The sequence below is a fragment of the Bacillus cereus genome, assembly GCF_002561295.1.
Classification (GTDB): domain Bacteria; phylum Bacillota; class Bacilli; order Bacillales; family Bacillaceae_G; genus Bacillus_A; species Bacillus_A cereus_S.
Map to the genome: position 1 here is coordinate 1 of NZ_NTUG01000033.1, position 57671 is coordinate 57671.

The following is a 57671-nucleotide window of genomic DNA, read 5'->3' on the forward strand; positions in this document are numbered from 1 at the left end:
GAGCCGCTTCCGCTTTTCTAAAGAAGTTAGGTGGGAGATAAACTGTCCGTAAAAGCCCGATTGGTGAGGGCTTATAATCAGTGGGGGATGAAGAAAACCCCCACTGATTAAAGTTTCACTTTATAAAACACTACTACAAAGACAACGAGAACTTGCATTTCCCTCTATTTTAACTTGAAAGTAACAGGAAGAGATTCTCATTGCTTCTATTCATGCTCATGCTGAAAAAGAGTATCCCGCATGAATAGTGAGAGATGTAGAACACCCCTACTGATTAAAATTTCATTTTATGTTGTTTTTTATTTCGTTTTATATAGGAATCGTGTACTCTCGTATACACGATTCCTCTTTTTGTCCAGTTTATGAACAAAATGTAGCGGATTTTTTACAGTTAACACTATTATGGAATAATTATACTTTTTCAAGTTGACAATAGTGTTGAACAGGAATATACTTAGCAATGTAAGTTGATTGTGAATTATTTCACAAATAATGTGAATGGTTTCACATATTATAGATAGGAGTTGTCATTATTATGAATACTTGGACACAAATTTATGACCCGTTAAACAACATTTGGTTATCAGCACTTGTCGCTGCTCTTCCAATCTTATTCTTCGTTCTTTGTTTAACAGTATTTAAGATCAAAGGATATTTATCAGGACTTTATAGCGTAATTTTAGCAATCATTATTTCCATATTTGTTTACAAAATGCCTGCAACAATGGCAGTATCATCAGCTGCATTTGGTGTAGCAGCTGGATTTTATCCAATTTGTACAATTGTTATTGCAGCAATCTTTCTTTACAAATTAACAGTAAAAACTGGGCAATTTAATGTTATTCGTGACAGCATTTCTAGTATTACAAGCGACCGTCGTCTTCAAGTCTTATTAATTGCTTATTCATTCGGTGCTTTCTTAGAAGGTGCAGCTGGATTTGGTGTACCAGTTGCAATTACAGCGGCATTACTTGTAGGTATGGGATTTGACCCATTAAAAGCAGCAGGTATTTGTTTAGTTGCAAATATTGCTGGTGGTGCAATGGGCGCAATGGGTATTCCTGTTACAGTACCTGCTCAATTAACACAAATCGATGCATTAACTGTTGGTCGTCAGGCTGTAACATTATTACCTTTCATTAGTTTTGTATTACCCTTCTTACTTGTTGCAATGGTAGATGGTCTTAAAGGTATTAAAGAAACTTGGCAAGGTATCCTTGTAAGTGGTGGTTCTTTTGCTCTTACACAATTTGTTGTAACATATTTCCTTGGTGCTGAACTAACTGATATTTTCGCAGCTGTTGTCAGCATGGTTGCATTAGCTTTATTCTTACGTGTATGGCAACCAAAATCTTCAGAGCAATCTAGCAATGAAAAAGCTGAAAAACACAATTACACAATGAAACAAATTTTATACGCTTGGTCACCATTTGCTTTCTTAACTGCATTCGTAACAATTTTCAATTTAAAAGCAATTAAAGGTTTATTCGCTCCAGATGGTGCGTTAGGAAGCTTAGTATGGAATCTTCAAGTTCCTGGTTTACACAATCATGTTATTAAAACAACACCAATTGTAAATGCAGATACACCATTTGCAGCAATCTTCAAACTAGATGTATTTTCATCTACAACTACTGCAATTGTATTAGCAATTATCGTATCTTTACTTGTATATCGTGTAAAAGGTCAATTGGTTAAAGAATTAACTATTGAAACATTAAAAGAACTAAAAGTTCCAATTTACACAATTTGTAGCGTAATCGCATTAGCATATGTAACAAACTATTCTGGTATGTCTTCTACTCTTGGACTAGCTTTATCATCTACAGGAGATGCATTCCCAGTCTTATCTCCAATCTTAGGTTGGATTGGCGTATTCTTAACTGGTTCAGTAGTATCAAGTGGTTCTTTATTCGCACCACTTCAAGCAGTAACTGCAGCACAGCTAGATATTGTACCATCTACACTCGTCGCACTTAACGTAGTTGGCGGTACAATGGCAAAAATGGTTTCACCACAATCAGTAGCAGTTGCTTGTGCAGCAGTTGGACTAGTTGGTAAAGAATCTGCTTTATTTAAAACAGCGATGAAATATAGCTTAATTTTCTTAGCTGCAATTAGCTTACTTCAACTTGGTTCTGTATTTAACCTCTTTTAATAGATGAAAACGATCCCTTATGCAGGGATCGTTTTTTCATCCATTATATAAAAAATAAAAAATCCTAANNTTAGGATTTTTTATTTTTTAACAGCGAAGCTCCTGCAATCTCAGGATGCGTCATTTCATATGGATCCAAAATAATATCAAGTTCTTCTTCTGTTAACACTCCATGCTCTAAGCAAAGTTCACGGACTGATTTGCCTGTTTTAATTGCTTCACGTGCAATACTAGAAGCTGCTTCATATCCAATATGAGGGTTTACCGCTGTAATAATACCAACACTTTTCTCAACATATTGTTTTAACAACTCTTCATTTGCAGTAATACCTTGAATACAGTATTCACGGAATACACGGAATGCGTTATTCATAATACTAATAGATTGAATTAAATTAAAGACTAACACTGGTTCCATTACATTCAGTTCTAATTGCCCTGCTTCTGATGCTAAACATATTGTATGATCATTTCCGATAACTTGGAAAGCAACTTGGTTAATCACTTCCGCCATAACCGGATTTACTTTCCCTGGCATAATAGATGATCCTGGTTGACGTGCTGGCAATTGAATTTCAGCTAACCCCACACGTGGACCAGATGCCATAATACGCAAGTCATTTGCAATTTTAGACATATTCATCATACATACTTTTAACGCTGCAGATACTTCTGTATAAGCATCTGTATTTTGCGTTGCATCTACTAAATGCTCAGCACCAACAAGTGGGAACCCGCTAATACTACGTAAATGTTTTACAACTTGCTCAATATACGTAGGATTTGCATTTAATCCAGTTCCGACAGCTGTTGCTCCCATATTTACTTCATACAAATGTTGACGAGACTGCTTAATACGTTTTATATCACGTCCAAGCACACGACTGTAAGCTGCAAATTCTTGTCCAAGACGGATCGGAACAGCATCTTGTAAATGCGTACGCCCCATTTTAATTACATGATCAAATTCTTTCGCTTTATCAGTAAATGCTTTGTGAAGCGCATCCATTGTAATAAGAAGTTCTTCTAGCATCATAAGCGTTGCAATATGAATTCCTGTTGGAAACGCATCGTTTGTTGACTGTGCCATATTTACATGTGTATTAGGACTGATTATTGTATAGCTTCCCTTTTCATATCCCATTCTTTCTAATGCACGGTTAGCAATTACTTCATTTGTGTTCATATTAATGGAAGTCCCTGCCCCGCCTTGAATTGGATCTACAATAAATTGCTCATAAAATTTTCCATCAATAATTTCCTGAGCTGCTTCTGCAATTTCTTTCCCAATATTCTCTTGCAAATAACCTGTCTCCATATTAGCAAGTGCCGCAGCTTTTTTAACCATTGCCATCGCATTAATTAATGAGGCATGAATGCGATATCCTGTAATCGGAAAATTCTCTACAGCACGTAATGTTTGAACACCATAGTAAGCTGCACGTGGTACTTCCTTTTCTCCTAAAAAATCTTTTTCAATACGTATATCTTTCGTTGCTATCATTTCTCATCACCTGTACTTTTTATTCTAATCGATCACCTAAAAAACTTTTCTATGAAAATATAATTGTAAAAGTTTAATTTCCATAGCCCCTTTCACTATATAGTACCACTTTTGAAAGCGCAAACATTATTGCTTTTTTTATGAAGACAACCTACGTCCATAATCGTAAATTGAAAATGTAATCTGTGATACTCCTTTTTTCGCACTCATTATCCCCACCTCTCTTCCTCGTTTTCCTCTGAATCTTGAGGTGGGGCTTATTGCTTTTGAATAGCGGAATACAGGTTAGGTAATCGCTATGTCTTTTGCTTCTATTTTTTTTATTTCTACTCGTTTAATTTGATGCATATCCTTTTCAACTACTTTGAAAACCCAACCGTCTTTCTCAATAACATCCCCTTCCATAATTGTCTGTGTTTGCATCATGATCCAACCACCAATCGTATCTACGTCATCCGCAACTAAATGTAATCCAAACAAATCATTTACTTCACTAATGAGTACTTTTCCATCTAGAATTTTATATGTTTCACTTATATGTTCAACAGGAGGATATTCATCTTCATCATACTCATCGCGGATTTCACCAACAATTTCCTCCAAGATATCTTCAAGTGTTACCATCCCCGCTGTTCCTCCATACTCATCATATAACACAGCCAATGGGATTCTTCTTTTCTGCATTTGTAATAATAAGTCATGAATCGGGATATTTTCTAAAACTTCAATAACGGGTCTCATATATGGACTAATCGAGCATTCTTCATTTATCTCATCATCCATATAGCGAATAAATAAGTCTTTTACATTCACCATCCCAATAATCTCATCTTTATCCTCCCCGAATACAGGATACCTTGTATACTTTTCGCGCCCAATTATTTTAATATGTGTCTCAAATGGCTCATCTTCATATAAACCGACTATTTCAGTACGTGGAACCATAATTTCTTTTGCTAATCGATTATCAAATTCAAAAATATTATTTACATATTTAAATTCAGCTTGATTAATCTCTCCACTTTTGTAACTCTCCGATAAAATGAGGCGTAATTCTTCCTCTGAGTGTGCGACTTCATGCTCAGAAGCAGGGGATAATCCAAATATACCTGTCACCAAGCGAGCCGAACCATTTAGAGCCCAAATAAACGGATACATAATTCGATAAAAATAAATGAGTGGCCTAGATAGTAGTAAGCTTACTTGCTCTGCTTTTTGAATAGCAAATGTTTTTGGCGCTAACTCTCCAATCACAACATGCAAAAATGTAATAACAGCAAATGCAATAATAAAGGAAACTGTACTCGCGATTGTAGGTGAAAGTTTAATCTTTAAAAATAACGGTTCCAATAAATGCTTTATCGTTGGCTCACCTAACCACCCTAGTCCTAAAGCTGTAATTGTAATTCCAAGCTGACATGCTGATAAATATTCGTCTAAATTTGAAATCACTTTCTTAGCTGCTAGTGCCCCTTTTTTTTGTTCTCCTACTAGTTGATCAATTCGGCTACTGCGTACTTTTATAATCGCAAATTCAACTGCCACAAAAAAACCAGTTAATGCAATAAGAATAACAACCATAATTAATTTAGTAATTTCCAAAGAACACCTTTAGCTTCTTATTAGCTAAAGTTACACCTCCTTTTTAAAAGAAGTTTTCTCTCCATCAAAGAAGCTGATTGAATGGAAAACGAATGGAAGCTTTACTTTGTTTTTAGTCTCTTCATTTGTCAAAAAGCAAACCTATATAAAATTCCCCAATTTTCAATCCTCATATAATTCTAACGGTAAACAATCCGGGTCTTGGAAGAATACAAATCGTCTTCCTGTTATTTCATCAACACGTATTGGCTCCGTATCTACCCCGTATTGATGTAAATGCCGAACTGCCTCTTCTATATCCGTAACTGCAAATGCTAAATGTCTAAGACCGGTCGCTTCTGGAAAACTTGGGCGCTTTGGTGGATTTGGAAATGAAAATAACTCAATTTGATATTGACCTCCTACACATAAATCTAATTTATACGAATCCCTTTCTTCTCTGTAAACTTCATTTATTACTTTAAATCCTAAAATCCCTGTATAAAAATTTTTAGATGTTTTATAGTCAGAACAAATAATTGCAATATGATGTACTTTAGTTATAATCACTTTCTACTTCATTCCTCTCTTTACCGAGCATGCATATTCTCCCTCGAAATGAAAAACCTATGTAACAGAATATCTCTTTTAGGAGGCTAATTATGCGATTTGTTACTTTTTTTCTCGGTCTTGTTGTTGTTTTCTTTCTTGCCTACATCGCAAGTAATAATAAAAAGCATATTAAATTCAAACCGATTTTCATTATGCTTATTATACAGTTAATTTTAACATTTTTACTATTAAACACAGAAATTGGTCTCGTGCTCGTAACTCTAGTTTCTAATTTATTCACAAAATTATTGGACTACGCTGCATCTGGGATAAACTTTGTATTTGGTGGTATTACAAACAAGGGAGAAATGCCATTTTTCATCAATGTACTTTTACCAATTGTCTTCATTTCCGTCTTAATTGGTATCTTACAGCACTTCAAAATACTCCCTTTTTGTATTCGCTGGATTGGTTTTTTTCTCAGCAAAATCAATGGACTTGGCAAATTAGAATCTTATAACGCTGTTGCTTCTGCCATTGTAGGTCAATCAGAAGTATTCATTACTGTAAAGAAACAACTTGCTCAAATTCCAAAACATCGCTTGTATACACTTTGTGCTTCCGCTATGTCAACTGTATCCATGTCAATTGTCGGTGCTTATATGACAATGATTGAGCCAAAATATGTAGTAACTGCTCTCGTCTTAAATTTATTTAGTGGTTTTATTATCGTACTTATTATTAATCCATATGAAGTGAAAGAAGAAGACGATATTTTAGAAATTAAAGGCGAAAAACAAACCTTTTTTGAAATGCTTGGAGAATACATTCTAGATGGATTTCGCGTCGCTATTGTGGTCGGTGCGATGTTAATTGGTTTTGTTGCCTTAATTAGCTGTATTAATGATTTATTTCACCTTATTTTTGGAATTACCTTTCAACAATTACTTGGTTATGCTTTCTCCCCTATCGCTTTTCTTATCGGTGTGCCGAGTAAAGAGATTGTCACCGCAGGAAGTATTATGGCTACAAAGCTTGTAACGAATGAATTTGTAGCCATGATGGATCTCAGCAAACTTGCAAATAGCCTCTCCCCTCGTACAGTAGGTATTATTTCTGTTTTTCTTGTATCCTTTGCTAATTTCTCTTCCATCGGAATTATTTCCGGTGCCGTTAAGGGATTAAATGAGGAACAAGGAAACGTTGTTGCTCGCTTCGGTTTAAAACTTTTATACGGCGCGACACTCGTCAGCATTTTATCCTCAATTATCGTAAGCATTATGCTATAAGAAGGTAAAATTTAATCCTTTTCTTATTCACCCTTTTTGTATACAATACGAATAGATGTCTCATAAATAATTGAGACATCTATTTTTTATACATGTACAACAATGTATATGTAGCGTACAATATCTCTTATGTGTCTCATTTACACATTATAGAGCGATATGCAAATTGAATGATTTAAAGGAGAACTAAATAATGAACTCAGATGTAGAAAACAATAATAGAACCTCAAAGAGGCGATTTAAGAAAAAACGTCTACTATGGTTTATCCTCATTCCACTGCTCATTGTAACAATTGGAGGTGGAGGCTACTCTTTCCACATATATAATAAAGCAAAATCAATTTTAAATAATGCCTATGCTAAACTAGATAGAGGCGATAAATCCGATAAACGAGAAAAAGCCGTTAAACCGATGACCGATAATGTGTCTGTCCTTATTATGGGTGTGGATGAAAGTGATCTTCGCGAAAAATCTTACGGTAAAGCAACACGTACAGATGCATTATTACTTGCCACAATCAATAAAAATGATAAATCAGTAAAACTTGTTAGCATCCCACGTGACTCTCGTGTTTATATTAAATCACGCGATAAATACGATAAAATTACACACGCTCATGTATTTGGAGGCGTGGATAGTACAATTGATACAGTTGAGAACTTTTTAGATGTCCCTGTTGACTACTATGTGAAATTTAACTTTAAATCCTTTATAAAAATTGTCGATTCTCTTGGTGGCATTGATGTAGATGTCCCTGTTGAATTTACAGAGCAAAATAGTAAAGATGAAGCAGGCGCAATTCACTTGGAAAAAGGACGCCAGCATTTAAATGGTGAAGAAGCACTTGCTTTAGCTAGAACTCGTCATATTGATAGCGATTATATGCGCGGTCAGCGTCAACAGCTTGTTTTAGAAGCAATTGCTCAAAAAGCGTTATCCCTAAATTCCATTAATAAAATTGGTGGATTATTAGATGCTGTTGAGAATGATTTAAAAACAAATTTAACATTTGATGACATGATGACAATTACGAAGAACACAATGGGATCTGACTTAAAGATGGATAAACTTCAAGTAAAAGGTGCCGATAAATATATCGGTGGGATCTACTACTACATTCCTGATGAAAAGAGTGTACAAGAGATATCTCAAACATTACAAGAACATCTCGGTGTTACGAATAAAACTGAGCATAAAAAATTATAATAAAAAGGCTNNAGCCTTTTTATTATAATTTTCAACAAAATTCTTTCGTTTTTTACACAAATAATGACAAAAAGAGACAATTATTACAGAAATGTAACTTTTTTTATAGAAATATTACAACAGCGAGCGAAATAATAGTATACTAGTACATAACATATTCCTATTGCTATCATGCATACATAAAAAAATAAATACATATGGCCTTATATATTAATTTTTTGGGGGGAAGTAAATGAAGCTACGTAACTTACTTATCGGTTCTGCTGTCACTGGAGGAATATTACTATGTGCAGGTGGGATTAGTGGTTATCAATACATTTCTAAATTGAATACACAGCTCGATACAAATGTATTACCACACACTACATTTGAAGGTACTTCTCTTGATGGTAAAAGTAAAACGGATGTTCAAACAATTATCCAACAAAAAATTGATGAATCGAATAAAAAATCCCTTAATTATGTATTCGAGGGTAATACACAAACTTATACGTGGAAAGATCTTGGCATTGAATATAAAGAAAACGATATTGTAGAAAAAATCTTTAAAGAGCAAAAAGGAAACATTATTGAACGTTATAAAATACGGAAACAAGCTGAAAACGGCGAATTAAAACGTGAATATAAATTAACACCCCACTTGAATACAACAACTTATGAAGCTTTTATGAAAGAAAAATACAACGACACTTTAAAAAATCCTGTAAATGCAGAATTAAACATTTCAGGAAATACAGTAAGTATTAGTGAAAGTCAAAATGGAGAGCAAGTTGATAAAGAAAAATTAAAAGATTTAACGACGAAAGCCATTACTACCGGTACACAGAACATACAACTTCCAATTTCACCCATAAAACCAGAGCGCTCTACAAAAGATATTCAAGACCTGGGAATTACAGAGGTCATTGCCGAATATTCTACTCCTATGGCTGGCCGAAATGGCAATCAATCCTTTAATGTAAATAAGTCGGCTAATACTTTAAGTGGTGCAATCGTAGCACCTGATGAAACCTTTAGTTTCAATGGACGTGTTGGCATTACTGATGCGGCACATGGTTATAAATCTGCAGCTGTATTCTCAGAAGGTAAAGTGATCCAGAGTGCTGGGGGCGGCGTTTGCCAAGTTAGTAGTACTCTATATGGAGCTGCATTACGTGCTGATTTAGGAGTTGTTGCTCGTAGTAACCATTCTATGCCTGTTAACTACTTACCACTTGGTCAAGATGCGGCTGTAGCCGATTACGGTCCAGATTTAAAATTCAAAAATAATACTGGAAAACATATTTATATTCAAGCATTTTCTAATGGTAGTAGCATAACTACACGTATTTTCGGCACACCTACTGGAAAAGATGTAGAAGTTTCATCGAAAGTAATTAGTAATACTGAAAATAAAATTACTGCTGTCACTTATAAAAAAGTAACACAAAACGGTCAAGTTATATCAAATGGCCAAATTTCAAAAAGTGTATACAAAAAGGACAAAAAGGCGTGATCTTTCACGCCTTTTTGTTTTGCAATACATGTAAAAATGTCTCTATATGCTCTCGTGTCTCTTCTAATGACCATATACGATTTCCTTGTTTGGCTGCTAATAAACAACTGTCCTCCCAAGAATTTTCTTTTTGCATATGTAATAGTTCATGTTGTAAGTTTGCAATTGTTTCTTGATTCTCTTGCTCTGCAAACTCCGTCATTACATCCGTAATCTCTTCTTCCTGTACGCTTAACGTACAATATGCTTTTAGGAAATATTGAAATGTCGGATACATGCTCCTCTCCCCCTTTCTTATTTATCAGATGGATAGGAAGTAATAATTTTAAATCCTAATGATCCTGACTTATCCCGTGCTAAAACAGTTACTGTTTTCATCAGATTATCTTTCACACTCATATCTTTCTTTAATACTGTTTTTCCAACAGGAAATGAATGCTTCGTATTTAATACGAGACGATTCTCTTTAGAATTCTTTAACCAATTTTCAATTTCCTTCTCATGTTGCTTTAAGCTATCTTTAACAGCTTTCGTTGCTACTTCTTTATCATAGTATGTACTTGCTGCTGATACTTTATCTGTCTGTAATCGCTTCTTCAAATCCTCTTCTGTTTTCCCAACATGACGTTCTATCGTATGACCGTTTTTCGGCGGCCCTTCCATTTCGTCTAAAATATTGTCGCTAATCTTTTCTATTGATGTTGAATTGCTTTCTTTCAGACTTTCCTTTTTCTGTTCTTGTCCTGTACAACCACTTAACACAAGGATCATCGCAAGTAAGCTGCTCAAGAAAATACTCCATAATCGTTTCATCATATCACCTCTTTCATGATTATTATCGGAACTTCATCAAAAGTCAATTTTAGATAAGAAAAAGCATGTAGCACTCTAAATTCCTACATGCTTTTTCTTATTTTTTCGTATTGTTTCCCGATAACACTTTTCTCCCCCCATCCAAATAACCATTTTCTCGAAATGAGAGCCACAATCTATACAATACCCTTCAATTCATGGGGGTATATTTGATTTCGTCATAAAAAACACTTATTTAACAGTGTTATTCTAACAAAAACATACCCCCATTTTTATATACCATATACCTATAACGGGTATATAGGTGCATTTCGTCTACATTATGTAAATTAATTCCATATTATCCCTCAATTCTCAAAGGATCTCGCTTTTACAGACTTTCATTTTCACTACACTTTAAAGCGAGCATGTTACTGTTCTGCAATAGCGAGGGAAAAGCATTCGTTTTAAAGGGATATCTACGCTTGCCTATATTAATGAAATATGGTGTAATGCTAAAAAAGACAAAGGACTATAACGACATGCAAGAACTGATTCATGATGTACTGACAGAACATTACACGCTAGCAATTCCACTTAGTATTCTATTTAATATCATCATTAGCTTTGCCGGTTTCATTCCAAGTATTTTTCTAACCGCAATCAACATACAACTCTTCGGTTTAACAGATGGAACACTCATTTCGATCGCAGGCGAAGCATTAGGGGCCATTATTTCTTTTTATTTCTATCGATTAGGTCTTCAGAAATTCGCTCAAAACAAGATAAACCATTATCCAAAAGTGGAGCGGCTCCTTTACGTTCAAGGAAAAGAAGCTTTTTTACTCGTTTTATCATTCCGCTTCATTCCCTTTATTCCATCGAGTATTGTTACTTTATTCGCAGCTTTAGGGAAAATGTCCCTACTTTCTTTCAGTATTGCCAGTACACTAGGAAAAATCCCTGCGTTACTCATTGAAGTGTATTCGGCATATCATGTTATGAATGGAACAAATGAAGCAAAGTGGATTATAACAATTGCAGGTTGTATCGGGTTATTGTACCTATGGAGAAAGTGGAAGAAAAAATAAAAAAGGGAGCATTCGCTCCCTTTTTTATTTTTTATATAATGAAGAAACCTTATTTTACACCAACCGCATCATACGATTGTTTCACCGCTGTAACCTCAGCAGAACTTGCGCCATATAAATCCGCTGCAGCTTGTACTAACCCAGCACGCGCTTGACTAAACGTAGTAGATTCAGTGAAATATAGCGTATTTGCACGATAATAGATTGCTCCTACTTTATCTTTACCAATACCGTTCACTGTTACACCATAATGTGTACCACCATTTGCTAGTAAGTAGGCCGCTTTATTGATAATACCGCTGTTCGTATGAACACCACCATTATCACTTGTACCTGTATAACGCTTAGAATAATGATCTGGATCACCATATTTAGTTGGATCACTCATAGAGCGTAATGCATCCCCTGATTTACCAGGCGTATAAACATCCTCTCCAACTTCCCAGTCTGGATTACGATTATCATAGTACTCTACTAACGTACCAAAAACATCGGAGAACGCTTCATTTAATGCACCTGATTCATTTTGATAAATCAGATTCGAGCTATACTCTGTAACAGCGTGTGTTAATTCATGCCCAATTACATCCAATGCACCTGATAACGGCGCAAATGTTGCTCCATCACCATCTCCATATACCATTTGTGAGCCATTCCAGAAAGCATTGTTATAGCTTCTACCATAGTGAACTGTTGACTTTAGTGGCGCTCCTGCATCATTAATAGAGTTTCGATTAAACGTATTTTTATAGTAATCATATGTGACACCCGCATAATAATGAGCATCTACCGCTGCCGCATCATAAGATGCATTGAACACATTATCCGTATCTGCCCATAACGTTCCTGGTAACGTAGTACGATTTTTCGCATCGTATGTGAAAATCTGTGCTCCACGTGTATTATCTTGCAAATAATAAGTAGATCCAGATAATGTTGTATTAAGTGATTTCGTATCTCCTAATACTCCTTTTCCTGTCCCAACTTTATTTGTTCCTGTTACAGGCTTTCCAGCCGTTTTCGCCTCTTGTTTTACAACTTCTTTATTAAGAGGTGCTTTATCCTCATCTGTTACATGGTCAATTGTGTTGTATTTATTTAACACTTTACCACTATCTGCTTCAATGAAATAATAATAGTTTCCTGGTTGTGGCTCTAAAAAGTTTAATTTCACAACATATGCATATGTTACGTCCTCACCATTTTGATATACGTATAAATCTGCTGATGGATCTACCTCATATTTCGGAGTGAATCCTAGATCTTGCTGTGCAATTCCAATCGCTTTTTTGCCTTCAATCTTATTTTTATTCTTTAATTTTTCCTTTTTGTCTAAATCAGGTACAACTGTTCCAGATAACACTTTCAGTGAGCCATCTTTACTCACATGAGCTAGTTGAGTAGATCCCCATACAGGTGTGCCTTCATACATTTGTTGCATACGCACCACTGTTGAATCCGTTACAGTATCTTTCTTTACTTGTTTCACTTTAAACGAATCCTCTGCACTCTTTTTCCCTAGCTTATAATCTGCTTTTGCTGCATTTAAATAATCAAACACAACAGATTCTGCTTTTTTCCCAGTTGCCCCAGTCAAATCTCCAGAGATAAACTCAGGTGATTGTACTACTTCATTGTACTTTTTCGCAGAGAGTACATTCTTAGAATCTGCAAAAGCAGAACCTGTCCCTCCAAACGTTGTAACTGCCATTCCTGCCGCTAACACTAATGCTAAACTCTTCTTTTTCATACGATCTTCCCCCTAATAAAAAATTTTTTTTGAAAAAGAGTAATTTTATATTAGCATTAGGTTTCCACTATTAATATACTAAAAATTCAAATAATTATTTTCTCAAGTTTTGTAGAATTTTGGAGAACAAATATTGAGAAAGGCCCTTTCCGTTTCGGAAAGGGCCTTTCTTAATATTTTTATAGGTTTACTGATTGAGATGAATTAACTTCTTGACCATAATTATCAGGCTTCCAAGCATACTGCACATCAAATACCACCGCTAGAATCGTCACCATTGCAAATGTTCCTAAAATTACTTTTTTCATCCTATAACTCCTCCTTCTTCTTCTAACAACATAATCGCTAATTTATAATATCGATTACTTTCTTTAAATTCTAATGATTCTTCGAAATATTCCGCTAGCTCTAAATATACTTTTTTTAAATCTTTAACATTCTTTTCGTTTTTAAAGAAAGGTACTGCTTCCATTTCCAAAAATCGCTTATATACTTCTTTTTTCTCAAAATATTTATATTGTTGCATTAGTAACAAGTACAATATACTTTTATATCTATCTTCTTTTCTTGCAGCAGAAATACCTTTTTCAATCCAGACTCTCGCCTCTTCAAACTCCTTTAACTGAACACACTGCAGAGAAATTTCATACATGGCATCAATATAATTTAAATCTTCTTCTTTTTTATACTGTAGGCTCTTCAAATAATATTCTTTTGCTTTTGCATAATTATTTTGGCGATAATATAAATAACCAATATTATTTAAAGCAATCGACATAATATTATCTTTGTCCGCAAAAGAATCTGCCTCTCTCAAAATATGATTAAAAATCTTCATAGCCTCACTGTACTGGGTTTTCCGTATATAACTAAAAGCAATTAAAAGCTGACAATTAATTACATGTCGAAACTTATATTCATTTCGAAATCCTTCTAACGCAACATTAGCAAAATATAATGTCATATGATCAATTTCGATCTGGCTGTACGTGAGTGCTAAATTATAATATATTCCCGTTTCATAATAACCTTGTTCTTTTGCCATAGACTCTGTTTTTAGTAAGCACTCCAGCGCTTGTTTATATTTATATTGCAAAGAATATAGCAAACCTTTACTATACGTATACAACAACTTCTGAAACGGAGAATACTTCTTATACATTTTCTTTAATTTCTCTAGTTCCTCTTCAAGTGCAGGAAGATCTCTTTTCATAATCAAATAGCGTGTATACAACAGATTATAATAATTTATAATTTCAAAATCTAAAACATGCTGCATCTCAGCCTGTAATTCGCTATATATGCGTTCTACCTGCCCTTTGTCCAAATGAACCAACGCATTTAACCACTCATCTAGTTTTTCTTTCACTTCTTCTTCTACATCTCTCAAATCCGTCACAGCAATCTCTAACCTCGCACAGAGCAACTGTAAGATTTCCTCCGATGCTTCTATCTTTCCATTTTCAATCTTACTTAAATATGAGACGGAACAAATGCCCTGACATAATTCTTCTTGTGTCATTTTTTGCTGTAGTCGCTTATAAAAAACTTGTTTGCCAATTTTCTCTAGTGTTTGTTGCATTGCCCTCCTCCATTCTCATTTACCCCTCACTACTTTAATAATACATAAAAATCAAAAAAATATAAATTAATAAATAGGAATTTTCTAAAGAATTTTACAAAAAAATCATTTTATTCCTCTCTCAACGATTACATTACCGATACGTCTATGTTGCGAAGACAGAAGGAAGCGTCACTTGTTTTCTCTCTCCATTCTTCACTTCACACGGGATTAGAAAAAGGTTTAGCCACTTTTATGTATGACCAGATGCTTTCATTTCATCTTGTTGATAATGCTTTTATATCAAAAATCTCTTTTCAATAAAATGCTTCCATTTGGCATAAACTAGTAAAAATTGTTATACTATAACAAAATTACGGAGGTGTTTTCGCAATGAATCATTATAAAGACGATAGTTACGCCTTACATACAGATTTATATCAAATCAACATGGCTTATACATATTGGAAAGATGAGATTCATAATCGTCGCTCTATTTTTGATTTATATTTCCGAAAGCTTCCATTTAAAAATGGTTACGCTATTTTTGCTGGTCTTGAAAAAATTATAGACTACATAGAGAACTTTCGTTTCACTGAAAGTGACATCGCCTATTTAAAAGAACTACAATTTGAAGAAGAATTTCTACATTATCTACAAAGCATGAAGTTTACTGGGAAAATTCGAAGTATGCAAGAAGGTGAAGTTGTTTTTAATAATGAACCATTATTGCGTGTGGACGCACCGCTTGGTGAAGCTCAAATTATTGAAACAGCCTTATTAAATATTGTAAATTACCAAACATTAATCGCTACAAAAGCCGCTCGCATGAAGCATGCAGCGGATAATGATCAGCTCTTAGAATTCGGCACACGCCGCGCTCATGAATTCGACGCCGCTCTATGGGGCACGCGTGCAGCTTTTATCGGTGGATTTTCTTCTACAAGCAACGTCCGTGCTGGCAAACGCTTCGGCATTCCAGTTGCGGGTACGCATGCTCATTCCTTTGTTCAAGCGTACCGCGATGAATATGTTGCATTTAAAAAGTATGCTGAAACACATAAAAAATGCGTTTTTCTTGTAGATACATACGACACATTAAAATCTGGTGTACCAAATGCAATTCGCGTTGCTAAAGAATTTGGTGACCACATTGACTTTTATGGTATTCGTCTTGATAGTGGCGATATGGCTTATTTGTCAAAAGAAGCAAGGAAACAACTTGATGCAGCTGGATTTACAAATACAAAAATTATCGCTTCTAGTGATTTAGATGAATATACAATTATGCACTTAAAATCCCAAGGAGCAAAGATCGATGTATGGGGCGTTGGCACAAAGCTTATTACTTCATTTGAGCAGCCTGCATTAGGGGCTGTTTATAAATTAGTTGCCATTGAAGATGTGAACGGCGTATTAAACGACACAATTAAAATCTCTTCTAACCCTGAAAAAATTACAACACCAGGATTAAAACGAATTTATCGAATTATTAATCGTGTGAACAATCATGCAGAGGGGGATTATATCGCTTTAGAGTCTGAAGAGCCTCAGCAGGAAGAGCGCTTAAAAATGTTTCATCCTGTTCATACGTATATTAGTAAATTCGTGACGAATTTTGAAGCACGCGAGCTTCATCTTGATATTTTTACAAACGGTAAAAGAACATATGAATTACCTAGCATATTGGAAATTCAAAAATATACCGAAAGTAACTTAGCTCTATTTTGGGAAGAATATAAACGGACTCTTAATCCTGAAGAATATCCAGTTGATTTAAGCCAAGAATGCTGGGATCATAAAATGAATTACATTCAAAAGGTACGTGAGCAAGTTGCAAATAATATCCAAAAATAAAACGAGAAGCTTTCGCTTCTCGTTTTATTTTATAAATCTTTTACTCTAAGCACACGCATCGCATTCAATACCGCGATTAATGTAACACCTACATCTGAGAATACCGCTTCCCACATTGTTGCGATCCCAAATGCACCGAGTAATAGGACAACCCCTTTTACACCAAGTGCAAAGATAATATTTTGCCATACGATACTACGTGTACGTTTCGCAATTTTAACGGCTGTAGCAATTTTTGAAGGTTCATCTGTCATAATTACGATATCCGCTGCTTCAATCGCTGCGTCAGACCCTAAGCCACCCATCGCAATTCCGACGTCCGCTCGTGCTAATACCGGTGTATCATTAATACCATCACCAACGAATGCAACTTTTTCTTTCGCTTGCTTTGCTGCATCAATTTTTTCAATTTCTTCTACTTTTTGTTGTGGTAATAATTCAGCATGCACTTCATCTAAGCCAAGCTCTTTACCAACAGCTTCCCCAACTAATTTTGCATCACCTGTTAACATGACAGTTTTCTTAATACCAAGTTCTTTTAACTTTTGAATCGCCTGTTTTGAATCTTCTTTTACTTCATCTGAGATAACAATATAACCAGCGTATACACCATCTACAGCAACGTGAACGAGTGTCCCTACTGTTTGCGGCTGCTCGAATGTGATATTTTCTTTTTTCATTAATTTTGCATTACCTGCAAAAATTTCTTTCCCTTGTACTTTTACAACTGTACCATGACCAGAAATTTCACTATAATCTTCAATCATATTTTCATCAATTGCTTTTCCGTAGCTACTCCGAATAGATTGCGCAATTGGATGATTTGAGTACACTTCTGCAAATGCTGCATATTCAAGAAGTTCTTCTTTTGTCGTTGCCCCATTTGGCTCCATCTTTGTTACTTTGAAAACACCTTTTGTTAACGTTCCTGTTTTATCAAAGACAATATGTTTTACATCATTTAATGCTTCTAAATAGTTACTTCCCTTAATTAAAATACCACTTTTAGATGCTCCACCAATGCCACCAAAGAACCCAAGTGGAATAGATACCACTAATGCACAAGGACAAGAAATAACTAGGAATACTAATGCACGATAAATCCACTCTGAGAATGTAGCACCTTCTAAAATAAGGGGTGGAACAAAAGCTAATGCTGCCGCTGTAATAACAACAACTGGAGTGTAGTAACGAGCAAACTTCGTAATAAAGTTTTCTGTTGGTGCTTTTCGGCTACTTGCATTTTGGACTAAATCCAAAATTTTCGATACAGTTGATTCACCAAATTCTTTCGTTACCTCAATTGTTAATACACCGTTTTGATTCACGAAACCACTTAATACATCATTACCAACTTCTACTTCACGCGGTACAGATTCGCCTGTTAACGCTGAAGTATCTACCATTGATGTTCCCTCAATCACTTTCCCATCTAACGGTACTTTCTCACCCGGTTTCACAATAATATAGTCACCGATTTTAACATCTTCTGGTGAAACTTGTTTTGTTTCGTTTCCGACTTTCACGTTTGCATAATCAGGACGAATATCCATTAATGAAGTAATTGATTTTCGTGAGCGGTTTACAGCGATACTTTGGAATAGCTCACCTACTTGATAAAAGAGCATAACAGCAACTGCTTCTGAATATTGTCCGATTGCAAATGCTCCGAGCGTCGCAATTGCCATTAAAAAGTTCTCATCAAATACTTGGCCACGTGTTATATTTCTTACGGCTCTCCAAACAATTTCCCCACCAATTAACAAATATGCAATGACAAAGAGCGGAATTGTTACCATTTGTGGTAATTCTGCTAGTGCAGCTATTCCTGTTAAAACGCCACCAATTGCTAAGCGCCAAATCAGCTTCTTCACATTTCCTTCACCGTGATCGTGGCTATGTCCATGGCTTCCGTTCTCTTGGCGAACAACTTTCACATCTGGCTCTAACTTATGAACAATATCTTTGATATTTTGTACTGTCGTTTCAAGTTCTTTTTTATTCGCCACTTCTATTCTTAATTTCTTCGATACAAAATCAACTGTCGCATTTGAAACGGAAGGCATTTCCTTTACCTTTGTTTCAATTTTCATTGCACAATTCGCGCAATCTAATCCTTCTAATACAAACTCTTCTTTTTGAACTTTTGTTTTTTGTTCTTCCTGTACTTGAATATGTGGCTCTAATTTTGTAACAAGCTGCTTCGCCTCAGTAATCACATGCTCTTTATTTTGTTCTGTTTCTAACACCATTGTCTTTGTTGCAAAGTTCACGGTACAAGAAGATACTCCTTCAAGATTTCCCACACCTTTTTCAATTTTCATTGCACAATTTGCACAATCTAATCCTTCTAACACAAGTTTTCGTTTCACTAATGCTTCTGCCATCTTTCTCCCTCCTTGTGTTTTTATTCTTCTTCGTTTACATGCTCAAATGCTTGCTCAAAAATACCGATTACATGATGGTCTGCTAATGAATAATAAACCACTTTTCCCTCTTTACGGTTTTTCACAAGCTTTGCTTGTTTTAATACACGAAGCTGATGTGAAATAGACGACTGCGTCATTCCAAGCAAATAGGCTAAATCACATACACACATTTCAGCTTCAAATAATGCGTGTAAAATTCTCGTACGTGTACGATCGCCTAACACTTTAAATAACTCTGCTACTTTACTTAAGCTTTCATCATTTGGAATTGTTTGTTTTACTTGATCCACAACTTCTTCATGGATAATCGTTTGGGAACACGCCTCCTGACATGCTTCCACTTTATTTTCAGCCATTATAGCTCACCTCTTTATTTGAACATATGAACAATCATTCATATATCTTATACCTTTATTATATGAGCACCTATTCATATGTGTCAATAAAATCCACAATTATTTTTTGAACATTTTGTTCACATTTAAACGCGAGCATATATAGCATATTCTCCTCATACTTTATATTCTTCATGCAAAAAGAGGATGTTGCTAAAACTGTATATCTTTAGCACACCCCCTTTATTCTTATCTATTTCTTCCCTACATCCAAAATGAAAGAAACAAACTCTACCTTTCCATCCTGATGTTTAAGGTCAAAGCGCTTAGAACGATAAATCATCCCTGCCTTCAACAAAAAGAAAAAAGCCTTGCGCGCTCCCTAGACGCACAAGGCTTACCATTTATTATATCCCTTAATTAGCTTCTTCTAAGCTATCTTGCGAACTTCCATCTTCTTTTAGATGACTATGCTTTTTCGAATAAACAAAGTATACAACTACTCCAATTGCTAACCAAACACCGAAGTATATCCATGTCGTTAATGGTAAGTTTACCATTAAGAATAGACAGCATACAACTGAAATAATCGGTAAAGTTGGTACAAGTGGTACCATAAATCCACGCTGTAACTTCGGATGTGTTTTACGAAGAATGATAACAGTTACACCAACCATCGCAAACGTTAATAACGCTCCAATATTCGCTAAATTCGACAATTCTTTTAAATCGATAAATCCAGCAATTAAAGCACTACCAATCCCTGTTAACCAAGTTGAAAATGTTGGTGCTTCTGTCTTTTGGTTAATTTTCGCAAAAGATTTTGGCAATAAACCGTCACGGCTCATTGCAAAGAATACACGCGTTGTTGCATAGATATAAGCGAAAATTACAGCCATAATACCAATTACAGCTCCAATAGAAATGACACCAGCTACTTTATCTTGTCCGACAACTTCTAGTACATAAGACATCGCTTCTGGTACATCTAATTCTTTATAAGAAACCATACCAGTCATTACAAGACAAACTGCAACGTAAATGATCGTACAAATAACTAACGAAGCAATGATACCAATCGGAAGATCACGCTGTGGATTTTTCACTTCTTCTGCTGAAGTTGCTAATGCATCAAAACCTAAGAAAGCAAAGAATACTGCTGCTCCTCCGGCAAAGACTCCACTTAAACCGTACGGTGCAAACGGCACCCAATTTTCTGGTTTTACGTAAAATACACCAACTGCGATAAATAAGACAACAATACCAATTTTAATTAATACCATTGCGTTATTGACACGCTTACTCTCTTTTGTACCACGTGATAACAACCATGTTAATACGAGCGTGATAATTACTGCTGGTAAATTCACAATACCACCTTGAGATGGAATCATTAACAGCTCTTTTGGAATTTCTAATCCAAATCCACTCACCAAGTTATTGAAATAACCTGTCCATCCACCAGCTACTGCTGCTGTTGTTACGACGTAAACTGAGAGCAACGTCCATCCCATTAAATGGGCTACAAACTCACCAATTGTTGCATAAGAATATGTGTATACACTACCTGAAACCGGAAGTGTCGAAGCAACTTCTGCATAACATAATGCTGCAAATCCACAAACAATTGCTGCAATCATAAATGAAAAAATAACTGCTGGACCAGCATCTCTCGCTGCTACTATTCCAGTTAATACAAGAACTCCTGTACCGATTATCGCACCAATCCCTAGCATTGTTAGGTCGAATGCCCCTAAAGTTTTAGACAAAGTCTTACTTTTACTTTCCCCTAACAGTTGCGTAACGGATTTCTTTTTAAATAGGTTGGCCACGATGTATGCCCCCTTTTACTAAGAAGAGCTAAGAGGTCTTCACTCTTAGCTCTTATCATGTTGTATTAAATATTGTTCGATTTTTATTTTGTATTATGCTTCAATTAGCAAGATACAGCTTCTGCTTCTAATAATTCTTTTGCACCTTTGTATTCTACACCGTGAGCTTCTGCAACTGCTTCGAATGTTACAAAGCCATCTAATGTATTAAGACCTTTTAATAATGCAGAGTTGCCTAGGCAAGCTTCTTTGTAGCCTTTGTTAGCAATTTGTACTGCATATGGTACTGTTACGTTTGTTAATGCAAGAGTTGATGTACGTGGAACCGCACCTGGCATGTTTGCAACTGCATAATGAACAACACCGTGTTTTTCATAAGTTGGGTTATCATGAGTTGTAATACGATCAGTTGTTTCGAAAATACCACCTTGGTCAATTGCGATATCTACTACAACAGAACCTGGTTCCATTGATTTAATCATTTCTTCTGTTACAAGTTTTGGCGCTTTTGCACCTGGAATTAATACTGCACCGATTACAAGATCAGATTCTTTTACAGCTTCTGCGATGTTGTAAGGGTTAGACATTAACGTTTTTACTTGGTTACCGAAAATGTCATCTAATTGACGAAGACGTTCTGCACTTAAGTCGATGATTGTTACATCCGCACCTAATCCAACTGCAATTTTAGCAGCATTTGTACCAGCTTGTCCACCACCGATGATTGTTACTTTACCGCGTTTTACCCCTGGAACACCTGCAAGTAAGATACCTTTACCGCCTTTGTTTTTCTCAAGGAATTGTGCACCAATTTGTGATGCCATACGACCAGCTACTTCACTCATAGGTGCAAGTAATGGTAAAGAACGATTTTCTAATTGTACTGTTTCGTAAGCGATAGCTACAACTTTCTTTTCAACTAAAGCTTTTGTTAATTCTGGTTCTGGAGCTAAGTGTAAGTATGTGAATAAGATCAAACCTTCGCTGAAGTGTTTGTATTCGCTTTCAATTGGTTCCTTAACTTTCATTACCATATCCATGTTCCAAGCTTCTTCAGCTGTGTCAACGATTTTTGCACCTGCTTCAATATATTCAGCATCTGTAAAACCAGATCCTAAACCTGCACCCTTTTGAATAAATACTTCGTGATTGTTACGAATTAAATGTACAACACCAGCTGGTGTCATTGCCACACGGTTTTCGTTGTTTTTAATTTCTGCTGGTACCCCAATACGCATAATGAAATGCCCCCTTATAGTTAACAGAAAAAAGAGATTCTTTTTTCTTTTTTTAATAATTAATAACTTATGTCCTTATTCTAGCATAACTTCAAAGTTATGAAAACGCTAACATATCATTTTTTTAAAGTTTATATATTTAGAATAGTGTAAATATAGAGAACTTTATTTCACAAGGTTGTTTTATATATTTTACTATCTATTATTCTATTATTATTATAACCACGGAAACTACACATGTATCATTTATTATTTGACAATAATATAACAATGCGAGAAATTAACAAAAATCGTATACATATACACCTTTTATCCCCTGCAATATTTTAGAAATATATTCTTTTTTAGATACATCCCCTTTGTTTTCCAAATATATAAGACACTACCACAACGAAGAGAATGTGACCTGCACTCGTTTTTCCTCTCTGCTTTAACATGACATGATGCAGGAACATGCTCTGTCCGTTTCTAAGCATGTTAGGTGCTCTCATTCACCTAACAGAAATGGATTTCATGTTACGTTTTCAACTTGTCTTTATATAAAGTGAAACTTTAATCAGTGGGGGTTTTCTTCATCCCCCACCTACTCGCTCCTTGAGGAAGGAGACTTCTTTCCAGAAAACATATTAAAAATTTCCAACAACAAAGGCCTATCCCTGTTTTGGATAAGCCCATTGAAATTCATTCCATCAAAGCGTTGCTGACTCAATAATCGAATAGTCTATAGAACAATTCGTTTTTCAGTTTCAAAATCAAAATAATGAACTTTGTCCATATTTAAAGCTAGATCCATCTCAGGTTGACTATGCACATCAACTGAGGTGTTAACACGCGCAACAAAGGATTGACCATTGATATTAGAATAAAGATAGGTTTCCGATCCCATTAATTCTGCTACATCAATCGTTACCTTTACTTTTGCATCATAAGGTAAGGATGAAATTGCTTGTCCATAATAAAAATCTTCTGGACGTATCCCTATAATGATCTCTTTATTAGCATACCCTTTATTTTGCAAACTTTTCATCTTCTCTTCTGAAACTTCAATTTTCCATTTATCAATCATAATGGCATTTTCTGTTACTATTCCTTTGAAGAAGTTCATTCCAGGGGAGCCAATAAATCCTCCGACAAATACATTCTCCGGCTTTTCATATACTTCTTTAGGTGTACCGACTTGTTGGATGATACCATCCTTTAGCACCACTAGGCGTGTCGCCATCGTCATCGCTTCTATTTGATCATGCGTGACATATACAGTTGTTGTTTGCAACTGCTGATGTAATTTCGTAATCTCAGCACGCATTTGAACGCGTAGTTTTGCATCTAAGTTTGACAACGGCTCGTCCATTAAGAACACTTTTGCATTTCGAACAATCGCTCGTCCTAAAGCAACACGCTGACGCTGTCCACCTGAAAGTGCTTTTGGCTTTCGGTCTAAATATTTCTCAAGACCAAGTATTTGCGCTGCATGTTTCACACGTTGATCAATTTCCGCTTTACTATATTTTCGCAACTTTAAACCGAACGCCATATTATCATAAACACTCATATGTGGATACAGAGCGTAGTTTTGAAAGACCATTGCTATATCTCGATCTTTCGGTGTAACATCATTCACACGCTTTCCATCAATATAAAAGTCCCCCTCTGAAATCTCCTCAAGTCCTGCAATCATACGTAATGTCGTCGACTTTCCACATCCTGAAGGTCCAACCAAAACGATAAATTCTCCATCATTCACTTCTAGATTAAAATTTTTTACGATTGTCATATCACGATCATATTTCTTATAAATATTTTTGAATGATAGCTGAGCCATAATTGCCTCCCATAATTTTAGCTATTTTTAAAGATACTGTTATCGACAATTTGAATCACACAATTGTTTTATAAGACCTCAGAAATATCCTTCATACTGTCTAAAATATAATCTGCTTCTCCTTCTAAATCTTCCTTCTTACTCGCACCTGATAGAACGCCCACTACTTTAATGTTGCTATTTCTTGCGAATTTAACGTCTGTTAATGTATCACCTACCATGAACACATCTTCTTCAGCAAGCGAAAATTTTTCTTTGAATATATGATAAAAATCACTTTCAGGTTTTGTTTTATGAACGCCATCATCTGCTCCTAAAAAATCCACATAATCATATAATCCTGTCATTTTAAGTGAATGAATAGCTGCATCAATGTCATCCGCTGTAACAACTCCAATTACATATTTATGGTCTTTTAAATATTTTAATGTTTCCTTTGCACCTTCCACTTCTGTAAATACGAGATCATCTGCTGTAGAGTGTTTTTTGAATAATGCACATACATCATGAATAAAATTCTCTTTATTCACATTGTGATTTTCTAATAATGAAAACCATGCAGCTGCGATAAAGTAATTTGTTTGACAAGCTAGTAAACTGGTACTCTCAAAATCGTTATCACCCATACCAATAACCTTTAGGTAGTCATTTCGTTTACTTGTTTCATCTGGATACATTTGAAATATATCATCTAGCACACAATGAACAATTTTGTACCAAACAGAGTCTAGCTGTATTAGTGTTCCATCTTTATCAAAAATAATTCCTTTATTCATCTTCTGCTCCCCCTAAAACTTCATACCATGTTTTAATATTCTTATGCGTAACGTTATTATGAATCGGATTTATAAACGCTACTAATTCATCATCTTCCCAACCCTCAACTCTTGCATATGCTCCTTCATGTAAATAAAAGTCAAAGGTTACGTGGATGCCAAATTCTTTTTCAACAATTTCCCCATCCACAATCAATCTCCACTCACAAGATTTATCTGTATGAATGTTGTAATGAATATTTCCGTTAGCCCCATCCCCAACATAAATGGTTTTACCTTCGTTTTGAATATCAATCTCTAGTTTTCTAAAGCGTGAGAAATAAATACGCCCTCTTTCGATAGCAATCTTTAAATTTTGAATAGATAACCCATTACATAATACATATGTGCCAGGGTCACCATAAATCGACGGGTCTTTAGATCCTGGGAACGTTTTAGATGGATGTAAGTGCGAATCACTTCCTCCTATCCCCCATACTTTCAAACCATTTAGCCACATTTGATCGAAGAACTGTAAAGCTTCTAAAGTAGAAGGTTTGCTTTTTTTATAAGTCGGATCACACATAATTTCCATTGTATGAACATTTTCTAAGTCAATATCAATTTGGTTCGCCCAAGGCTTCATGAACGGATGATTCACGCTAATTAAGTAGCCTTTTTCATTCATAAGAGCAAATAGCTCATTCATGCTTTTAGCGTTAAATGATTCATCGAGGTACTCTGTAAAATCAATATATTCCTTCATACCGAACATATTGTAATGACCGTAAGGAGTTGTAAGTTCCATAGATGGTATAATTAATGTGTTTCCTTTTTGATAAGATGGCATGACAATGTTGTGTTCCGTCGCATATAAAAAATCCAACTCTTGTTTTTCACATACGCTCATTGCCAGTTCGTCATCGATCTCGCCATCCGTTAAATCTGTATGAACATGAAAATCTCCTTTATACCAACGATGCTCTTCATTCACTACTTTTTCAAAATCATTTTCATGAATAAAGGCATTTTCTTTACAAAAATGCTCTCGGTTATACTCCCGGTTTACCTCGTCATTCACTACTATATTTACTGTATAGTCAACATTTCTTCCGGCAAACTTTACTGCTTTATTTGCACAATGAGGGATATATACAACTTCTAGTTCCCACTCACCAGGCGTTATTTCACCTCCAACGCAACCTGCTGAACAAAACTTTTGGTCTTTGGCAACAACTAGTTTTTCGTCAACAATTGGTGTTTGATATTGTATACGCACATACCCATTAGGGTCTCTCAAAATTAATAAGAGCGGGATTTTCCGACTAACTCCCTGATTTATAGTTAATGTAAAGTTAGCAATATCATTTGAATTCATTAAGAAACAATGTTTATTTTTCACAAATGGAGAAAGAGTCAATGTACCTTCCATTTCAATCATAATTCTCACACCTTTTTTATATTTTAATGATAGAATCTTAGAGGTACTTCTTTCGTTCAAAAGCACCTCTCGTTTCTCTTCAAAATAATACATGAACAGGTTTATTTCTTCTTTTTCAACACTTTATCTAATTCTTCTTGTGCAATTTTAGCTGCTTCATCTAACGCTTTTTTAGCAGGTACGCCTTCAATTTCTACTTTATCCTTCGCTACATTTAACGCGTCATTGATTTTACCGCCTGTTGGATCTGTAAATGGTGCAACTCCATATTTATTCGCCTGCTCTAATGGAACTAATGCTTGTGGTTGTTTTTTCACAAATTCAGCATAAGGGCCATACTCTGTTACATTGTTACGAACAGGGATATATCCTGTTCCCATTGACCATTCAGCCGTTTTCTCAGTGCTCGTAGCAAATTTCATAAAGTCATATGCGCCTTTTGCTACTTCTGGATCAACATTTCTCGTTAATGTAAATAAATAACTTTCTAATTTTGGTGCTGGTTTATTATTACCCCAAGCTGGTTGTGGTGCCGCTCCAAATGTGTCAAGGCGTTCTTGCTCAGTCATCCCTTTCCCTAACGATTTAAAAACAAATCCTTGGTCACCGGATGAGCCTGTATATCCTAACGTTCTACCTTCAACTAAATCGATGATTGTTTTATCCCAATATTCCCATCCAGTTCCACCTGAATGAATCTTCATAATTTTATCTTCATTAGGCCATGTACGGAATTTTTCCCATACTGTAACCCAAGTGTCATCGTTGATTAATACTTTTGTTCCATCTTCACTTAAAACATTTCCACCAGCACTGCGAACTGCGTCAATTAAGTTTGACGTACCCCACATTGGCATCCAACCTGCATATGTGACATCTCCATTTGCATCACGTTTTGCTACTGTTTTCGCTACTTTTTCTACACCTTCCCACGTCTTTAAATCGTCAGGTGTAAAGCCATTTTCCGCTAACACTTTTTTATTGTAATAAAAGACTTGAGTGGTACCGTAAAAAGGAATTCCATATAATTTCCCATCAATAGTTGCTTGATCCATAAAGCCTTTTCCATACTCTTCTTTTTTAAAATTATTATCGTTTTTAACATATTCATCCATAGGTACAATTAATTTTTTCTTCGCATATTCTTGGATAACGTCTGAACCTAATAGCGCAATTGCTTCTTGGTTATTCGCAGCAAATCCACTTTGAAGTTTTTGATAAGACTCATCGTAGTTACCTGCTTTTGTTGTTTTCACTACATACTTGTCTTGACTTTTATTGTATTCCTCTACAATCTTATCTACTTGGTCTGCAAGTGAACCACCTACGCCATTAATAAACGGAACCACAATCTTATCCCCTTCTTTACTTACTTTGACAGTATTTCCTTTTCCACCTGAACAGCCTGCAAGCGCACCAACAAATAATGACAAAATCGTTAAAAGCATTACTAATTTTCTCATCCCGAATTTCTCCTTTATATTTAGTTAGCCCTTTATTCCTGAATCAGTAACACCTGAGAGGAACCATTTTTGTAAAACTAAAAATACGATTAAGAGCGGCACTGTAGCGATTGTACTTGCAACCATAATGTGCGACCAATCTCGGCCTAAGGAACTATTAATGAAATAATCAGCAATTCCGTTCGTAATTAATTTTTGACTACCATCATTCAATATAAGAGCTGGCCAAATATAATTATTGTAATTCCCTATAAATGTAACTAAACCTAATGTTACAAATGATGATTTCGTCATTGGAAAAATAATCTTCCAAAGAATACGCCAATCACTTGCTCCGTCAATTTTGGCTGCTTCTACTGTTTCATAACCAACCTTGTGGAATGACTGTTTTAAATAGAAAATACCGAATACACTAACAGCCATAGTAATCATGTATCCAAAATGCGAATTAAGTAAGCCCATTTTCCCTAGCATCACATATACCGGAACATACGATACAGCTCCAGGAATCATGTATGTTCCCATGACAATACTAAATGTGAAGTTCTTCCCTTTGAACTTATAAAATGCCAACATATAAGCAAAGAGTGCAGATGAAACAAGTACATATATCGTGATAAGGAAAGAGGTATAAAAACTATTAAATATATACGTGCCAAACGGAAGAGTGTCTAATACTTGACGGTAATTCTCCCAGTGAAATTGTGTAGGCCAAAAACCTCCTTGTAATACTTCACTGGATGTTTTAAACGAACCAAGTACCATCCATATGAATGGAAAGACAAACAAGATACTTGATAAAGCCAAAAAGATATGTTTTAGAATTAATGGTGTCTTTTTCTTATCATTCATCTTAATAGTTCACCCACTTGTCACCTATTATCTTGTTTATAACGGATAGTAGGATTGTAATGATTAATATAATAAATGCGATTGCCGTTGCAGATCCCATATCAAACTGTTCAAACGCTTGTTGGAAGAATAAATAAAGTAGCGTTCGTGTCGAACCACTCGGTCCACCTTGTGTTAAAATTTTAATTTGATCATAAGCCTGCACCGAAGTAATTATATTGACAACAACTAAGAAGAAAGTTGTTGGTGAAACCATTGGTAGTGTTACATTTCGAAATTTCTGCCATGAATTTGCCCCATCAATACTAGCCGCTTCATACAAGCTATCTGGTACTTTCTCTAGTGCACCGATATAGAAAAGCATCGTCCATCCAACTAATTTCCATACCGTTACAATAATGACCGCCAGCATCGCTGTCTCACTACTCTTCAGCCAGTCCAAACCCGGAATCCCGAAAAATTCTAGCACCTTATTGATCGCTCCATATTGAGGTTCATATAGAAGTGACCATACAATCGATACAGCTACCGTTGGCGTTACCCAAGGTGAAAAAATCAATAATTGATAAATTGCAGAGCCTCTGAATTTTTTTCGGAAGAACAACGCAAAACCTAAACCTAATGCAATCGTTGGAACGACTGTCCCAATTCCGAAATAAAGAGTATTTAACAATGCTTGTATAAAAGAATCCTGTGTAAACAAATTAAAATAATTATCTAAACCAACAAAGTTAAAATCATTTGTCATGAAATCCCAGTCTGTAAAACTAATACCTAAACTAAATAAATTCGGAATGATCCAAAATAATAGTAAAGGTATTCCAACCGGTAATAAAAAGAACACAGCTTTTGATAATTTTATTTGCATTCTTGTCACCTCCTAATTCATATTGTACGAGCACATTATTAACACAATGTTGTTATTATGTTAATGAATTGTAAATTCAACATATTAACAACATAAAACAACATATAAGCAAAAAACAATAAAAAAAGACCATTTCTCATCTCACTAAGAAATAGTCTACTTTAATATTTTCTTTCTATACTATTACCACTTCAATCCCTTTACTTATTAAGACGTTTTGCCATACTTCATCGAGTTTAGCATTTGTATATAGTGCATCTATATCATCAAAATTTCCACTTTTATAAAACTTTGTTAAATTAAATTTTGACTCATCTACCATCATCACAACTTGTTTTGCATTTTTCTTTAACTGCTGAAAAACTTGTGCATCTTCAATATATGAACATGTCAGTTCTTTTTCTAAAGAAATTCCATCACACGAAGCAAATAATTTATTAACAGTAAAGTGGTCAAGATAGTTTAGCATCATGTCTCCAGACAATGCTAATGAATTAGAATTTAGCATTCCACCAAAGACTATTAATTTACAATCAAATGAATCATACTGTTCTTTAAGCTCAATAATTTGATTAACAGCTGGTATCGAATTCGTTAGAATCGTCAAATTCTTTTTATCATGTATAAAATCCAAAACTTGCATCGTAGTCGTTCCAATTTCAATTGCGATAATATCATTATCTTCTACCAATTTACTTGCTTCCATAGCAATTTTTCGTTTTTCTTCAATATTCTCAGATCGACGTTTGTCAAAATAAAATTCAATAGTATGATCTTTTTTCTTAATCGCACCACCGTGTATTTTCGTAAGCTTACCTTCCTTGTGCATCATATCTAAATCTCTTCGAATTGTTTCTGTCGTAACATTTAACACCTTAGCTAAATCATTTACCATCACTCGATTGTATTTCTCTAGCTCAGCCAATATGTATTTTCTTCGTTCAAATTGTGTATAGGATTTCATCTCATTAACACCTCTTCGTATTACACAAAATATACAACTCTTAAAAATCCTTATAAAGACTAGAAAGAAACCATTTTTTTCTAGTCTGCTTCTCTTAAAGTATAGTGTAACTAATCAATAATTTCATCTAAAAGGAAAATTATATAGAAAAAAACAGCTACCGATATTTAACCGGCAGCTGGATAACTTATAAATAACTTTGAAAACAAATCTTCTGTTGTTTCTGCAATCTTATCAAACACATCTGCTTCACTTTCTTCTTGCTCTTTCATCATCTTGATCGTTTCTTTTGCATCCACAGGATAGTCTGTAATAATCCCATCTACATTGAGTTTATAATACTTCCTTAAACTCTCCATATCATTTACAGTCCATACATAGATTGGTTTATTTAATTTTCTTGCTGATTTTACTAAAGCTTTATTTAACATATATTCTTCTGCAACATAGAAATCGGCCTGCACATATTTTAAATTGGCCCTGCTGGCATATAATATATATCCTACCTTTATATCCGGATTTGCACGCTTAAACTCTTTGATGAGCGGATAATGCAACGTTTGAATCACACATTGTTTTTCAAAATCATTATCCTTTATTGTTTTTAATACTTTCTTTACAAAATCCTTTTCATTTCCGTGTAATTTCACTTCGATATTGAGCTTAATCTTATTTTTGGCAAGCTTGATCATCTCATCCAATGTACTAATTTGTCCGGTATGTCCATCTTGTTGTAGAGTAAGCTTTCTCAATTCTTCCATTGTTAAATCTGACACTTGTACATTCGCATTTGCAAGACGCTTCAGCTTTAAATCGTGTATCACTGCCAATTCACCATCTTTTGTTTGTAATACATCAATTTCAGCATAATCCGCTTTTGCATCAATCGCACCTTGCAAGGCCTCTTTCGTATTCTCTACTCCTTTAGAAACATATCCACGATGCGCCATAATAACGGGATCTTTATATGAATTCGTAATAAACGTTACAATAAATGCAACTACCATACCTACTGTTATGACACCGACAACATATACACCTATAAATTTCAAGCGATGCTTTTTAAAGAAGCATTTATCTGCTTTTGTTTTTGAATAATCTAAGCCCTCTTCTAATAAAACATCTTCAACCGAAACCTTTTGTAAGTAAAGTCTTGTTAATGCCATAATATAAAATGGAGTCATAATAAAGCTAAATAAATACAATGTACTCGTCAAAAATACTGATAGAGTAGATTCTGCTAATAGCGCGAATGTCCCTTCTGGATTCGTAAATTCATATACACCCCATAGAACCAATAAGTATATTCCCATTAATAAAACAAAGACAATCCCGATTGAGATAAAAAATCCAATTAAAAAGAACAAAACTTTAAAAAAGCTTTCTTTTACTAAATTTGCACTTTTACGTGCAGCTATGCGGAATGGTTTTTCTTCTAAAACAATGATAGGTAAAACGAAGATCCATCGAAGATTCAAGTATGTAACTATAGCAAAGAAAGTGTAGTAACCTACTTGTCCCATTGTCGTTTTAAACAATTCACCTGTAATAAAATTTGGAATTTGAATTTCTGGGATTAGTGCAGATTTATATCCCAAATTTAACAGAGGTAACAATACAACGGCATACAAGATAAACCCTGGCAAACAATATGTGAAAAGAGAAGGTAAATACGTTACCGTCTTATACAAAATTGGGCGTAACCTTACTTTTTGCCTTTTATGTGCAAAGTACGAAATAATAATAAGCACCGCGAATTCTGTAAAAATGAGAAAAAGTGCCAATAGCGATAAAATTAATATAGCTGCGATGCCATATGGAGTTTTCAAAAAAGCAAGCAATTCATCATTTGTCGCATTTGCATAGCCGCCCCAATACAACAACTTATTAAAAATCATACCGAATAACGGGATAAAGACAATGGCCGCTACTAATTTATATGCGAGTTGAAATGATAATACATTCCAAAAAGCGAATTGTACCGTTTGAAAGGAATGTTTCATGACTCCTGGTATAGATAGTCTTTTACGATGTAGCATAAATTCCTCCGTATTCTAAAACTATATTTGAGATGGATTCCATATTCCCTTTCATATCCATCTTTTCTATAATAGTATATTTCACTTTACATGAACACTCTTATACAAAAAGAGTGATGGGTACTTCCCCATCACTCTTTCGTTCTTTATTTTTTCTCTAATCCTTGTCCAAATGCTTTTAAAAAGCTAAAGCCAAAAGTAATAGCTCTATTAATATCCGGGTCTTTCAACACTTTAAAAAAGTCCATTACTTTTGTTTTCTTTCCTTTATTCAATTCATCTGTTGCAAATTGTAGTCCTGTAACTAAACTCGATGTGATCTGTTTTGTTACTTCTGGATCGACAGAAGATAAAGCTTCTCCTGCCCCCATCATATTATTTAATGCATTTTTTACTGGCTCACGATTTAATTGCTCAACAGCAATTTTAGAAACATCTTCTTTTGCAGCAAGTAGACTGATTGCTGCATCTAAAATACCAGCTTGCTGCAATCCTGCTAATAACTGCATCGTCTCCTCTACCGCCTCACGATTCTCTGCTAATTGTGTTAACAGTTCATCTGATAACTGTTGTTTCTTTTCTTCTTCTGTAACTACCTTTTTCTGAATCAAAGTAATCTCTTTTGCCACTTTCTTCGCCCCCTAGTTTTGATCCACAAGTGATACATATTGTTTTCGCTGCCATTTCTGCTGAATTTCAACACCATTTTGCGGATGACGGTTTTTATCTCTCGGGTTTGAAGCAGGAAGTGGACGATTACCTTTTTCACGTAATACACGCATTTTCACCATCGTTTGTTTATAGGCAGGTGTACACGTATAAACGTCTGTCGCTGTTCCTGTTAAAATATTAACCGCTTCTTCATTGACTGTCGCGTGCATCGGTAAATATAGCTCGTTTCCAGTCACACGATCTGTAATAAGTGCCTGCACCTTAATTTTACCAAACGGTGATGCTAGCTCTACAAGTCCGCCATCTTTCACATTTCGTTCAATGGCAAGCTCAGGTGAAATCTCAACAAACACTTCAGAAATTTTGGATAAAATCCCAACTGATTTATTTGTCATATTTCCTTCATGGAAATGTTCTAGCATACGCCCATTGTTTAACAGTAAATCATATTCTTCTGGTGCTACAACTGGCGGAATCCATTCATCTAGTGATAGACGAGCTTTTTTGTCAGGGAAATTAAAGCCATCCACATATAATAGTGGTGTATCACTACCATCATGGCTACCCCAACATAAACTATTCCATCCTTCTAAACGATCATATGTCGCTTGTGAATAATACGGCGTAAGTGATGCGATTTCATCCATAATTTCACTCGGGCTTTCATAATTCCAATCCCCACCGAGGGCACGAGCTACTTTTTGTATGATCCACCAATCTGGTTTCGAATCACCGAGCGGCTTCATAACTTCATATAAACGCTGAATACGACGCTCTGTATTCGTAAATGTCCCTTCTTTTTCTAGACTTGGTGCCGCTGGTAAAATAACATCTGCAAAACGAGCTGTTTTTGATAAGAATATATCTTGAACTACAAGGAAGTCGAGATTACTTAAAATGTGTTGCACATGATTCGCATTGGAATCGACTAACGCCATTTCTTCTCCCATTACATACATACCACGTAGTTTTCCTGCATCTGCAGCCGCAAGCATCGCAATGTTATTCAGCCCTGGCTCTTTTGGAATTGTCGTACCGTATGCTTTTTCAAATTTCGCACGAAGTGTATCATCTGACACAGCTTGGTAACCTGGAAGCCAGTTCGGTAATGTTGCCATATCACAAGCACCTTGTACGTTATTATGGCCACGGAGTGGATATGCACCTGCACCAGGGCGACGATAGTTACCAGTTACAAGAAGTAAGTTTGAAATTGCCGCAGACGTTGTACTTCCACCTGTATTTTGTGTAACGCCCATACCCCAAAGTACACAAGTGCCATCTGCTTCGTATACCATGCGAGCCATTTCTTTTAATGTATCTTTTGAAATACCTGTAATATTCTCTGTATAATCAAGTGTATACTTCTCTAACATTTTGCTATATTCATCAAAGTTCTTCACATTTTCGTCTAAGAACTCTTTATCATGCCAACCTTGATCAATAATATATTTTGTTATTCCAGCAAGCCATACGTAATCTGTTCCTTGACGAGGATGAACAAATAGGTCCGCACGCTCTGCCATTTCATGTTTACGAAGGTCTGATACAATCAGTTTTTGCTCATGTAATTTATGGGCACGTTTCACGCGAGTAGCAAGTACAGGATGCCCTTCCGTTGGATTCGCTCCCACAATAATAACAAGGCCAGCTTCCGCAATATCCTTCACTGTCCCTGCGTCTCCACCTATACCAACAGTTTTTGTTAAACCATCACTTGCTGGAGATTGACAGTAACGGGAACAGTTATCTACATTATTCGTTCCATATATTTGACGAGCTAACTTTTGCAGCAAATAGTTTTCTTCATTTGTTACTTTTGAAGAAGAGATAAAGCCAAATGCATCACTACCATGTTCCGATTTAATATGTTGCATATTGGACGCAACAACTTCTAATGCTTCTTCCCACGATGCTTCGACGAACATATCCCCTTGACGAATCAAAGGCTTCGTAATACGGTCTTCACTGTTTACAAAGTCCCATCCGAACTTTCCTTTTACACATGTAGAAATTCCATTTACTGGTGCATCTGATACAGGCTGTACTTTTAAAATTTGACGGTCTTTCGTCCAAACTTCGAACGAACAACCGACACCACAAAATGTACAAACTGTTTTCGTCTTATTAATCTTCGTTTTTCGCATCGCAGATTCCACTTCTGAAACTGCTAAAATACTACTATATCCAGGCTCTACATCTTTTACAAAATCAATCATTGGGTCTAAAACAGCTGGCTTCAATCCAGTCATGAATCCAGCTTCCCCAAGCATAGATTTTTCCATTAACGCGTTACAAGGACAAACTGTTACACATTGTCCGCAACTAACGCAAGAGGAATCATTGATACTTACGCCGGTATCCCAAATAACACGCGGACGATCTAAACTCCAATCAATTGATAATGTTTCGTTTACTTGTAAGTTCTGACATACTTCTACACATTGTCCACAAGCAATACATTGATTGGGGTCGTAACGGTAAAATGGATGAGTCATATCCACTTCTTTTGCACTAACTTTCGGTTCATATGGGTATTTCTGCTCTTCAATCCCCATCATATGTACCGTATTATGAACTTTACAGTTCCCGTTATTATTATCACATACTGTACAATACAATAAATGATTTTCTAATATTCGATCCATTGCTTCCGTTTGTGCTTCTTTTGCACGCATTGATTGTCTTTCAATATGCATACCGTCTTCTAATTTCGTTGAACAAGCACGCATTAATTTTCCATCTACCTCCACAATACATGTATCACAAGTTTGAATTGGATCTACTTCTGGTACATGACAAATTTGTGGGTGTTCTACATTACTTTCGTTAAATAATTGTAATATCGTCTTTTCACCAGATGAAAGAAATTCTTTTCCATCTACGGTTACACGAACCGTTTGTTCTGCCATAGTTTCCCCTCTCCTTACAACTAACTGTACAATATAGTTGTGAATCCGTTTTCAAAACTATATTGCTGTACATTTTTTGAAACGCTCTGTTGAAACCCTATCTTAGAAGTCGATTCTTGATGCTATAAGGTATAAAAAATGACACTATTCTACTACTCTATTATATCTCACATATACAATAATAACCAAATAATATATAGAAACTGAAAGACAAGTATAAAACCCTTCCTTTTAGGTGGGAGAGAGCATCCGGCCATGCATAAAAGCGGTCAGTTCCTTTTCCTGCCCCATGCCAAGTAAAACAAAGAGAGAAAACGAGTGCAGGTCCTCTTTTATCTTCGTAGCAGTGACTTATATGTTGAACAGTCGAAATCGATTTATCCCGTAAAAGTCCGAGTGGTGATGGAGATTTCAGTTTATATAAGCTGAAAAAACGATATAAACCCCTTGTTTTTAAGAGAGAGAGTATCCAGCCATGCATAGAGGCGGTCTCCCTATGCCGAAGAAAACAAGTCGGTTCCATCTTTATTCCTCATGATAACAACTTATACGTTGAACAACCAAAATGGATTTACGTAGATAACAGATGCTTTTCTTTTTTTTATGTTTTATGATAAATAGTAAGAAAAATACATATGAAGGGGAAAATATGATGCGACCTGTCCAAGAAACATGTAAAATGGTACGTTATCAAGCTGGAGCATTTCTTGAACAAGAAGATGAAATTGTCACAGAATATCCTGTAACAATTAAATTAAATGGAGAGGAATATGTAACAGTTGTATGTACTCCAAATTATATTGAAGATATGGTAATAGGTTTTTTAATTTCTGAAGGAATTATCGATTCTTACAAAGGCATTGATGAATTATGGATACAGCAAGACAAAGGGGTTGTCCATGTAAAAACATCACAGATTAATCCGCTCTATCAAACACTATATAACAAGCGATACGTTACTTCTTGTTGTGGCAAAAGTAGACAAGGTTTTGTCTTTGTAAATGATGCCGCAAAAGCAAAAGCTTTACATGATGTACATGTAACAGTTACTCCAGAAGAGTGCTTTCATTTAATGAATACTTTACAACGCTCTTCCACTACATTTCGTCAAACGGGAGGAGTTCATAATACTGCTCTTTGCGATCGAAATAACATTCTCCTATCAAGAATGGATATCGGTCGACATAATGCATTAGATAAAATATATGGTCATTGTTTACGTAACAATATCTCCATCGAAGGAAAAATTATTGCATTTAGTGGCCGAATCTCATCTGAAATTTTACTTAAAGTTTCTAAAATTGGTTGCGAAATCGTTCTTTCTAAATCAGCTCCAACAAAATTAGCTTTGCAACTTGCTCATGATTTAGGTATTACAGTAGTCGGATTTATTCGTAATGATTCTTGTAATATTTATACTCACCCAGAACGAATTGAAGGATATATAGCAGAAAAAAATGATTCCTAGTAAAGGGATCATTTTTTAGTTATAAAAATGTAATATATTTATTTGTTGAATAGTTAATAAAGTTAATATATAATTTCATTACATAAAGCGAGTTAAAAAACAAAAGAAGTCCCTTGTTTTTCTCGCATATATCTACTTATTCTTTTACAAATTAAGAACGAGTACGTAAAAAATATGTTTATAGGTTCTATTCATATAATCATCATACTCTTACGGATTCTGCCTGCTTTACATGCTAAAGCCGCGTACCCATTTTCCTATAGAGTGAGATAAACCAAGGAGGTTACCGATATGGAAATTCGTTTATTAACAAAAGAAGATGCAAAAATTTATTTAAAAGTTTGTATGGAAGGATTAACACAAAATCCAGAAGCCTTTAGCTCTTCATATGAAGATGTAATAAAACATGAGGATCCTGTTGCTGCAATGGCAAAACGGCTATCTAACCCTGATAAATATACCCTTGGTGTCTTTAAAGATAACGATTTGATCGGACTTGCTACTTTAGAAACAAAACCTTTTATTAAACAAGAACATAAAGCAAAAATTGGCTCTGTTTATGTCTCTCCGAAAGCTCGTGGTCTTGGAGCTGGACGTGCGTTAATAAAAGCCATTATTGAAAATGCTCATAAATTACATGTAGAACAACTCATGCTTGATGTTGTTGTCGGGAATGTAGCTGCAAAAAAACTGTATGATTCACTCGGCTTTCAGACATATGGTGTACAAGAGCGCGCCTTAAAGCATAATGGACAATATTGGGATGAGGAACATATGGTTTTATTTTTAAATAATTAATTATAGATTTTCACAAAAGTACCTTTTGATATAAAGGTACTTTTTTCTTACAACAATGTAATATTCATGTCATCTAATTGAATAGCTCTCTTCTCTACTCTTCACTATACTAAAAGTACAAAATCACAATAAAATAAGCGATTCGAAATAATAGAATAAAACCAATAATTGGAGGAATAACAAATATGAAACAACACAAACATCTTATTTTTTTACTTTGCGGCACAATACTTGTCACTTCAGGACTCGCAATTCTTCCTTGGTTTATTGTCTAAAACTTCTATAATCTCTCAATTCCTTCCTATACAAATAAAAAAAGCTCGTTGTTTCTTAAAATGAAACAACGAGCTTTTACATCTATTATAGAATTCCGAGAAATTTATTCGTACATGTCACAATAATTAGCATAGATACTGCAATGCACATTACAACCGCGTTGCGCTCTTGCTTTTCATTTTTTAAACTTTCTTCTTTTTTATTCACGTGTATAGTCTCCTTTTTAAAAAAAGTGTGAGATAGGAAATTTTCCTTATCCGATGCGAGGTGAATACGAAATTTCTCACTATCTCACATACACAATAGAATGGAATTGTCATTTTATAAATAAAATGACATGACGTTATGTCGCAACATAGGGTATTTTGTGTCGCTACGCCTTTTATTATAAAAAAGAGTTGTGCAAAAGTAGTGCATTTTTTATGTCAATTGCTATAGTAACAAAAATGCACTACAATTCAATCACATAAACAGTGTTTTTTATCATTTTCATGTAAACTATACAAAGTAGAATTAATGTTTGAGGTGCACAAGACGATGATTAAAATCTTATTAGTTGACGATGAAGAACGTATGTTACGATTGTTAGATCTATTTTTAAGCCCTCGTGGCTATTTTTGTATGAAAGCGACTTCTGGCATTGAAGCGCTTGAACTCATTCAGCAAAAAAACTTTGATATTATTTTGTTAGATGTCATGATGCCGAATATGGATGGATGGGATACATGTTATCAAATCCGCCAACTCTGTAATGTTCCCATTATAATGTTAACAGCTCGTAATCAAAACTACGATATGGTAAAGGGATTGACAATGGGAGCCGATGACTATATTACAAAACCTTTTGACGAACAAGTACTCATTGCGCGAATTGAAGCTGTATTACGCAGAACAAAAAAGGATGGTTTTATCACCTTTAATGGCATTGAGTGGGATAAAACAAAACATACTGTTACTGTTTATAATGAAAAAATTCCACTTACCCCTATCGAATTTTCATTACTTGGACTGTTTTTACAAAATACGAACCGAGCATATAGCCGGGATGATTTAATTGAAAAAATATGGGGGTATCAAACAGATATTGAATACCGCACTGTCGACTCACATATTCGCAATATCCGCGATAAATTACGTAAAAAAGACTTTCCTGTTGAAAAATACTTAGAGACTATTTATAAAGTGGGATATAAGTGGAAAAGTGAATAAGGAAAAATCTGCTAAGTAAAGTTCCCTTTCCTCTTACTTAGCAGATTTAACCAAATTCTATTTGGTCAGTCATACGATTTCTTCCGCTGACCGTTAATGTAAAATAAAGGTGTGGTAAAAAATGAATAAACTTTCTTTCAAAATCGGTACATACTTTTTAATACTTGCTCTATGTATTGAAGCAATTGCCTTTTTATCTTTTCATGCAAGCCTCTCAAACATGCGTATCGAGGAAGAAAAAACAGCCCTTTTAGAAAAAGGCAAGCGCTATAGTAATTTTATTGCTAGACGCTATAACTCCCGAGCTCTTGAACATGCTGCAGCAATGGAATCACACTCTGATTCAGATACACAATTAGTTATAACAGATACGAACGGACAAATTCTTTCTGCCTCCGATCCCGTAACAAAAGAAATGAAAAAGCAGCTTGACTGCAAAATACAATCTATTGCAACAGGTGGAACGATAGTTGAGAAAAACTGGAAAACATCGAAGTTTATTTCAACAGCAACTCCAATTATCGTTCACAAGCAAGTTATTGGATATGTACATATGTTTTTAGATACAGCCTTCTTAGAGAAAATGATCCTTCGTTTAACACACCAATTTATTATTATCGGTATATTAACCATCCTTTTAACAACCATTTCTGTATTTATCTTTTCTCGTGTCATTACTGATCCACTTATTAAAATGAAGCGAGCAACAGAAAAAATGTTAAAGTTAAATAAACCAATTAAATTAGGGATTACACGAAATGATGAACTAGGTAGCTTAGCAAAAACTATCGAAGAATTATCAAGCGAATTAACCTATATGAAAAAGGAACGAAATGAATTTCTTGCAAGTGTTGCTCATGAGCTCCTCACGCCACTCACCTATATGAAAGGCTATGCGAAAGTTGCGAAACGAGATTCTTTATCTAACGAGGAGCGCGAAGAATACTTACAAATTATTGAAGATGAAACCGATAGTGTAACAGAACTCGTACAAGATTTATTTGATCTTGTACAGTTAGAACAACATCAATTTATTATAAAAAAACAAAAAGTGGCACTCTTGCCGTTTCTAGAACGAATGATTGAAAAAACAAAAACTACATTTGCTAAAAAACAAATAAAAATTAAATTCAGCTGTGAATATAATCCAGATGTTTGTATGGATGAACGCCGGATGGAACAAGTAATGTTAAACTTATTACACAACGCCTATCAGCATTCGTATGAACAATCAGTTATTACTGTACAAGCATCGCAAAATGGGGATACTTTTTCTATAAGTGTGCAAGATGAAGGAGAAGGGATTCCGCAAGAAGATATCCCCCATATTTTTGATCGTTTTTATCGAGTTGATAAATCAAGAACACGAGCTACGGGTGGTAAAGGAATCGGTTTAGCCGTTGTAAAAGAAATTGTTGAGTTACATAGCGGCTCTATTCAATTAAAAAGCGAACTTGGAATTGGAACTACCTTTATAATGACAATGCCAATCGAATAGTAAGTATGTTATATCACCAGTAGTGGCTCCACTTCAAACTGCTGGTGATATTATGTTAATAGCTACTATTTATCCATAATTTTTTAAGAATCGCACTAAAATACTCATAATACGAGCTGACCTTTTGAAATTATTCTTATTTCAATATAAAATGTAAATACAACTGTGAAAGATTCGGAGGGTGATACGATTGGAAATCCATGTATTAACAAAACAAGAGGCAGAAATTTACTTAGAACTTCGTGTAGAAGGTTTAAAACAAAATCCTGAAGCTTTTAGTTCTTCTTATGAAGATATTATTAATAAAGAATGTCCGATTGAATATAAAGCACAAAAGTTAGCACAAGATGAAAATTATACACTCGGTGCATTTAAAGATGGTACATTAATCGGTGTTGCAACATTGGAAACGAAACCATACGTAAAACAAGAACATAAGGCAAAGATTGGTTCGGTATATGTATCGCCAAAAGCACGTGGACTTGGAGCAGGAAAATCTCTTATTAAAGAATGTATTGAACTTGCAAAAACATTAGAAGTCGAACAAGTTATGCTTGATGTTGTAGTCGGAAATGATGGTGCAAAAAAACTGTACGAATCATTAGGATTTAAAACATTCGGTGTACAAGAGCGTTCTTTAAAATATAACGGTCAGTACTGGGATGAAGAGCATATGGTTTTATTCTTAGATGAAGAAAAATAAGAAAAACATCCTCACATGCATGAGGATGTTTTTCTTTTTGTATAAAAAGAATAATGATAAGAACATTATACGGAGCATCGATAAGTACAGCTTTATCGGCGATTCTGCTAATATATCAACCGTTCGACAAATTACATGTTAAAAATCTGCTCGTTACGCAACATACTACTTCTAAAACCATGCATGATGCAACAATTGAACCGCTTCTTCAATCTCTTCCTCAGATAAAATGGCAAACCCAAGTAAAACTGTATTTTTTGAAATAGTCCCTTCTTTATAATACGTAGAAACCGGATATACTTTTATACCGTTTTCAGCTGCCCTCTTTATTAATGCTTCTTCTAACATTCCATTGTGAACTTTTAGTAAAATATGTAAGCCAGAATCTTCTCCAATTACCTCCGCCTTATTAGAAAAGTACCTTTCTATCGCTGAGACAAGAGCATCTCTCTTTTTCCGATATACAACTCGCATCTTATAAATATGCTTTTCCCAATGTCCCTCGTTTAAAAACCTTCTAATAATTTCTTGATCAATTCTCGAAACACTTTGTGCATAAAATAAATATTGCGTTTGATACAACTCAATTAGCTGTTTTGGCAAGACCATATAGCTCATACGTAATGATGGAAGCAATGCTTTTGAAAGTGTCCCCATGTAAATTACATTTCCTTCTGTATCAAGTCCCTGCAATGCAGGAATCGGCTTTCCAGAGTAACGGAACTCACTATCATAATCATCTTCAATAATATAACGTCCATTCTCCCCTTGTGCCCATTGCAGGAGTTGCATCCTTCTTTTAATGGGCATAATCATTCCACAAGGAAATTGATGAGATGGGGTAACGAACACAACATTTGCATGACTATCTTCTAGCTCTGTAATACAAATCCCGTCCTTATCAAGCGAGAGCATCTGAACATTTTCTTCCCCTTTCTCAAAGACAACCAATTTCCGGTGATATCCTGGATTTTCAACTGCAAAATGACTTCCTTTTAGCAACTGAAACAACATTCTTATTAAAAACTGTGTCCCAGCTCCGATTACAATTTGGCTCGCTGAACATCTCACACCTCTTGATTCATATAAATATTTCGCAATTTCCTCGCGTAAACTCAATTCACCTTGAGGATGACCAAGAAATAATAAATCCTTATTTTCTAGTTGCCATACCTCGTTTGAAATCTTGCGATATATAGAGAATGGAAATGCATTTGCATCTACACCTGTTTGAGTGAAATCATATTTATATTTCTGTTCCTTATACAATACTTCTTTCACGACTTCTCTTTCCTTCACTGTATGTATCATTTGTTCGATTTCACATACAAAATAACCTGTGCGCGACACTGATTCAATATATCCCTCTGCGAGAAGCTGTTCATATGCCGATTCCACTGTGTTTTTACTCACTTCTAAATATGTCGCTAACTTTCTTTTTGCTGGGAGCTTCGTCAAAGGAGGGATTTTCCCACTTCTTATTTCTGCTTTTATATACTCGTATAACTGTACATACAGTGGGATTTTTTCCTCCATATTCAAATTTGGTGTTAATTCTAACATGAAATCTGACCCCTTTATAAGTTTCGTTATTGATACTTTTTAAAGTACCAGTAGTTATATATAATTCCTTTTATCATGTAATTTTAAAAAAATCAATCTTAGAAAGGAGCATCATGATGATGAATAATAACAGACGACTTGGCCTCATTATGATTATTACAGGAGCTACTTTATGGGGATTATCAGGGCCGATGATTCAGTGGCTTTTTCAACATACAAAAGTATCATCTATCGACTTTTTAGTCATTCGTCTATTGCTTGCCGGGGTCTTCATTTTATGTTTCCTACTTGTGAAAAAACAAAATATATTTCGTATTTGGCAACAACCACGCCACCTTTTACAACTGATTATTTTCTCTATCCTTGGAATGCTTGGCGCACAGTATGCTTTTATCGAAACAGTGCATATTAGTAACGCTGTTACCGCTACCCTATTTCAATTTTTAGGACCAGTTCTCATTACTGTTTATGTTGCAATACAATATAAAAAACTTCCTTCCACTATGCAAGTATTAGCAATTGTCGCTGCCCTGACAGGTACCTACTTTATCATTACAAATGGATCTGTCCAAAATATTGTTTTATCGAAGGAAGCTATTTTATTCGGTCTCTTAACAGCAATTGGGTTTGCCTTTTACACACTTCATCCAGCTTCCCTTATTAAACAATGGGGGACGACTCTTATTATTGGCTGGGGTATGTTAATTGGAGGTATTGCACTATTTATCTACAACCGCTCTTTTGAATGGAAACATCTTTCACAAACATTTACAATTCCAACATTCTCTATGCTGATTTTAATTATTATAAGTGGGACACTTTCTTTTCTTCTTTACATCGGTAGTCTAAAATATTTATCAGCAACCGAGACAAGTATTTTATCTAGTATTGAACCGCTTGTAGCTGCTGTTGTTTCTATCGCTTGGCTAAAAGAATCTTTTGGGGCATACCAATTACTAGGCGGTGTATGTATCGTCATCGCCGTTATTTTCTTAACAATGCCAGAAAAAGAAGCAGAGCCTTCATTCACAACTGAACAAATATAATGCAACATATCAAAAGAGGTCATACTACACTTATGACCTCTTTTTATGAATGAAAAGGAATTGTCTCGTCTTCTAGCAAATACAATTACACTAACAATGAAAAATAGGAGTGTGGCAAGATGAAAAAAATTGGAACTGCGCTACTTTTCTCCTGTATCATCACTGGCTGTACTGCACTAGATCAAGAACCAAAGGCACCGATAAAAGAAACAACCGAAGCTTTTATCCCCAAAAATAATGCTCCCCCCTTTTTTCACCTTAGCGTCTTAAAAGATGTGTACTGGCAAGAAAGTCCTTCCTTTGTAGAAGGGAAGATACCGTTAAAAGGCATTGAAGGAAAAGTTGCAATCGCAGATAGCACTTTCATTGCTGGTGAGAAAAATAAACAAATGTGGTTCTTCCTCGATCCACAAATGCCCTCTGGAAAATTATCTATTATTGCTTTAAAACAAGGCTCTACAACACCTACTCCCGTACTCTTTCAAGATGAAACTTCTGAACAAACTTGGACCGTTTCTACTCCCATCCATTCAAATATAAAAGAACTCCCTTTCCTTATGTCACTACCTTCTCCTGGATTATGGGTCTTAAATATCTATATTGATGAGAAATATTATGAACAAATTGTTATTCATGTAGAGGAAAGTGACAAAGCTTAACTTCTTTCTTACAACAATGTAATTCTCATGTCATCTACTTCGATAGTTGCAACTCCCTCTCTCCCTTATACTAAAAGTAAGAAATGAAACAACAAACGAGGAGAGATGAGAGATGAAAAAAGTGATAGAAGTAGTTGTAGCAGTGGCAGAGGTTTTTGTAAATGGAAAGCAAGTTGCAATGGAGTTGAATCAATAATGCAAAGCGAAATATTTGTTACTAATTATATAAAACCATAAGCAGAGGTACGATTTCTTTATTGTTTTGATCTCTTATCTCACTAAAAAAGTAGTGCCCTTTTTCTTAAAAGGGCACTACTTTTTATTATTTATAACTTGGCATTTTTGTAATCTGTGCGACTCCTGACTCGATTGCCGCTTTTGCTACTGCAGCAGCAACACTTGGAACAACTCTTTTATCTAGCGGATTGGGAATGACATAGTTCTCATTCCGTTCCTCATCCGTAATGATGTTAGCGATCCCATATGCTGCCGCTAACTTCATTTCTTCTGTAACATCCGTTGCACGTACATCTAGTGCACCACGGAATATACCTGGAAATGCTAATACATTGTTCACTTGATTTTGAAAATCAGAACGTCCTGTTCCAACAACAGCTGCTCCAGCCTCTAGTGCATCTTCTGGGAATATTTCTGGAATTGGATTCGCCATTGCAAACACAATTGGTTTTTCATTCATAGTCTGCACAAGTTCTTTTGTTAATACGTTAGGAGCAGATACACCGATAAAAATGTCTGCACTGTCAATCGCTTCTTTTAATGTTCCACGTACAAATTCACGATTTGTTTCTTTCGCAATCTCAATTTGTGCAGGGTTCATCCATGATTCTCCCTCACAAACAATACCTTCTAAACTTACTAACGTCATATGCTGTGCACCTGCATTTAATAACAATTTGCCAATCGCAATCCCAGCTGAACCAGCACCATTAATGACAATCTTCACTTCATCCATCTGCTTGTTTACAACTTTTAAAGCATTAATAACTGCAGCTAAAACAACAATTGCTGTTCCGTGCTGATCATCATGGAACACTGGAATATTTGTTTCTTCTTTTAAGCGCTTTTCGATTTCAAAACAGCGCGGCGCAGCAATATCTTCTAAATTAATACCTGCAAATGTAGGTTCTAAATTTTTAACAATGGTTACGATTTCATCTACATCAGTCGTTCCAAGACAAAGCGGAAATGCATCTACATTCGCAAACTTTTTAAATAAAATACTTTTCCCTTCCATAACAGGCATAGCTGCTTTTGGTCCAATATCACCTAATCCAAGTACTGCTGTTCCATCCGAAACAACTGCAACCATATTACCACGTGCTGTATAGTCATAAGCTGTTTCTTCATCTGCTGCAATCGCTTTACAAGACTCAGCTACTCCCGGTGTATATGTCAAACTTAAATCATCTGCTGAATTAACTTCTACCTTACTTGTAATTTCAATTTTCCCTACCAATTCTTTATGAAGTAATAATGAACGCTCATTAATTTGACTTTCTAACATAGTTACAATCTCCCTTTAATTTAACAAGCTAGCTACATCTTTATATAGCTAGCTTGTTTGATAGTAAGTAATTTAAGAAACCATTTTCAATAAAATTGTTGCTATTACGACCATTGCGGCACCGCCCAAACGCGTGGAAATTTGTGCGAATGGCATTAATTCCATTCGGTTTGAAGCTGATAAAATCGCAACGTCTCCAGTTCCACCTAATCCGCTATGGCATCCTGTTACAATCGCAGATTCAACTGGGTACATTTTCATGACTTTTCCAACAAGAAAACCAGTCGCTATCATTGTAAGTACCACTGACGCGCATACAACAACATATCCAACTGAAAGAACAGCTGCTACATCTTTTAATGGAATATATAGCAATCCTAAACCAACCATTAATGGCCATGTTAAGTTTGTCGAAATAAATTTATATAAGTGATATGCACCTTGCTCCATTTTTGCCGGCATTAGTTTAAAGTACTTCACGATTGCCGCTGAGAAGATCATAATAATTGCTCCTGGAATACCAATAAATTTAGAAGCAAATCCGCCAAAGATAAAGAATGTACATGCAATTAATAAACCTGCTCCCATTAATGAGAAATCAATTGGTTTTTCTGTATTTTGTTCTTTTAATAACTCTGCTTGATTATCTGTTTTTACTAATACGCCATTACCACTAAGCTCTGGTCTTTTTTCACCTAGACGTTTCATATATCCTGCGCTTACAATCGCAAACATATTCCCAATAATAGCTGCTGGAATGAGCTGTGATACAAATGTCGCAGAAGATTCATTTAGAATGTCACTGTAGGCTAAAGAGAGTGGTAAAATCCCTTCTCCGATACCACCGCTCACAATTGGTACAATGATAAAGAAGAATGTTTGCTTCATTTCAAATCCAAATAATGAACCAACTAACAAGCCGACTACTACTGATGCTAATGTCCCTACAACTAACGGGATAAACATGCGAACAAACCCTTGTACTAACACTTTACGGTTCATTCCTAAAACACTTCCGACTACTAAACAAGAAATATATAGATATAAAAAGTTCGATTTTTTCATTAATGCAGTAGCAGCTTCCATTGAAGCCGGATTCATCCAATTAAAAAATACTAATAATGATGGAATAAATAATGAGAGAATTGCTGGTCCACCAATATTTTTTAAAATTGGGATCCGCATCCCAATATCACCTAAGAAAATCCCCATAATCATAATGACCGCAAATCCGCCAATCATATCAGCTGGTAATTTGTTATATACAGATGCTCCATAAATAATAGCTGCTAATACAATATATAACGGTAAAGGTATAACACCAATTTTAATATTCATGATTTTTGAAACAAAAGATTTTTGTTCCAACTCTGCTGTTTCCGCAATTGATACCGCTTCCACATTATTTCGAATCCCCATATAGGCACCCCCTTATATTCTTGTTTACAATATTAAAACGTTTTCAATAGTAAAAATAGTTTTTGTAAGTTTTGTAACTGATTTTGTAATTAAAAAAAGTATAAGCGGCTTACATAAGCCGCTTATACATAAAAACGTATTTTATTTTGATCGATACATCGTAATTTACTTACCGGTCTCCCCACATGTTGATAAACCATTTCATTTTCTAAAACTCCAATTTCAGTTAAAAACATGACATACTTTCGAATAGAAACTCTTGAAATTCCAACTAATTGGGCCATTTCATCTGTTGTAAATACTTGTCCATGAAGTGATTCTATTTGCTTCCAAATCAACTGTAATGTTTGCTTTGTAAGCCCTTTTGGCAGTTCTTTATTTATATGAGTTTCTACTTTTTCTTTTTGTAAAATCAACGTATCTAATTCAGATTGGCTAATATTTTGTTGTTCTTTCATGAACATAAATTTCTCGCGATATGCCGTTAATGCTTCCTTAAACCGTTCAAATGTAAATGGTTTAATTAAATAATCAACCACTCCATATTGCAATGCCTTTTTTATACTCCCCATATCATGCACAGCTGAAATCATGATAACATCAATTTCTTTTTCTTGATTCCGAATATGCATTAACAAGTCAAACCCTGTATCACCAGGCATAAAGATATCAAGTAATATGAAATCTATAGACGATTCCTTTAATATCTCTACTGCTTCGCCCGCAGAATTTGCTATATGAACAAGTTCAAACCCTCCTACTAGCTCTAAATAATGCTTATTTAACATCGCTACCATCGGGTCATCTTCTACAATTAAAACTTTGATCATATTCCTATCTCATCCCTACTTTTGTATGGTATTTCAATGGCTATGGTTGTTCCCTTCCCTAACAATGACTCAACGTGCACGTTCCCATTTATTCGTTTTAAACTATCACTTATAAGGTATAAGCCATACCCTCGATTCTCTCCTTTTGTGGAATAGCCTTTGACAAATACTTTATCAATTTCTTCTTTTTGGATTCCAACTCCTGTATCTTTAACTGTGATAGTCAATTTATCCTGATATTGAATCGAAATATCCACCCGCTTATATTCACAATTCATCACAGCATCTAATGCATTGTCGATTAAATTCCCTACAATTGTAATGAGTTCATGAATAATACTTTCGTCATATGGCTCTGGTAAATAAGAATTTTCACTTACAATAAGTTGTACATTCTTTTCCCTTGCGTAACTAAGTTTACCAAGCATAAACCCTGCAAATACAGGATTTTTTATTTTTCGCATCACACCACCAATTTCATATTGATGTTCCGAGACCATATTACTAATGTATAGCTCTAATTGTTCATAATGCTTCATATGCGTAAGGCCTAATACAACATGCATCTTATTCATAAACTCATGAGATTGTGCCCGAAGCGCTTCTGCATAAAGTCGAATATCTGTTAATTGTTCTGCTAATTTCCTAATCTCTGTTTTATCACGAAATGTTGCGATCGCACCAACAATTTCTCCTTTAACATATAAAGGAACCCGGTTGGTAACAATGGTAATTCCATAAAGATTTTGTTCCTCATACAATTGGGCTTTCCCCGTTTGTAACACTTCTTTTATACATGAGTTAGGCATATACTTCTCAACATCTTTACCAATAAAATCTTCTTCGAGACCACTTTTCTTAAATAACCGTTTCGCTTCGTTATTAATTAAAGTAACTCTCGCATCTTTATCAACAGCAATAATCCCTTCTTTAACAGATTGTAACATCGTATTCCGTTCTTCTAAAATTTTTGCGATCTCGCTAGGTTCAAGATCAAATAATATTTTCTTAATATGTCTAGCTAATAAAATAGCACCTATAATTCCAACTAAGATTCCAACACCGATGCCAATATAAATAATGTGTCTACTCTCTTTTACCCTCTCATACACATTGTCAGCTGAAATACCGACAGCTACAACTCCCATTTGTTCTCTCGTTTCAGAAAAAACAGGTACAAACACGCGCATAGAGATTCCCAATGTTCCTTTTGCCATTGAAACATGTTCTTTTCCTTTTAATGCTGGTCCTTCATCTCCTCCAACAAAGTGATGCCCAATGTTCTCGGGGTTGGGATGAGATTTTCTTATGCCATTCATATCCATCACTACAATAAATTGCACATCTGTATTTTTTAACAATCGATTTGTATACATTTGAATTTCAGATATATCATTTCTTCCTGCTAAGGCATCTATGACAAGTGGTGAGTTCGCTACAATACGCGCAATTGTTTTTGCTTTTTCAGCTTGGCTTTCTTCAGTAGTGCGCTCGACATTATGACTAATTAAAATATCTGTTACAAATAAAGAAAGTAAAATAACAGTACACACTAGCAATGTAATCGTCTTCCATAAACTTAACAATTTTTTTCTTTTTCTCATCCCTTTATTGTCTCCCTTATTTCTTCTTTACTACACGCGAAATCTATCTTACTTATTCTTTTTTAGGAATACAACAATTTCACAAAATAAGGGCATCTACCTGCATTCATTCTCTCACAAAATTTTCTACCCACCTTTTTTTCTTACAACAATGTAATTCTCATGTCATCTACTTCGATAGTTGCAACTCCCTCTCTCCCTTATACTAAAAGTAAGAAATGAAACAACAAACAAGGAGAGATGAAAAAAGTGATGGAAGTAGTTGTAGCAGTGGCAGAGGTTTTTGTAAATGGAAAGCAAGTTGCAATGGAGTTGAATCAATAATGAATCGCGGTAATGATTTTACAAATTATATACCCACATAAAAAGAGGTAAGGTTTCATCATTCTTTTGATCCCTTATCCTCCTAATAAGAAAGCCGTATCTTTTTACAGATACGGCTTTCTTTTATTTTTGACTTGTACGGTTTGAAATACTAATTGCCCGATCCGTTGTTTTTGCTGCTTCATCTAGTGCTTCTTTACTACTTTTTCCGTCATACATTGCTTCCAGCGCTTTTACAACCGCATCGCGGGATTCAGGAAAAACACTAATCAGTGCACCTTGTGTTGCAACAGATGGTTTTGTTGCTTGTAACTGTTCTACTGTTACTTTTAACTGTGGATATTTTTCATATTGTTGTTTTACTAAAGGTTCATTATATGCATCCGGATTAATAGAGAAGTAACCTGTTTCTGTATGCCATTTTGCTTGTACATCTGCTTTTGTTAAGTATTTCATAAAGTCCCAAGCACCTTTTTGTGTTTCTTCTGCGACCATATTCGTCATCCATAGTGATGCACCACCTATAACAACTCCGCTTTGTTTCACATCTTCTGGATATGGGATATATGCCACTCCCACATTAAATTTAGATGAATCAATTACATTACGAACACCTGCTGAAGAATCTAAATACATCGCAACCTGTCCGGATTGAAATGCGGCGCGGACATCATCCCAACTTGCCCCATACTTTCCTAATGTACCAGCTTTATTCAGTTCATCTAATAAACCAAATACTTTCTGTCCTTCTTTTCCATTAAATACAGCTTTTGTTGCCGCATCTTTACGTCCATTTTCCTTATCAACATATAAACCACCTTGTGTTGCTAAGAGCTCTTCAAAGAACCATCCGTAATTTAACATTGAAAAACCGTACTGTTTTACGCTTTCGCCTTCTTTAACAGTTAATTTTTTTGCTGCTTCTGTTAACTCAGCATATGTTTTCGGTGCTTTTTCTGGATCGAGTCCCGCTTTTATAAAGGCATCTTTATTATAGATTAATACCGGTGTAGATGAATTAAATGGCATGGAATACATTTTCCCATCAATTGAATAATAATTCGTAATCGCTTTTTCTAATTTTGATGTATCATATTTATCTTTTTTAATCCAGCTATCAATTGGTGTAATCTTTTTACTATCAATCATATATTTCGTTGTAATTTCGCTAGATTGAACGAGAGCTGGCGATTCCTTTGAAGCAGTAATATTTTTAAACTTCGTTAAAGATTCTTCATAAGAACCTTGAAATTCAGCTTTTACCTCATATTTATTTTGTGACTTATTATAGTCTGACACAATTCCATCTAGCACACCTTGCGTTTTTCCACCCATTGCGTGCCAAAAGCGAATGACTGTTTTATCCCCATTCTTTTCTACAGGAGCTACCTTTTCCTTCGCTTCAGATTTCCCCTCTGTTTTACTACTTGAACACGCCGCAGTCGATAAAGCCATTGTCGCAGCCATTATAATAACAGCACTTCTTTTCAAGAATCTCATCTTACTCCCACCTTTTCATATATATGTTTATTTAATTGCCCCTTTTGTTAAACCTTGTTGCAGCTGCTTCTGACCTAAAAATAATAAAATTAAAGTCGGAATAACAATAACTGTAACTCCAGCCATTACGCTGCCCCAATCCGTCGCAACTTCCTGAGATTGAAGTTGTTTCACCCCAATTTGTACGGTTCTAATTTTCTCATCATTCGTAACTAGAAGAGGCCATAAATACATATTCCATGTTGTTAAAAAACTATATACGCCAAGCGTAATAAAGCTTGTTTTACAATAAGGAACAACTACACGGAATAAAAACTTCACATGGCCAATTCCCTCAATAAAGGCAGCTTCCTTTAACTCATTTGGAAGTGTCATAAAATGCTGACGTAATAAAAAAATACCAAAGGCAGTTGCAAAAAAGGGGACCGTCATTCCAGTAAATGTATTAATCCATCCAAATTGTTGTACCGTTAAAAAGTTCGGTACCATCGTTGCTTCCCATGGGATAAGCATCGTTGAAATAAACAGAAAGAAAATAAAATTTCGTCCTTTAAAATTTAAAAATACAAATGCATAAGCCGCTAAGCTTGATACAACAAGTTGTCCAATCATCACTGCTGTTGAAACGATAAAACTATTGTATAAATAAGAAAACAGCGGTACTTTCTGAAAAATATGTACAAAATTATCGAATGTAAATTGTGTCGGGAACACCCTTCTCATTTGAATATCTTCTGGCGTCATAAATCCTAGCAAAAATGCGTATAGAACTGGAAAAAAGACCATCACTGCACTAATAATAAGCAGCGTATATAAAAGAGTATGTTGTTTCCACCTTTTAGCAATCATTTATAATGCACCTTTCTCTCTGCAAACTTAAATTGAAGTAGTGTGGCAATGAAAATGAAAATAAATAATACCATTGCCTGTGCACTCGCTGTACCAAATTGATGATTCGCAAAAGCTTCTTTATAGATAGAGTACACAATTAAGTTTGTTGCATCGTTCGGTCCACCGTGCGTTAAAATATCGATCTGCCCAAAGCTTTGAAACGCACTAATTAAGGTAACTGTTATAATAAAAAACAATGTAGGCGATAGCATTGGTAATGTAACGCGCCGCAGTTTATGTAAATAGCTAGCACCGTCAATAGATGCACTCTCGTATAAAGCCGTATCAATATTTTGCAAACCACCTAATATAACTAAAAACGCAAAACCTGTATTTACCCAAACCGTTGTAACTGATACAGAAAATAATGCCCATTCCGGGCTTGTTAACCATGCAATTGCAGGAAGATTCATCGAACTGAGTATATTATTGAATAAACCAACACTCGGGTGGAATAGAAATAGCCAAATTACTGCGCTAGCTGCTACTGAAATCCCCATTGTTGAAGAAAATAAAACTCGAAACAACCCTATTCCTTTTATTTTTTCGTTTGCAATTAATGCGAGAAATAACGCAAATAAAATACTAGTTGGGACTGTATATAATACAAAGAGTAAAGTAGATTTTATACTTTTGTAGAAGGCTGGATCAGACAATAAATATTGATAGTTTTCAAGTCCTACGAAAAGGTTTGCCTCACCATGAACGTCTGTCAAATAAAAACTATAATAAATAGTACGGAATAATGGATAGAACAAAAAAACTGTAAATAATATGATGGAAGGTGCTAAAAATAATAAGCCTGTGCGCAAATCTTTCGTGCGGCTCCATAACGATTTTTTTCTCGAAACTTCTGTTTGAACAGGTAAATTTTCTACCCCAATCATTATCTCGCCACCGCCTTCAACTCTTCATCCGCAACCAATCGAATCCTTTCATTCGTATCGTTATGAAAGAAACATATTTTCTGTACTGGAAATTGCAATTTGACTGTATCACCTTTTTTCAAAATAAGTTGTCCAATTACTTTTGCACTCCATGTTTTTTCATTTACTACAAAATTTAAAATTGTTTCATTTCCTAATACTTCTACCAATTGGAGTGTAACTTCTTGACCATCTTCAGCTAATACAATGTGCTCGGGACGGATTCCTAAACGTACTTTTGGTTCTGAAAACTGTTGTAATTGCCCTGAAGACAGCGGAATTTGTAATCCATCAACATGTAAGCACCCCATTTCTTTATCCATGATTCCCTCACCAATATTCATGGATGGTGAACCGATAAAGCTAGCGACAAATTCATTTGCAGGATGGTTATATATATCCAGCGGTGTGCCTACTTGTTGTATACTCCCTTTGTTTAACACCATAATGCGATCTCCCATCGTCATTGCTTCAATTTGATCATGGGTCACATAAATCATCGTAATACCTAATCGCTGCTGAATCTCTCTAATTTCAATGCGCATTTGTGCACGCAATTTTGCATCCAAGTTAGAAAGGGGTTCATCCATTAAGCAAATTGGCGCTTGACTGACGATCGCTCGCGCAAGTGCAACACGTTGCCTTTGTCCACCTGATAATTGACCTGGTTTTGATTTTATATATTCCGTAAGTCCTACCATTTCTACTGCCTCTACTAATCGTTTTTGCCGTTCTTCTTTTGGGACTTTCCGTATTTTTAACCCAAATAAAATATTTTCTTCTACCGTCAAATATGGATATAAAGCATAATTTTGAAATACCATTGATAGATTTCGATTTTTCGGTTCTAAATCATTTGCAACATTTTCGTTAATACGTAGCACCCCAGAAGTAATTTCTTCTAAACCTGCAATCATTCGCAATAATGTACTTTTCCCACACCCAGAAGGACCAACTAGAACAAAAAATTCACCTTTTTGAATCTGTACCGACACATTTTCAACTGCTATTTCCTTTGAATTTTTATAAACTTTTGACACATCTCTTAATTCAATCATCAATTTGCACTCCTTTTGTGTTCTTGTAACCATACCTCACAACGACTTATTGAAATCTGCTTTACCTACAATCTTCGCCTCTTCTTACGTTTGAATGAAACTTCCTGCAATAATAAGAAAAAACACCTTCTCTACTAGTGACTTTATAAAGGTAGGGTTCCTGAAATACTGATTCCCCTCAGCTTTTTACGTATTTCTAATATGCATGTAGACAAATTTAAAACACCAACCTACATAGAACAACCTTCTTCTCGCTTAACCCTTATAAACTAGAGTAAATGTAAGAAATATAAATAGATTGTTATATGTAAGCAGGTGTTCTCAGATGTTCTCTACCCTAGTTACGTTGTTACCTTTACTATATTACTTATTTATTAAGTTAGTTTTGATGATTTGTTAACAAGATATTAATCACATGTTAATATTTTTTTGTTTTTTTTACATTTTCCACCACATTAATCATTTATTTCTCACTATAAAGTTAGTTATTTCTTTTCTTACAGCGCCACAAATTTAATAGAAATAATTTATCCCGCATTAACGGACAGTAACACTCCCACCTCAAAATTCAGCGAAAGCAATGTCCAGCTCTACCAGCTAAAATCCCCACCCGTTTCGCTCCCTCGGACGAGGCAAAAAGCGCCTCTCTGCCTAGAGCGAGGGCGGCCTACGATTTTGAANNTCTAAAGAAGTTAGGTGGGGGATGGCCCCTACTGATTAAAGTTTCACTTTATAAAAATACTAAATTTCCCAAAAATACTTTTTTCCATATTTTTTCTATAATAATATATATAATATGGTAGAATTTTATAAATTTATAAAAAGATCAAGAGGCGATATGAGATGAAAAGATATATTAAAATAAAAGGTATTGGTGTATATATTCCAAAACGAAAAGTAGATTCTTTTGAAATAGACCGTATGTTAGGTGCTCCAGAAGGCTGGACTTTAAAAAAAGCTGGGGTGAAAACGAGATATTTTGTCGATGATGAAACATCTTCTTATATGGGGGCTGAAGCTGCTAAAAAAGCTGTAGCAGACGCTAACCTAACATGGGCTGATATCGATTGCATCATCTGCGGGAGTGGCACAATTCAACAGGCTATTCCTTCTACTGCATCACTTATTCAAGAACAACTTGGGCTACAGCATTCTGGTATTCCATGTTTTGATATTAATTCAACATGTTTAAGTTTCGTAACAGCACTTGATACAATTTCTTACGCAATTGAATGCGGGAGATATAAAAATGTGGTTATCATTTCTTCTGAAATTTCTTCTGTAGGATTAAATTGGGGACAAAACGAAAGCAGCATTTTGTTCGGTGATGGCGCAGCGGCCGTTGTTATAACGAAAAGTGATCAAACTTCTTCCATTATAGCTTCTCATATGGAAACGTATAGTTCTGGTGCGCATCTATCGGAAATTCGCGGCGGCGGAACGATGATTCACCCTAGAGAATATAGCGAAGAACGAAAAGAGGATTTCTTATTCGATATGAATGGCAGAGCTATTTTCAAATTGTCCTCTAAATATATGTTAGGCTTTATCGAAAAACTACTTATGCATACAGGGTATTCGTTAGATGATATCAATTTAATTGTTCCTCACCAAGCAAGTGGGCCAGCTATGAAACTAATTCGTAAAAAGCTAGGTGTCGATGAGGATCGCTTTATGACTATTTTTGAAGACTATGGGAATATGATTTCTGCATCTATTCCTATCGCCCTTTTCGAAGCAATTAAACAAAAGAAAGTGCAACGCGGGGATAAAATATTGTTACTTGGTACTTCTGCAGGGCTTTCTATTGGAGGCATTCTTCTTGAGTACTAAGAAAACCGTATTAATTACAGGGGCACGCGCACCAGCAGCATTACATTTATGTAGGCTGTTCAAGCAAAGCGGACATACCGTC

General features: G+C 35.2%; 47 protein-coding genes (1 of these 47 running past the window's edge). 15 read left to right on the forward strand and 32 right to left on the reverse strand.

The features are described from left to right. Positions 1-535: 535 nt before the first annotated feature. Positions 536-2158 (forward strand): lactate permease LctP family transporter, encoded by a 1623-nt coding sequence (locus CN373_RS17970; protein ID WP_098359836.1) that lies wholly within the window; start codon positions 536-538, stop codon positions 2156-2158. Positions 2159-2228: 70 nt separating this feature from the next. On the opposite strand, the gene aspA is transcribed toward CN373_RS17970, so the two are convergent. The 3 genes from aspA to gloA2 all read right to left on the reverse strand — a co-directional run bounded on the left by aspA (position 2229) and on the right by gloA2 (position 5813). Continuing rightward, positions 2229-3662: an aspartate ammonia-lyase gene (aspA, locus tag CN373_RS17975; protein ID WP_000562126.1), complete on the reverse strand. Its 1434-nt coding sequence runs from the start codon at positions 3660-3662 to the stop codon at positions 2229-2231. A 285-nt stretch (positions 3663-3947) separates the two neighbouring features. After that, positions 3948-5264, reverse strand: coding sequence for a hemolysin family protein (locus CN373_RS17980; protein ID WP_098359837.1), 1317 nt, complete (start codon positions 5262-5264; stop codon positions 3948-3950). A gap of 162 nt (positions 5265-5426) precedes the next feature. Beyond that, positions 5427-5813, reverse strand: a complete 387-nt coding sequence (gene gloA2 / locus CN373_RS17985) for an SMU1112c/YaeR family gloxylase I-like metalloprotein (RefSeq protein ID WP_000587493.1) — start codon at positions 5811-5813, stop codon at positions 5427-5429. Between the two features lie 92 nt (positions 5814-5905). On the opposite strand from gloA2, the gene CN373_RS17990 reads away from it, so the two are divergent. The 3 genes from CN373_RS17990 (at position 5906) to CN373_RS18000 (ending at position 9786) form a co-directional block, all read left to right on the forward strand. Beyond that, positions 5906-7084 carry a NupC/NupG family nucleoside CNT transporter gene (locus CN373_RS17990; RefSeq protein WP_001213089.1) on the forward strand — a complete coding sequence of 393 codons (1179 nt, stop codon included), beginning with the start codon at positions 5906-5908 and terminating at the stop codon, positions 7082-7084. A gap of 190 nt (positions 7085-7274) precedes the next feature. Beyond that, entirely contained in the window at positions 7275-8291 is a 1017-nt protein-coding gene (locus tag CN373_RS17995) for an LCP family protein (RefSeq protein WP_111901853.1), read from the forward strand. 232 nt (positions 8292-8523) lie between these two features. Further along, positions 8524-9786, forward strand: coding sequence for a VanW family protein (locus tag CN373_RS18000; protein WP_000776830.1), 1263 nt, complete (start codon positions 8524-8526; stop codon positions 9784-9786). Positions 9787-9790: 4 nt separating this feature from the next. Here the strand turns inward: CN373_RS18000 and CN373_RS18005 are convergent, their stop codons facing one another. Continuing rightward, positions 9791-10063: a hypothetical protein gene (locus CN373_RS18005; RefSeq protein WP_000283613.1), complete on the reverse strand. Its 273-nt coding sequence runs from the start codon at positions 10061-10063 to the stop codon at positions 9791-9793. A gap of 17 nt (positions 10064-10080) precedes the next feature. Next, on the reverse strand, positions 10081-10599 hold the full coding sequence (locus tag CN373_RS18010) for an RNase A-like domain-containing lipoprotein (protein ID WP_000827041.1): 519 nt from the start codon (positions 10597-10599) through the stop codon (positions 10081-10083). A gap of 521 nt (positions 10600-11120) precedes the next feature. Between CN373_RS18010 and CN373_RS18015 the strand changes: the two genes are divergently transcribed. Then, positions 11121-11669, forward strand: a complete 549-nt coding sequence (locus CN373_RS18015) for a TVP38/TMEM64 family protein (RefSeq protein WP_001156939.1) — start codon at positions 11121-11123, stop codon at positions 11667-11669. Positions 11670-11718: 49 nt separating this feature from the next. On the opposite strand, the gene CN373_RS18020 is transcribed toward CN373_RS18015, so the two are convergent. The 3 genes from CN373_RS18020 to CN373_RS18025 form a co-directional block, all read right to left on the reverse strand. Continuing rightward, on the reverse strand, positions 11719-13419 hold the full coding sequence (locus CN373_RS18020) for a M4 family metallopeptidase (protein ID WP_098359839.1): 1701 nt from the start codon (positions 13417-13419) through the stop codon (positions 11719-11721). A gap of 179 nt (positions 13420-13598) precedes the next feature. Further along, positions 13599-13727, reverse strand: a complete 129-nt coding sequence (locus tag CN373_RS25410) for an NprX family peptide pheromone (RefSeq protein WP_133116040.1) — start codon at positions 13725-13727, stop codon at positions 13599-13601. Then, positions 13724-15001, reverse strand: a complete 1278-nt coding sequence (locus tag CN373_RS18025) for a helix-turn-helix transcriptional regulator (RefSeq protein WP_001187948.1) — start codon at positions 14999-15001, stop codon at positions 13724-13726. The genes CN373_RS25410 and CN373_RS18025 overlap by 4 nt, the downstream gene beginning before the upstream one ends. A gap of 372 nt (positions 15002-15373) precedes the next feature. Here CN373_RS18025 and CN373_RS18030 point away from each other — a divergent pair, with 372 nt between their 5' ends. Further along, positions 15374-16837, forward strand: a complete 1464-nt coding sequence (locus tag CN373_RS18030; RefSeq protein WP_001017140.1) for a nicotinate phosphoribosyltransferase — start codon at positions 15374-15376, stop codon at positions 16835-16837. A gap of 29 nt (positions 16838-16866) precedes the next feature. On the opposite strand, the gene CN373_RS18035 is transcribed toward CN373_RS18030, so the two are convergent. The 14 genes from CN373_RS18035 to fdhF all read right to left on the reverse strand — a co-directional run bounded on the left by CN373_RS18035 (position 16867) and on the right by fdhF (position 36459). After that, complete coding sequence (locus CN373_RS18035; RefSeq protein WP_000796615.1) at positions 16867-19224, reverse strand: heavy metal translocating P-type ATPase; 2358 nt, start codon at positions 19222-19224, stop codon at positions 16867-16869. Positions 19225-19244: 20 nt separating this feature from the next. Further along, on the reverse strand, positions 19245-19622 hold the full coding sequence (locus CN373_RS18040; protein ID WP_000829677.1) for an ArsR/SmtB family transcription factor: 378 nt from the start codon (positions 19620-19622) through the stop codon (positions 19245-19247). 395 nt (positions 19623-20017) lie between these two features. Beyond that, on the reverse strand, positions 20018-21433 hold the full coding sequence (locus tag CN373_RS18045; protein ID WP_001284873.1) for an amino acid permease: 1416 nt from the start codon (positions 21431-21433) through the stop codon (positions 20018-20020). A gap of 104 nt (positions 21434-21537) precedes the next feature. Further along, a complete protein-coding gene (ald, locus tag CN373_RS18050; protein WP_001219737.1) occupies positions 21538-22671 on the reverse strand; it encodes an alanine dehydrogenase in 1134 nt (377 codons plus the stop codon). 721 nt (positions 22672-23392) lie between these two features. Continuing rightward, positions 23393-24493, reverse strand: a complete 1101-nt coding sequence (locus tag CN373_RS18055) for an ABC transporter ATP-binding protein (RefSeq protein ID WP_000057931.1) — start codon at positions 24491-24493, stop codon at positions 23393-23395. A gap of 68 nt (positions 24494-24561) precedes the next feature. Continuing rightward, positions 24562-25269: an HAD family hydrolase gene (locus tag CN373_RS18060; RefSeq protein WP_001032349.1), complete on the reverse strand. Its 708-nt coding sequence runs from the start codon at positions 25267-25269 to the stop codon at positions 24562-24564. Continuing rightward, entirely contained in the window at positions 25262-26689 is a 1428-nt protein-coding gene (locus CN373_RS18065) for a CehA/McbA family metallohydrolase (protein WP_098359840.1), read from the reverse strand. The genes CN373_RS18060 and CN373_RS18065 overlap by 8 nt, the downstream gene beginning before the upstream one ends. Before the next feature lie 101 nt (positions 26690-26790). After that, positions 26791-28152: an extracellular solute-binding protein gene (locus CN373_RS18070; RefSeq protein ID WP_098359841.1), complete on the reverse strand. Its 1362-nt coding sequence runs from the start codon at positions 28150-28152 to the stop codon at positions 26791-26793. Positions 28153-28176: 24 nt separating this feature from the next. Further along, positions 28177-29004, reverse strand: a complete 828-nt coding sequence (locus tag CN373_RS18075; protein ID WP_098359842.1) for a carbohydrate ABC transporter permease — start codon at positions 29002-29004, stop codon at positions 28177-28179. Between the two features lies 1 nt (position 29005). Next, a complete protein-coding gene (locus CN373_RS18080) occupies positions 29006-29872 on the reverse strand; it encodes a carbohydrate ABC transporter permease (protein ID WP_098359843.1) in 867 nt (288 codons plus the stop codon). A gap of 175 nt (positions 29873-30047) precedes the next feature. Further along, positions 30048-30836 (reverse strand): DeoR/GlpR family DNA-binding transcription regulator, encoded by a 789-nt coding sequence (locus tag CN373_RS18085; RefSeq protein WP_000844590.1) that lies wholly within the window; start codon positions 30834-30836, stop codon positions 30048-30050. A gap of 167 nt (positions 30837-31003) precedes the next feature. Beyond that, a complete protein-coding gene (locus tag CN373_RS18090) occupies positions 31004-32875 on the reverse strand; it encodes a glycerophosphoryl diester phosphodiesterase membrane domain-containing protein (RefSeq protein ID WP_000903198.1) in 1872 nt (623 codons plus the stop codon). Between the two features lie 146 nt (positions 32876-33021). Continuing rightward, entirely contained in the window at positions 33022-33504 is a 483-nt protein-coding gene (locus CN373_RS18095; protein ID WP_001040534.1) for a DUF1641 domain-containing protein, read from the reverse strand. A 12-nt stretch (positions 33505-33516) separates the two neighbouring features. After that, positions 33517-36459 carry a formate dehydrogenase subunit alpha gene (gene fdhF / locus CN373_RS18100; RefSeq protein WP_098359844.1) on the reverse strand — a complete coding sequence of 981 codons (2943 nt, stop codon included), beginning with the start codon at positions 36457-36459 and terminating at the stop codon, positions 33517-33519. A gap of 652 nt (positions 36460-37111) precedes the next feature. On the opposite strand from fdhF, the gene fdhD reads away from it, so the two are divergent. Both fdhD and CN373_RS18115 read left to right on the forward strand, forming a co-directional pair. Further along, positions 37112-37927: a formate dehydrogenase accessory sulfurtransferase FdhD gene (fdhD, locus tag CN373_RS18110; protein WP_001247965.1), complete on the forward strand. Its 816-nt coding sequence runs from the start codon at positions 37112-37114 to the stop codon at positions 37925-37927. Positions 37928-38218: 291 nt separating this feature from the next. Beyond that, entirely contained in the window at positions 38219-38725 is a 507-nt protein-coding gene (locus CN373_RS18115; protein ID WP_000405866.1) for a GNAT family N-acetyltransferase, read from the forward strand. 360 nt (positions 38726-39085) lie between these two features. On the opposite strand, the gene CN373_RS26040 is transcribed toward CN373_RS18115, so the two are convergent. After that, positions 39086-39208, reverse strand: a complete 123-nt coding sequence (locus tag CN373_RS26040; RefSeq protein ID WP_001034316.1) for a hypothetical protein — start codon at positions 39206-39208, stop codon at positions 39086-39088. A 330-nt stretch (positions 39209-39538) separates the two neighbouring features. Here CN373_RS26040 and CN373_RS18125 point away from each other — a divergent pair, with 330 nt between their 5' ends. The 3 genes from CN373_RS18125 to CN373_RS18135 all read left to right on the forward strand — a co-directional run bounded on the left by CN373_RS18125 (position 39539) and on the right by CN373_RS18135 (position 42411). After that, entirely contained in the window at positions 39539-40210 is a 672-nt protein-coding gene (locus CN373_RS18125) for a response regulator transcription factor (RefSeq protein ID WP_000590622.1), read from the forward strand. A 121-nt stretch (positions 40211-40331) separates the two neighbouring features. Beyond that, a complete protein-coding gene (locus CN373_RS18130; protein ID WP_098359845.1) occupies positions 40332-41708 on the forward strand; it encodes a HAMP domain-containing sensor histidine kinase in 1377 nt (458 codons plus the stop codon). Between the two features lie 190 nt (positions 41709-41898). Next, positions 41899-42411, forward strand: coding sequence for a GNAT family N-acetyltransferase (locus tag CN373_RS18135; protein ID WP_000402458.1), 513 nt, complete (start codon positions 41899-41901; stop codon positions 42409-42411). Between the two features lie 171 nt (positions 42412-42582). On the opposite strand, the gene CN373_RS18140 is transcribed toward CN373_RS18135, so the two are convergent. Continuing rightward, positions 42583-43974 (reverse strand): PLP-dependent aminotransferase family protein, encoded by a 1392-nt coding sequence (locus CN373_RS18140; protein ID WP_000891866.1) that lies wholly within the window; start codon positions 43972-43974, stop codon positions 42583-42585. Positions 43975-44093: 119 nt separating this feature from the next. On the opposite strand from CN373_RS18140, the gene CN373_RS18145 reads away from it, so the two are divergent. Together CN373_RS18145 and CN373_RS18150 are read left to right on the forward strand one after the other, a co-directional pair. Then, positions 44094-45020 (forward strand): DMT family transporter, encoded by a 927-nt coding sequence (locus CN373_RS18145; protein ID WP_033664619.1) that lies wholly within the window; start codon positions 44094-44096, stop codon positions 45018-45020. Between the two features lie 119 nt (positions 45021-45139). Continuing rightward, entirely contained in the window at positions 45140-45679 is a 540-nt protein-coding gene (locus CN373_RS18150) for a DUF4871 domain-containing protein (RefSeq protein ID WP_000719647.1), read from the forward strand. 322 nt (positions 45680-46001) lie between these two features. On the opposite strand, the gene CN373_RS18155 is transcribed toward CN373_RS18150, so the two are convergent. The 8 genes from CN373_RS18155 to CN373_RS18190 all read right to left on the reverse strand — a co-directional run bounded on the left by CN373_RS18155 (position 46002) and on the right by CN373_RS18190 (position 55756). Continuing rightward, a complete protein-coding gene (locus CN373_RS18155; RefSeq protein WP_000894157.1) occupies positions 46002-47204 on the reverse strand; it encodes an NAD(P)-dependent malic enzyme in 1203 nt (400 codons plus the stop codon). Between the two features lie 72 nt (positions 47205-47276). Continuing rightward, on the reverse strand, positions 47277-48623 hold the full coding sequence (locus tag CN373_RS18160; protein ID WP_000512878.1) for a 2-hydroxycarboxylate transporter family protein: 1347 nt from the start codon (positions 48621-48623) through the stop codon (positions 47277-47279). 122 nt (positions 48624-48745) lie between these two features. After that, entirely contained in the window at positions 48746-49453 is a 708-nt protein-coding gene (locus CN373_RS18165) for a response regulator (RefSeq protein ID WP_098359846.1), read from the reverse strand. Continuing rightward, on the reverse strand, positions 49450-51057 hold the full coding sequence (locus CN373_RS18170) for a sensor histidine kinase (RefSeq protein ID WP_098359847.1): 1608 nt from the start codon (positions 51055-51057) through the stop codon (positions 49450-49452). Before CN373_RS18170 ends, CN373_RS18165 begins: the two co-directional genes overlap by 4 nt. A 447-nt stretch (positions 51058-51504) precedes the next feature. Further along, the gene (locus tag CN373_RS18175; protein ID WP_001211497.1) at positions 51505-52881 is read right to left on the reverse strand and encodes an ABC transporter substrate-binding protein; all 1377 of its coding nucleotides are present in this window, start codon (positions 52879-52881) and stop codon (positions 51505-51507) included. A 27-nt stretch (positions 52882-52908) separates the two neighbouring features. After that, complete coding sequence (locus tag CN373_RS18180) at positions 52909-53730, reverse strand: carbohydrate ABC transporter permease (RefSeq protein ID WP_000560793.1); 822 nt, start codon at positions 53728-53730, stop codon at positions 52909-52911. Further along, entirely contained in the window at positions 53727-54659 is a 933-nt protein-coding gene (locus CN373_RS18185) for a carbohydrate ABC transporter permease (RefSeq protein ID WP_000580568.1), read from the reverse strand. The genes CN373_RS18180 and CN373_RS18185 overlap by 4 nt, the downstream gene beginning before the upstream one ends. Next, on the reverse strand, positions 54659-55756 hold the full coding sequence (locus CN373_RS18190) for an ABC transporter ATP-binding protein (RefSeq protein ID WP_000571623.1): 1098 nt from the start codon (positions 55754-55756) through the stop codon (positions 54659-54661). The genes CN373_RS18185 and CN373_RS18190 overlap by 1 nt, the downstream gene beginning before the upstream one ends. Before the next feature lie 843 nt (positions 55757-56599). Here CN373_RS18190 and CN373_RS18195 point away from each other — a divergent pair. Together CN373_RS18195 and CN373_RS18200 are read left to right on the forward strand one after the other, a co-directional pair. Continuing rightward, positions 56600-57589: a beta-ketoacyl-ACP synthase III gene (locus tag CN373_RS18195; protein WP_000833172.1), complete on the forward strand. Its 990-nt coding sequence runs from the start codon at positions 56600-56602 to the stop codon at positions 57587-57589. Next, on the forward strand, positions 57579-57671 hold the start of the coding sequence (locus CN373_RS18200) for an ATP-grasp domain-containing protein (RefSeq protein WP_000104888.1). 1071 nt of this gene lie beyond the right edge of the window; the window shows 93 of its 1164 coding nt (coding positions 1-93); the start codon lies at positions 57579-57581; its stop codon lies off the right edge, out of view. Before CN373_RS18195 ends, CN373_RS18200 begins: the two co-directional genes overlap by 11 nt.

Coding starts and splice junctions, on each gene's coding strand:
- CN373_RS18085 (WP_000844590.1), bottom strand. CDS start 30,836: ATGAAATCCTATACACAATTTGAACGAAGAAAATACATATTGGCTGAG.
- CN373_RS18015 (WP_001156939.1), top strand. CDS start 11,121: ATGCAAGAACTGATTCATGATGTACTGACAGAACATTACACGCTAGCA.
- CN373_RS25410 (WP_133116040.1), bottom strand. CDS start 13,727: ATGAAAAAAGTAATTTTAGGAACATTTGCAATGGTGACGATTCTAGCG.
- CN373_RS18115 (WP_000405866.1), top strand. CDS start 38,219: ATGGAAATTCGTTTATTAACAAAAGAAGATGCAAAAATTTATTTAAAA.
- CN373_RS18010 (WP_000827041.1), bottom strand. CDS start 10,599: ATGAAACGATTATGGAGTATTTTCTTGAGCAGCTTACTTGCGATGATC.
- CN373_RS18145 (WP_033664619.1), top strand. CDS start 44,094: ATGAATAATAACAGACGACTTGGCCTCATTATGATTATTACAGGAGCT.
- CN373_RS18005 (WP_000283613.1), bottom strand. CDS start 10,063: ATGTATCCGACATTTCAATATTTCCTAAAAGCATATTGTACGTTAAGC.
- CN373_RS18130 (WP_098359845.1), top strand. CDS start 40,332: ATGAATAAACTTTCTTTCAAAATCGGTACATACTTTTTAATACTTGCT.
- CN373_RS18185 (WP_000580568.1), bottom strand. CDS start 54,659: ATGATTGGGGTAGAAAATTTACCTGTTCAAACAGAAGTTTCGAGAAAA.
- CN373_RS18175 (WP_001211497.1), bottom strand. CDS start 52,881: ATGAGATTCTTGAAAAGAAGTGCTGTTATTATAATGGCTGCGACAATG.
- CN373_RS18065 (WP_098359840.1), bottom strand. CDS start 26,689: ATGATTGAAATGGAAGGTACATTGACTCTTTCTCCATTTGTGAAAAAT.
- ald (WP_001219737.1), bottom strand. CDS start 22,671: ATGCGTATTGGGGTACCAGCAGAAATTAAAAACAACGAAAACCGTGTG.
- CN373_RS18070 (WP_098359841.1), bottom strand. CDS start 28,152: ATGAGAAAATTAGTAATGCTTTTAACGATTTTGTCATTATTTGTTGGT.
- CN373_RS18125 (WP_000590622.1), top strand. CDS start 39,539: ATGATTAAAATCTTATTAGTTGACGATGAAGAACGTATGTTACGATTG.
- fdhF (WP_098359844.1), bottom strand. CDS start 36,459: ATGGCAGAACAAACGGTTCGTGTAACCGTAGATGGAAAAGAATTTCTT.
- CN373_RS18190 (WP_000571623.1), bottom strand. CDS start 55,756: ATGATTGAATTAAGAGATGTGTCAAAAGTTTATAAAAATTCAAAGGAA.
- CN373_RS18160 (WP_000512878.1), bottom strand. CDS start 48,623: ATGGGGATTCGAAATAATGTGGAAGCGGTATCAATTGCGGAAACAGCA.
- CN373_RS18075 (WP_098359842.1), bottom strand. CDS start 29,004: ATGAATGATAAGAAAAAGACACCATTAATTCTAAAACATATCTTTTTG.
- CN373_RS18090 (WP_000903198.1), bottom strand. CDS start 32,875: ATGCTACATCGTAAAAGACTATCTATACCAGGAGTCATGAAACATTCC.
- CN373_RS18165 (WP_098359846.1), bottom strand. CDS start 49,453: ATGATCAAAGTTTTAATTGTAGAAGATGACCCGATGGTAGCGATGTTA.
- CN373_RS18035 (WP_000796615.1), bottom strand. CDS start 19,224: ATGGCAGAAGCATTAGTGAAACGAAAACTTGTGTTAGAAGGATTAGAT.
- CN373_RS18020 (WP_098359839.1), bottom strand. CDS start 13,419: ATGAAAAAGAAGAGTTTAGCATTAGTGTTAGCGGCAGGAATGGCAGTT.
- CN373_RS18055 (WP_000057931.1), bottom strand. CDS start 24,493: ATGGCTCAGCTATCATTCAAAAATATTTATAAGAAATATGATCGTGAT.
- CN373_RS17970 (WP_098359836.1), top strand. CDS start 536: ATGAATACTTGGACACAAATTTATGACCCGTTAAACAACATTTGGTTA.
- CN373_RS18025 (WP_001187948.1), bottom strand. CDS start 15,001: ATGCAACAAACACTAGAGAAAATTGGCAAACAAGTTTTTTATAAGCGA.
- aspA (WP_000562126.1), bottom strand. CDS start 3,662: ATGATAGCAACGAAAGATATACGTATTGAAAAAGATTTTTTAGGAGAA.
- CN373_RS18170 (WP_098359847.1), bottom strand. CDS start 51,057: ATGAGAAAAAGAAAAAAATTGTTAAGTTTATGGAAGACGATTACATTG.
- CN373_RS18140 (WP_000891866.1), bottom strand. CDS start 43,974: ATGTTAGAATTAACACCAAATTTGAATATGGAGGAAAAAATCCCACTG.
- CN373_RS18150 (WP_000719647.1), top strand. CDS start 45,140: ATGAAAAAAATTGGAACTGCGCTACTTTTCTCCTGTATCATCACTGGC.
- CN373_RS18000 (WP_000776830.1), top strand. CDS start 8,524: ATGAAGCTACGTAACTTACTTATCGGTTCTGCTGTCACTGGAGGAATA.
- CN373_RS18195 (WP_000833172.1), top strand. CDS start 56,600: ATGAAAAGATATATTAAAATAAAAGGTATTGGTGTATATATTCCAAAA.
- CN373_RS18030 (WP_001017140.1), top strand. CDS start 15,374: ATGAATCATTATAAAGACGATAGTTACGCCTTACATACAGATTTATAT.
- fdhD (WP_001247965.1), top strand. CDS start 37,112: ATGCGACCTGTCCAAGAAACATGTAAAATGGTACGTTATCAAGCTGGA.
- CN373_RS18080 (WP_098359843.1), bottom strand. CDS start 29,872: ATGCAAATAAAATTATCAAAAGCTGTGTTCTTTTTATTACCGGTTGGA.
- CN373_RS18040 (WP_000829677.1), bottom strand. CDS start 19,622: ATGGCTGAAAATAAAGTGGAAGCATGTCAGGAGGCGTGTTCCCAAACG.
- CN373_RS18180 (WP_000560793.1), bottom strand. CDS start 53,730: ATGATTGCTAAAAGGTGGAAACAACATACTCTTTTATATACGCTGCTT.
- CN373_RS17990 (WP_001213089.1), top strand. CDS start 5,906: ATGCGATTTGTTACTTTTTTTCTCGGTCTTGTTGTTGTTTTCTTTCTT.
- CN373_RS18155 (WP_000894157.1), bottom strand. CDS start 47,204: ATGTTAGAAAGTCAAATTAATGAGCGTTCATTATTACTTCATAAAGAA.
- CN373_RS18060 (WP_001032349.1), bottom strand. CDS start 25,269: ATGAATAAAGGAATTATTTTTGATAAAGATGGAACACTAATACAGCTA.